This is a genomic window from Microvirga sp. HBU67558, from assembly GCF_018069605.1.
In the GTDB taxonomy this organism is placed as follows: domain Bacteria; phylum Pseudomonadota; class Alphaproteobacteria; order Rhizobiales; family Beijerinckiaceae; genus Microvirga; species Microvirga terrae.
This window is the reverse complement of sequence record NZ_JAGPUP010000510.1, coordinates 1-41,190: the sequence shown is the minus strand read 5'-3', so window position 1 is coordinate 41,190 and position 41,190 is coordinate 1. Positions and strand designations below refer to the sequence as shown.

General features: G+C 62.8%; 54 protein-coding genes and 4 pseudogenes. 29 read left to right on the top strand and 29 right to left on the bottom strand.

Annotated elements, in window-relative coordinates; translation table 11 throughout:
• Positions 1–288: 288 nt before the first annotated feature.
• Positions 289–660, bottom strand: a complete 372-nt coding sequence (locus KBI52_RS13520; protein WP_210808070.1) for a hypothetical protein — start codon at positions 658–660, stop codon at positions 289–291.
• 618 nt (positions 661–1,278) lie between these two features.
• Here KBI52_RS13520 and KBI52_RS13515 point away from each other — a divergent pair.
• Positions 1,279–1,419, top strand: coding sequence for a hypothetical protein (locus KBI52_RS13515; RefSeq protein WP_210808068.1), 141 nt, complete (start codon positions 1,279–1,281; stop codon positions 1,417–1,419).
• Between the two features lie 570 nt (positions 1,420–1,989).
• On the opposite strand, the pseudogene KBI52_RS13510 reads toward KBI52_RS13515, so the two are convergent.
• Positions 1,990–2,688, bottom strand: a pseudogene (locus KBI52_RS13510) (IS6 family transposase).
• A 184-nt stretch (positions 2,689–2,872) separates the two neighbouring features.
• Here KBI52_RS13510 and KBI52_RS34130 point away from each other — a divergent pair.
• On the top strand, positions 2,873–3,064 hold the full coding sequence (locus tag KBI52_RS34130) for a nucleoside hydrolase (protein ID WP_371823168.1): 192 nt from the start codon (positions 2,873–2,875) through the stop codon (positions 3,062–3,064).
• A gap of 173 nt (positions 3,065–3,237) precedes the next feature.
• On the opposite strand, the gene KBI52_RS13505 is transcribed toward KBI52_RS34130, so the two are convergent.
• A complete protein-coding gene (locus tag KBI52_RS13505) occupies positions 3,238–3,597 on the bottom strand; it encodes a hypothetical protein (protein ID WP_210808066.1) in 360 nt (119 codons plus the stop codon).
• A gap of 186 nt (positions 3,598–3,783) precedes the next feature.
• Positions 3,784–4,710: an amidoligase family protein gene (locus KBI52_RS13500; protein WP_210808063.1), complete on the bottom strand. Its 927-nt coding sequence runs from the start codon at positions 4,708–4,710 to the stop codon at positions 3,784–3,786.
• A gap of 807 nt (positions 4,711–5,517) precedes the next feature.
• Here KBI52_RS13500 and KBI52_RS13495 point away from each other — a divergent pair.
• The 4 genes from KBI52_RS13495 to KBI52_RS13480 are packed head-to-tail and all read left to right on the top strand — an operon-like array spanning position 5,518 to position 9,027.
• A complete protein-coding gene (locus tag KBI52_RS13495; protein ID WP_210808061.1) occupies positions 5,518–6,408 on the top strand; it encodes a metal ABC transporter substrate-binding protein in 891 nt (296 codons plus the stop codon).
• The gene (locus KBI52_RS13490; RefSeq protein ID WP_210808059.1) at positions 6,405–7,325 is read left to right on the top strand and encodes a manganese/iron ABC transporter ATP-binding protein; all 921 of its coding nucleotides are present in this window, start codon (positions 6,405–6,407) and stop codon (positions 7,323–7,325) included. Before KBI52_RS13495 ends, KBI52_RS13490 begins: the two co-directional genes overlap by 4 nt.
• On the top strand, positions 7,322–8,182 hold the full coding sequence (locus KBI52_RS13485; protein WP_305797890.1) for a metal ABC transporter permease: 861 nt from the start codon (positions 7,322–7,324) through the stop codon (positions 8,180–8,182). Before KBI52_RS13490 ends, KBI52_RS13485 begins: the two co-directional genes overlap by 4 nt.
• Positions 8,179–9,027 (top strand): metal ABC transporter permease, encoded by an 849-nt coding sequence (locus tag KBI52_RS13480; RefSeq protein WP_210808055.1) that lies wholly within the window; start codon positions 8,179–8,181, stop codon positions 9,025–9,027. The genes KBI52_RS13485 and KBI52_RS13480 overlap by 4 nt, the downstream gene beginning before the upstream one ends.
• 190 nt (positions 9,028–9,217) lie before the next feature.
• On the opposite strand, the gene KBI52_RS13475 is transcribed toward KBI52_RS13480, so the two are convergent.
• From KBI52_RS13475 to KBI52_RS34125, 4 genes are all read right to left on the bottom strand, one after another.
• On the bottom strand, positions 9,218–9,724 hold the full coding sequence (locus KBI52_RS13475; RefSeq protein WP_210808053.1) for a hypothetical protein: 507 nt from the start codon (positions 9,722–9,724) through the stop codon (positions 9,218–9,220).
• 124 nt (positions 9,725–9,848) lie between these two features.
• On the bottom strand, positions 9,849–10,133 hold the full coding sequence (locus KBI52_RS13470; RefSeq protein ID WP_247654371.1) for a hypothetical protein: 285 nt from the start codon (positions 10,131–10,133) through the stop codon (positions 9,849–9,851).
• 87 nt (positions 10,134–10,220) lie between these two features.
• A complete protein-coding gene (locus KBI52_RS13465; RefSeq protein ID WP_210808082.1) occupies positions 10,221–10,430 on the bottom strand; it encodes a hypothetical protein in 210 nt (69 codons plus the stop codon).
• Positions 10,339–10,779 carry a LemA family protein gene (locus tag KBI52_RS34125; RefSeq protein WP_371823169.1) on the bottom strand — a complete coding sequence of 147 codons (441 nt, stop codon included), beginning with the start codon at positions 10,777–10,779 and terminating at the stop codon, positions 10,339–10,341. Before KBI52_RS34125 ends, KBI52_RS13465 begins: the two co-directional genes overlap by 92 nt.
• 213 nt (positions 10,780–10,992) lie before the next feature.
• On the opposite strand from KBI52_RS34125, the gene KBI52_RS13455 reads away from it, so the two are divergent.
• Together KBI52_RS13455 and KBI52_RS13450 are read left to right on the top strand one after the other, a co-directional pair.
• Positions 10,993–11,208 (top strand): DUF1059 domain-containing protein, encoded by a 216-nt coding sequence (locus KBI52_RS13455; RefSeq protein ID WP_210808049.1) that lies wholly within the window; start codon positions 10,993–10,995, stop codon positions 11,206–11,208.
• 118 nt (positions 11,209–11,326) lie between these two features.
• Positions 11,327–11,608 carry a hypothetical protein gene (locus KBI52_RS13450; protein ID WP_210808047.1) on the top strand — a complete coding sequence of 94 codons (282 nt, stop codon included), beginning with the start codon at positions 11,327–11,329 and terminating at the stop codon, positions 11,606–11,608.
• A gap of 96 nt (positions 11,609–11,704) precedes the next feature.
• Here the strand turns inward: KBI52_RS13450 and KBI52_RS13445 are convergent.
• Together KBI52_RS13445 and KBI52_RS13440 are read right to left on the bottom strand one after the other, a co-directional pair.
• Positions 11,705–12,500 (bottom strand): annotated as a pseudogene (locus KBI52_RS13445) (sulfite exporter TauE/SafE family protein).
• A gap of 44 nt (positions 12,501–12,544) precedes the next feature.
• Entirely contained in the window at positions 12,545–13,408 is an 864-nt protein-coding gene (locus KBI52_RS13440) for a GNAT family N-acetyltransferase (protein ID WP_210808045.1), read from the bottom strand.
• Between KBI52_RS13440 and KBI52_RS13435 the strand changes: the two genes are divergently transcribed.
• From KBI52_RS13435 to KBI52_RS13425, 3 genes are all read left to right on the top strand, one after another.
• Entirely contained in the window at positions 13,407–13,631 is a 225-nt protein-coding gene (locus KBI52_RS13435; RefSeq protein WP_210808043.1) for a hypothetical protein, read from the top strand. The genes KBI52_RS13440 and KBI52_RS13435 overlap by 2 nt on opposite strands.
• 231 nt (positions 13,632–13,862) lie before the next feature.
• Positions 13,863–14,057, top strand: coding sequence for a hypothetical protein (locus KBI52_RS13430; protein WP_210808041.1), 195 nt, complete (start codon positions 13,863–13,865; stop codon positions 14,055–14,057).
• A gap of 101 nt (positions 14,058–14,158) precedes the next feature.
• Positions 14,159–14,533 (top strand): hypothetical protein, encoded by a 375-nt coding sequence (locus KBI52_RS13425; protein WP_210808039.1) that lies wholly within the window; start codon positions 14,159–14,161, stop codon positions 14,531–14,533.
• A 445-nt stretch (positions 14,534–14,978) separates the two neighbouring features.
• Here the strand turns inward: KBI52_RS13425 and KBI52_RS13420 are convergent, their stop codons facing one another.
• Positions 14,979–15,173, bottom strand: coding sequence for a hypothetical protein (locus tag KBI52_RS13420; RefSeq protein ID WP_210808037.1), 195 nt, complete (start codon positions 15,171–15,173; stop codon positions 14,979–14,981).
• Positions 15,174–15,259: 86 nt separating this feature from the next.
• Entirely contained in the window at positions 15,260–16,363 is a 1,104-nt protein-coding gene (locus KBI52_RS13415; protein ID WP_210808035.1) for a DUF2252 family protein, read from the bottom strand.
• A gap of 185 nt (positions 16,364–16,548) precedes the next feature.
• On the opposite strand from KBI52_RS13415, the gene KBI52_RS13410 reads away from it, so the two are divergent.
• Positions 16,549–17,037 carry an MgtC/SapB family protein gene (locus KBI52_RS13410; protein WP_262266077.1) on the top strand — a complete coding sequence of 163 codons (489 nt, stop codon included), beginning with the start codon at positions 16,549–16,551 and terminating at the stop codon, positions 17,035–17,037.
• A 25-nt stretch (positions 17,038–17,062) separates the two neighbouring features.
• Here the strand turns inward: KBI52_RS13410 and KBI52_RS13405 are convergent, their stop codons facing one another.
• Complete coding sequence (locus KBI52_RS13405) at positions 17,063–17,590, bottom strand: hypothetical protein (RefSeq protein WP_210808033.1); 528 nt, start codon at positions 17,588–17,590, stop codon at positions 17,063–17,065.
• A 98-nt stretch (positions 17,591–17,688) separates the two neighbouring features.
• A complete protein-coding gene (locus tag KBI52_RS13400; RefSeq protein ID WP_247654369.1) occupies positions 17,689–18,702 on the bottom strand; it encodes a patatin-like phospholipase family protein in 1,014 nt (337 codons plus the stop codon).
• Between the two features lie 584 nt (positions 18,703–19,286).
• On the opposite strand from KBI52_RS13400, the gene KBI52_RS13395 reads away from it, so the two are divergent.
• Together KBI52_RS13395 and KBI52_RS13390 are read left to right on the top strand one after the other, a co-directional pair.
• Entirely contained in the window at positions 19,287–19,532 is a 246-nt protein-coding gene (locus KBI52_RS13395; RefSeq protein WP_315974888.1) for a hypothetical protein, read from the top strand.
• A 300-nt stretch (positions 19,533–19,832) separates the two neighbouring features.
• On the top strand, positions 19,833–20,627 hold the full coding sequence (locus KBI52_RS13390) for a potassium channel family protein (protein ID WP_262266076.1): 795 nt from the start codon (positions 19,833–19,835) through the stop codon (positions 20,625–20,627).
• Between the two features lie 76 nt (positions 20,628–20,703).
• Here the strand turns inward: KBI52_RS13390 and KBI52_RS13385 are convergent.
• Both KBI52_RS13385 and KBI52_RS13380 read right to left on the bottom strand, forming a co-directional pair.
• A pseudogene (locus KBI52_RS13385) lies at positions 20,704–21,366 on the bottom strand (DUF6766 family protein).
• Positions 21,367–21,402: 36 nt separating this feature from the next.
• A complete protein-coding gene (locus KBI52_RS13380) occupies positions 21,403–21,909 on the bottom strand; it encodes a YsnF/AvaK domain-containing protein (RefSeq protein ID WP_210808029.1) in 507 nt (168 codons plus the stop codon).
• Positions 21,910–22,110: 201 nt separating this feature from the next.
• Between KBI52_RS13380 and KBI52_RS13375 the strand changes: the two genes are divergently transcribed.
• The 6 genes from KBI52_RS13375 (at position 22,111) to KBI52_RS13350 (ending at position 25,789) form a co-directional block, all read left to right on the top strand.
• Positions 22,111–22,449: a PepSY domain-containing protein gene (locus tag KBI52_RS13375; RefSeq protein WP_210808027.1), complete on the top strand. Its 339-nt coding sequence runs from the start codon at positions 22,111–22,113 to the stop codon at positions 22,447–22,449.
• An 81-nt stretch (positions 22,450–22,530) separates the two neighbouring features.
• The gene (locus tag KBI52_RS13370; protein WP_247654368.1) at positions 22,531–23,583 is read left to right on the top strand and encodes a YsnF/AvaK domain-containing protein; all 1,053 of its coding nucleotides are present in this window, start codon (positions 22,531–22,533) and stop codon (positions 23,581–23,583) included.
• Positions 23,584–23,688: 105 nt separating this feature from the next.
• On the top strand, positions 23,689–24,276 hold the full coding sequence (locus KBI52_RS13365) for a YidB family protein (RefSeq protein ID WP_210808025.1): 588 nt from the start codon (positions 23,689–23,691) through the stop codon (positions 24,274–24,276).
• 145 nt (positions 24,277–24,421) lie between these two features.
• Positions 24,422–24,706, top strand: a complete 285-nt coding sequence (locus KBI52_RS13360) for a hypothetical protein (protein WP_210808023.1) — start codon at positions 24,422–24,424, stop codon at positions 24,704–24,706.
• A gap of 465 nt (positions 24,707–25,171) precedes the next feature.
• Positions 25,172–25,450 carry a SemiSWEET family sugar transporter gene (locus KBI52_RS13355; protein WP_210808021.1) on the top strand — a complete coding sequence of 93 codons (279 nt, stop codon included), beginning with the start codon at positions 25,172–25,174 and terminating at the stop codon, positions 25,448–25,450.
• A gap of 3 nt (positions 25,451–25,453) precedes the next feature.
• On the top strand, positions 25,454–25,789 hold the full coding sequence (locus tag KBI52_RS13350; RefSeq protein WP_210808019.1) for a SemiSWEET family sugar transporter: 336 nt from the start codon (positions 25,454–25,456) through the stop codon (positions 25,787–25,789).
• On the opposite strand, the gene KBI52_RS13345 is transcribed toward KBI52_RS13350, so the two are convergent.
• The 5 genes from KBI52_RS13345 to KBI52_RS13325 form a co-directional block, all read right to left on the bottom strand.
• Positions 25,760–25,987: a hypothetical protein gene (locus tag KBI52_RS13345; protein WP_210808017.1), complete on the bottom strand. Its 228-nt coding sequence runs from the start codon at positions 25,985–25,987 to the stop codon at positions 25,760–25,762. The genes KBI52_RS13350 and KBI52_RS13345 overlap by 30 nt on opposite strands.
• Positions 25,988–26,225: 238 nt before the next feature.
• A complete protein-coding gene (locus tag KBI52_RS13340; protein WP_210808015.1) occupies positions 26,226–27,494 on the bottom strand; it encodes a PHB depolymerase family esterase in 1,269 nt (422 codons plus the stop codon).
• Between the two features lie 108 nt (positions 27,495–27,602).
• Entirely contained in the window at positions 27,603–28,022 is a 420-nt protein-coding gene (locus KBI52_RS13335; protein ID WP_210808014.1) for a CopG family transcriptional regulator, read from the bottom strand.
• A gap of 371 nt (positions 28,023–28,393) precedes the next feature.
• A complete protein-coding gene (locus KBI52_RS13330; protein ID WP_210808012.1) occupies positions 28,394–28,591 on the bottom strand; it encodes a hypothetical protein in 198 nt (65 codons plus the stop codon).
• A 120-nt stretch (positions 28,592–28,711) separates the two neighbouring features.
• Entirely contained in the window at positions 28,712–29,887 is a 1,176-nt protein-coding gene (locus KBI52_RS13325) for a YihY/virulence factor BrkB family protein (protein ID WP_210808010.1), read from the bottom strand.
• A 194-nt stretch (positions 29,888–30,081) separates the two neighbouring features.
• Here KBI52_RS13325 and KBI52_RS13320 point away from each other — a divergent pair, with 194 nt between their 5' ends.
• The 3 genes from KBI52_RS13320 (at position 30,082) to KBI52_RS13310 (ending at position 31,621) form a co-directional block, all read left to right on the top strand.
• The gene (locus KBI52_RS13320) at positions 30,082–30,789 is read left to right on the top strand and encodes a sigma-70 family RNA polymerase sigma factor (protein WP_210808008.1); all 708 of its coding nucleotides are present in this window, start codon (positions 30,082–30,084) and stop codon (positions 30,787–30,789) included.
• A 154-nt stretch (positions 30,790–30,943) separates the two neighbouring features.
• The gene (locus KBI52_RS13315) at positions 30,944–31,192 is read left to right on the top strand and encodes a hypothetical protein (RefSeq protein ID WP_210808006.1); all 249 of its coding nucleotides are present in this window, start codon (positions 30,944–30,946) and stop codon (positions 31,190–31,192) included.
• An 18-nt stretch (positions 31,193–31,210) separates the two neighbouring features.
• The gene (locus tag KBI52_RS13310) at positions 31,211–31,621 is read left to right on the top strand and encodes a hypothetical protein (RefSeq protein ID WP_210808004.1); all 411 of its coding nucleotides are present in this window, start codon (positions 31,211–31,213) and stop codon (positions 31,619–31,621) included.
• Between the two features lie 523 nt (positions 31,622–32,144).
• Here KBI52_RS13310 and KBI52_RS13305 read toward each other — a convergent pair.
• Positions 32,145–32,546, bottom strand: a complete 402-nt coding sequence (locus KBI52_RS13305) for a response regulator (RefSeq protein ID WP_210808002.1) — start codon at positions 32,544–32,546, stop codon at positions 32,145–32,147.
• Positions 32,547–32,732: 186 nt separating this feature from the next.
• Positions 32,733–33,023: a hypothetical protein gene (locus KBI52_RS13300; protein ID WP_210808001.1), complete on the bottom strand. Its 291-nt coding sequence runs from the start codon at positions 33,021–33,023 to the stop codon at positions 32,733–32,735.
• A 570-nt stretch (positions 33,024–33,593) separates the two neighbouring features.
• Between KBI52_RS13300 and KBI52_RS13295 the strand changes: the two genes are divergently transcribed.
• The gene (locus KBI52_RS13295; protein ID WP_114946324.1) at positions 33,594–33,752 is read left to right on the top strand and encodes a DUF1127 domain-containing protein; all 159 of its coding nucleotides are present in this window, start codon (positions 33,594–33,596) and stop codon (positions 33,750–33,752) included.
• Positions 33,753–33,894: 142 nt separating this feature from the next.
• On the opposite strand, the gene KBI52_RS13290 is transcribed toward KBI52_RS13295, so the two are convergent.
• Positions 33,895–34,377 carry an RNA polymerase subunit sigma-70 gene (locus KBI52_RS13290; protein WP_210808000.1) on the bottom strand — a complete coding sequence of 161 codons (483 nt, stop codon included), beginning with the start codon at positions 34,375–34,377 and terminating at the stop codon, positions 33,895–33,897.
• Positions 34,378–34,998: 621 nt separating this feature from the next.
• Between KBI52_RS13290 and KBI52_RS32920 the strand changes: the two genes are divergently transcribed.
• Positions 34,999–35,559, top strand: coding sequence for a DUF72 domain-containing protein (locus KBI52_RS32920; RefSeq protein WP_262266079.1), 561 nt, complete (start codon positions 34,999–35,001; stop codon positions 35,557–35,559).
• On the opposite strand, the gene KBI52_RS13275 is transcribed toward KBI52_RS32920, so the two are convergent.
• Positions 35,543–36,265 (bottom strand): L,D-transpeptidase, encoded by a 723-nt coding sequence (locus tag KBI52_RS13275; protein WP_210807998.1) that lies wholly within the window; start codon positions 36,263–36,265, stop codon positions 35,543–35,545. The two genes, KBI52_RS32920 and KBI52_RS13275, sit on opposite strands and share 17 nt — an antisense overlap.
• 33 nt (positions 36,266–36,298) lie before the next feature.
• A complete protein-coding gene (locus KBI52_RS13270) occupies positions 36,299–36,622 on the bottom strand; it encodes a hypothetical protein (protein WP_210807996.1) in 324 nt (107 codons plus the stop codon).
• A gap of 264 nt (positions 36,623–36,886) precedes the next feature.
• Between KBI52_RS13270 and KBI52_RS13265 the strand changes: the two genes are divergently transcribed.
• Together KBI52_RS13265 and KBI52_RS13260 are read left to right on the top strand one after the other, a co-directional pair.
• On the top strand, positions 36,887–37,813 hold the full coding sequence (locus KBI52_RS13265) for a manganese catalase family protein (RefSeq protein WP_210807994.1): 927 nt from the start codon (positions 36,887–36,889) through the stop codon (positions 37,811–37,813).
• Between the two features lie 142 nt (positions 37,814–37,955).
• The gene (locus KBI52_RS13260; protein ID WP_210807992.1) at positions 37,956–38,195 is read left to right on the top strand and encodes a DUF2171 domain-containing protein; all 240 of its coding nucleotides are present in this window, start codon (positions 37,956–37,958) and stop codon (positions 38,193–38,195) included.
• Positions 38,196–38,358: 163 nt separating this feature from the next.
• Here KBI52_RS13260 and KBI52_RS13255 read toward each other — a convergent pair whose 3' ends face one another.
• Together KBI52_RS13255 and KBI52_RS13250 are read right to left on the bottom strand one after the other, a co-directional pair.
• Entirely contained in the window at positions 38,359–38,613 is a 255-nt protein-coding gene (locus KBI52_RS13255; RefSeq protein ID WP_210807990.1) for a hypothetical protein, read from the bottom strand.
• A 117-nt stretch (positions 38,614–38,730) separates the two neighbouring features.
• Complete coding sequence (locus tag KBI52_RS13250) at positions 38,731–39,132, bottom strand: hypothetical protein (protein ID WP_210807988.1); 402 nt, start codon at positions 39,130–39,132, stop codon at positions 38,731–38,733.
• A gap of 328 nt (positions 39,133–39,460) precedes the next feature.
• On the opposite strand from KBI52_RS13250, the gene KBI52_RS13245 reads away from it, so the two are divergent.
• Both KBI52_RS13245 and KBI52_RS13240 read left to right on the top strand, forming a co-directional pair.
• Positions 39,461–40,465, top strand: coding sequence for a DUF2332 domain-containing protein (locus KBI52_RS13245; protein ID WP_210807986.1), 1,005 nt, complete (start codon positions 39,461–39,463; stop codon positions 40,463–40,465).
• A gap of 88 nt (positions 40,466–40,553) precedes the next feature.
• Entirely contained in the window at positions 40,554–40,934 is a 381-nt protein-coding gene (locus tag KBI52_RS13240; protein ID WP_210807984.1) for an MFS transporter, read from the top strand.
• A gap of 97 nt (positions 40,935–41,031) precedes the next feature.
• On the opposite strand, the pseudogene KBI52_RS13235 reads toward KBI52_RS13240, so the two are convergent.
• Positions 41,032–41,190: pseudogene (locus KBI52_RS13235) on the bottom strand (DDE-type integrase/transposase/recombinase); the annotation flags it as partial.

The following is a 41,190-nucleotide window of genomic DNA, read 5'->3' as shown; positions in this document are numbered from 1 at the left end:
AAAGATGCTCAGGGCTGGTTCAGGCATGCCGGCTATGCCCTACACTGAAACCAAAAGCCCTTTAGTAGTCAGTCGATGGGCAAAGGGTTTGCCACCCACGATTGAAACCACCAGATGGCCGCAGCCTCAATAACCATGACAATGCGAATTCACAGGATCTTGGGGCAGCACAGGATCATGTGAGTGATTGTGCAATCGGACAAAACGGACAAGCAACTCCTGTAGCCGGAAGCGCAGGCGACTGGGTTCCGGCACACACATAGGGCTGAGGCGGAACCCGGGCCTGGATCAGGCGGCAAGAAAGAGCTCCTTCTGTCGCCAAGCGGCGCAGTCTCGTCGTCCATTCGGGCGTGCGGTCGCGATGCGCTCCTGGAAGCGGACCTGGGCTTCCTTGAGCAGACGGCGTTTGCGGGCCAGAGGCTGGGAGGCTGCTGTGGTGTCCTGCACAACAGCAGCCGCTGCCGCGTACAGGTCGGCTGTTGCGGCATCCAGGCCAGGATCTCGCTCGAACAAAACCACAAGGCTCGCCAGGTGCTGTCTGAGGAGCGTCTGCAATTCACGGAGGTAGGGTAGCTCTCCTCCGAACTCAATGGCCTTCACAGTTGGCGAGATCAGGGCCAACTTCTCTTCAATTGTGTCGGTGAATTGGTTCTCCTCCATGAGCAACCGTCTCCAGGTACGAGGAAGCCCGCCCAGCCCTTGAAGCACATGGAAAAGCATGCGCCCTCATGGTTAACCAACGGTTTCAAACGATCTGGGAAAGCGCCAGAACGGAACAGGCCGATATACGCCTTCGGCACACTTTCCTCTCCTGAGGCGACTGGGGTCGATGAACGGCCAAGCCGGTGGCGGCAAAGGGCGCGTCCTTGGTACGAGCGTCGCTCTTCACACCCCGTTTCAGGGACGGCCTCAATCATGGGCGGACCGTCCGCTCCCGTGGGGTAGGAGCGAGGTGGGCTCATAGGCGCTTAGAGGATCTCGGCAAAGACGTCCTTGAGAAAGGACTTGCTCTCTCGTTGCGGTTGGTTCCCCCCTTGGGGATTGCTGATGGCTTGAGGTGCCAAGCCCTCAAAGGCTAACCTCGCAATGCGTTCACCAAAAAGAATAATTGCTCAGCTTCGGATCGCTTGGTTAAAAGTTGGGCGATGAATCAGACCGAGACCCATCTTGCTCATGATCTAGCGGCGCACCTGTGCAATTTAGTGGCTCTCGCCTGTGCCGTTGGGCTTCTGGCTGTAGCGTTCAACACTGTTCGTATGTGAGCCATCAGTGAAGGTCATGAAGCAGCGCCCTAACATGTACGCCGAGGCCCAAGCTCCTGATCCATTCGGCCTTCCGTTCGCGCGCTCGATCGAGTGGGCTGGCCTGATCGGCGGCCTTGCCCTCTTTGGATGGGCCCTGAGGATCGCGACGCAGTAGATAGCCGCCAAACCGTCACAATCCCAAGCAAGTTTGTCGCTTCGGCTTCGCCCGGCATCATCTCGCAATGATCCCGCTCCCGAGGCCGCGGCACCGGTCAGCACTCCGGTTTCCTCAGTCGATGCGAGCGGCCTTTGCAGGAGATCTCGCTGGCCGGTGCCACTTTTTAAGCAGTCTAGCAAATCGCTAGCGTGGGCGGAGGGACTCAAACCAGGAACTAGTCCGTAATGAGCGGCCGGCTCTGACAATTGAGCTACAGGCCCCGCCCTCTGCCTATCGTCAGCGGATGACCTCTGGCTTCCCATCTCGACTTGATCCTGAAAGATTAGGCCCGAGCTCTCGCTATTCCATAGGTGCCGGTGCTTCTTCCCTCTGAGAGGCGGTTGGGCCCGCCTCGACCAGACGCGCGAATTCGGACCCCTTCCGGTCACACTCCGCCGCCATCATCCCTCTGCTTGGTAGGAGAGCTTTCATGGCAACAGAGCGCTTTTCGGACGACGAGATCACCGCTCGAGGCTTCGTCGCAAATCCGGAACAGGGGCGAGAATGGAGCAGGTCTTCATGACACGCTCATGCGGCGAGCCTGTCAAACTGCTCTGAGAGCGATAGCTGCCTATTGCAGGCATACTTCGCCTGCTGCTTGCGCATCATATGCACCATCTCGATGCCGCCAAGGATCACACGGGCAGTGGCCGCGGACTGGAGCCCGAGCATCGGTCGGACCCGGCGCTTGATCGCGCGATGATCCTGCTCAATTCGGTTATTCAAGTAGCGGCTCTGCCGGATTCGGATCGGCTGTTGCCGGCGCCTTGAGCAATCCTGCAGACGGCTCTCTGCATCACACAACAGGATCGCTTCTTTGTTGGTCTGGCTACCATCGATCACGATCCGCTCGGGCCGGCCATGCCGCTTCAGCGCCTTGCGCACGAAACGCTTCGCGGCAGTGAGGTTTCGCCGCTCGCTGAACCAGAATTCCACCGTGTCGCCGTTGCTGTCGATGGCGCGGTACAAATACCGCCACTGGCCACGAACTTTGACGTAGGTCTCATCAATGTGCCACTTCCCCACGACGGCTCTCTTCCGCTGGTTGTAGCGATCCAGAAGCAGCGGGGCATAATGCACCGTCCAGCGATGGATGGTTGCGTGATCGACAGAGATGCCGCGCTCAGCCATCATCTCCTCGAGATTTCGCAGGCTCAGGTTCTAGGCGAGATACCACCGGACGCAGAGCAGGATCACCGATCGATCAAAATGCCTGCCCTTAAACACTGTGTCCTCCGCCATTGAGATACGGGAGAACAATACCTGAAACTCTGAAACAAATTGTTTGCGACGGATCCACAAGGTCGGTCCGATCTTTGCGAAACTCCTCACCTACACCAAGCAGTTTGACTGGCTGAAGTACGGAGCTGACCGCGCCCCGATGCACGATCCAACGACAGTTGTCTGACTATTGCGACCCGAGTTGTTCTCGGGCCTCCCTGTGAATGTCGAGATTGAGACGACCTCTCCTCTGACAACTGGGATGACTGTGATCGATTGGTGGGGTGTCACCAACCGGCAAAAGAACGCTTACGTGGTCCGTGATGTTGATCCGGAAGGCTTTTACGATGTGATTTTCGAAAGCTTCCGCCATCTGCCCTGATGCCCCAGGATCGGGACATTTTAACTTTGCGCCTACAGCGCAACGATCGGTAACAAGCATTATGGAACTTAAAACGATCCAGAGCTGTGCTGCAATGAGGTCCTTTCCGTGACCGATCGCATCGGAGAGATGCTACTGTAGTCCGGCTATCTCGCGGGACCATCTAATGACAGTCAGTCGCGTCTCAGGAATTCCAATCCAGGTGGAAGGTCATGCTCTTGGCGTGCGGGCCTCATCGCCTTAATGGGGAACTTTGGTCTGGATGGTACCTCGTCCATAATCCAGGCCGACTTTCCATCTGGTGTCTCTAGCGGGCATGCCGCTTCGACGTGGAGCATGGCTTCCTGCAGCCATTCAGCCAACTGCTCGGCAGAGAACTGCGACAGGTAGCGTTGGTCTCTTTCATGGAAGGCGATCTCCAGGTTTCCGCCGCCTCTGTCGATCACCTGGATCATGATGTGATCGAGGAGGCGCTCCTCGATGAGGTACCCGTCCATCTGGGCGGCTGCGATCGGACCGGTGACCGTGACCAACCTCTTCATGCCATAACCCCTCTGAAAGGCTCAGGCGAGTGTAGGCAGCACCTGTGACGGAGTGGTACGCAATCCTGCAAACATCCTTAATCGCACAAGAGTTGGTGCCCAACACATCGCTGGTGAAGAAAAGCGACTGCTTTGGGCGCTTGAATGTAAGGGTGTGCTTTGCCAGCTGGATGGGGTTCAAGCCGATGGGCTCAGGGCCACCCTCCCCTTCTCGCCAGGCTCTTCCAAATGTGAGGCGAGACGCTCCACGAGTAGCCAGCGCTCCCAGTCCGGCATGATGCTCCATGCAAAATCGCTCAGGTGCGCCTGCGGCAGCCGATAGTGAAACACTGGCCGGGAACCGATCTTCTCATGGGGCAGAACGGAGCGCACCCGCTGCTCATCGAAGTGGGCGAGAAGCGGCAGAAGATCGAGCCCTCGTTTTCGGGTCGGGTTCGCCACTAGGTAGTCATCCGTCAGGGTCGGCAGGTCAGGCCAGTAGTCCGGATCGAGCACGCGTTGCTTGTAGGCTTGCGGGTAGTCAGGCGGAAGGACGAGCGCACGCCGAAAGCTCCCGCGTACAATCTCCTGTCGGAGGCGATCGCTGACCAGAAGGAAGGCTTTGAGAAACGCCGTCACCGTCGCTGCGTCGAGGCGCGGTGGATCGATGTTGAAGTGGAGCCCTAGCGAATCCCAAAGCACAGCCCCATGACCATGAGCTCCTGCAGTCCGCAAGCTGGACACGGCCAGATCCATCTCCTGGAGCCGGCCGATGGGTATGGGTGCGGTGATGAGCTCCCGCGGGACGAAAGGCGAGGCCACTGTGCCGAGCCATGCGGCCATGCGACGACCGAGCCTCACACCGAGTTCTGGATGTCGATCAGGGTGGACGTGCCGCAGGTCGGTTTCGACCAGCAGGTCGCCCAGACCAACGCCGCTGACCCTGAAGGCATGCGGATCTTCAGCCTGGCAGGTTCCGCCAAGATCAATAGAAAGGGCTTGGGCAGCGGCCCGTGCGCTCGGACCCAAAAACTCGATCTCGACGCCGACCCGCCGCAACGAGCCGTCTGCCGCAATTAGGGTGGGAGGGCCGAGTGCATCAGCGTCTATGGCAGCGTCGTTCATCATTTCCAGATATGGGGACGATGGTGTCCGACCTCAATGAACGATCCTGGAGCTCCCTCACTCTACGAGCCGCTGATGAAGGCGGAAGGAAGCTTCATCTATGCGCATTGTTCCCCACGCAGATACCTCGTGAGGATGATACAAAATTTCTGCTGGATCTTGTAAAGCTTGCAACAGCCGCTCCGAACCAACAAATGACAAGAGCGCCAGCTTCCAGGGGATCTCCCGAGATGTCCGATCCGCTGCTGGTTTCTGCCAGTCCACCCGCACGCGAGTGCACCTATAACCTGTTCCGAAACAGGCAGCGGCCTGACCTTTTCTGCGCTGTACCGGAACACCGCCCCGTTCCCAGCTTTCTTGCTCCGAAAGACTGGACGTTTGAACGGTCGCTCCGTGCAGCAGAACCAGCGCCTGCGGGCTTCGAGGATCGGGCTGCCACGGTCGGCGTGCGGTTCAACGGCTTCTATCTGTTTCACGTCACAGCTTCGCCAAGCAGAATGGCTGCTTAGCCATGCGCGAGCGAGCCGCATGCGCGTGCCACGGGCTATAGGTCTTGACGCATACCGAAGCAGAGTCTGCAGCCGTAACTCCGCCGGGAAACCTTTGGTGAAGGATTACAGCATCCGCAGCAGATTGTTGAACTGCATTGAGCGAGTCATGCGCGAGGCGGACGAGGCGCATTGGAGGCACAGCACCCATCCTTCAATGATATCAGCTTTCGGCCATTAGCGCGGCTAAACCGAGGAAGCTTGTTGCAAATAATTTGCAACTGCATAAACTGCTGGGACGACTGTTGAGGAGACCCTGATGAAGCTTCCTCCCGTGCTGCTGGTCCTTGCAACCTTGTTCGCCGCTGCGTCATCCGCTCAAGGAGCTGAGGGCAAGTTCAAGGTTGTCACGACGTTCACGGTCATTGCCGACATGGCGCAGAACGTGGTTGGCGACGCAGCCATCGTGGAATCAATCACCAAGCCTGGAGCGGAGATCCACAATTACCAGCCGACGCCAGGCGACATCCTGCGGGCACAGGACGCCAAGCTCATCCTGTGGAATGGCCTCAATCTGGAACTCTGGTTCGAGAAGTTCCTCCGCAACCTGAAGGAGGTTCCCAGCGTCGTGGTGTCCGAGGGGGTGAAGCCGATGGGGATCCAGGAGGGCCCCTACACCGGCAAGCCCAACCCCCATGCCTGGATGTCGCCCAGCGATGCCCTCATCTATGTCGACAACATCCGCGACGCGCTCGTCAAACACGACCCCGGGAATACTGAGACCTACCGGGCCAATGCAGAGGCCTACAAGGCACGGATCCAGGCCACCGTCGCGCCGATCCGGTCGACCCTGACGGCGATCCCCGAGCAGCGGCGCTGGCTCGTGACCAGCGAAGGCGCGTTCAGCTATCTTGCCCGCGACTTCGGCCTGAAGGAGTTCTACCTCTGGCCGATCAACGCCGATCAGCAGGGCACGCCGCGGCAGGTGCGCAAGGTCATTGATGCAGTGCGCGCCAACAGCATCCCAACTGTGTTCTCGGAAAGCACCGTCTCGCCCGATCCGGCGAAGCAGGTCGCCCGCGAAACCGGCGCCAAGTACGGGGGTGTCCTCTACGTTGACTCCCTGAGCGACGTCGCGGGCCCGGTGCCGACCTATCTCGATCTTCTGCGGGTCACCTCCGAGACCATCGCCAAGGGGCTCACCGAATGAATGTAACCGCCCAACGAGCCGGCCCCCGTTCAGGCGCCGTGGGCGCGGGTCTGGCTGTGAGCGGCGCAACAGTCACCTACCGCAACGGGCATACCGCGCTTCGCGACGTGAGCTTTGCGATCCCGCGCGGCACAATCACCGCCCTAGTGGGGGTCAACGGCAGCGGCAAGTCGACCCTGTTCAAAGCCGTCATGGGCTTTGTCCCCGTCTCGCCTGGATCGATCTCGATCCTCGGCAGTTCCGTCGCGCAAGCCCTCAAGGGCAATGTCGTCGCCTATGTGCCCCAGAGTGAGGATGTCGACTGGAACTTCCCCGTCCTGGTCGAGGACGTCGTGATGATGGGCCGCTATGGTCACATGAACCTGCTGCGCCTGCCCCGGCGCCAGGACCAGGAGGCGGTGGACGTGGCGCTGGACCGGGTTAGCATGAGCCCCTTCCGGAAGCGTCAGATCGGCGAACTCTCAGGGGGGCAGAAGAAGCGGGTCTTCCTGGCACGCGCCTTGGCGCAGGACGCCCACGTCATTCTCCTCGACGAACCCTTCACCGGCGTCGACGTGACCACAGAGGAGGCGATCATCGCGCTGCTCCGCGGGTTGCGGGATGAGGGCCGGGTGATCCTGGTCTCGACCCACAATCTCGGCAGTGTTCCAGAGTTCTGTGATCGAGCGGTTCTGCTGAATCGGACCGTGCTCGCTGCCGGGCTGACGGAGGAGGTGTTCACCCAATCGAACCTGGAAAGGGCCTTCGGCGGCGTGCTCCGGCACTTCGTCTTCGATGCCGCCCGTCACGCGGGCGCCGCTTCGGTCGACGTCATCTCCGACGACGAGCGGCCGCTGATCATCTACGCGGACAAGGCCCCGGATGGGGCAAACGATACGACAGCCGATGCGCCTGCCGCAGGGAGCGAGCACACTTGATGGCCCAACTGCTTGAGCCGTTCTCCTACGAGTACATGGTCAACGCTATGTGGGTGAGCGCCCTCGTCGGGTCCGTCTGCGCCTTCCTCTCCGCCTATCTGATGCTTAAGGGCTGGTCGCTGATCGGCGATGCGCTCTCGCACTCCATCGTTCCGGGCGTCGCCGGCGCCTATATGCTCGGCCTGCCCTTCTCCGCTGGGGCGTTCCTCTCCGGTGCACTGGCAGCCGGCGCCATGCTGTTCCTGAACCAGCGCACGAAGCTCAAGGAAGACGCCATCATCGGGCTGATCTTCACTTCGTTCTTCGGCCTCGGGCTGTTCATGGTGTCGCTCTCGCCCACCTCCGTGAACATCCAGACGATTGTTCTCGGCAACATCCTGGCGGTGACGCCCGAGGACACGCTGCAACTCGTCATTATCGCAGGCGTGTCTCTCGCCATTCTGCTGGTGAAATGGAAGGACCTCCTCGTTACCTTCTTCGACGAGAATCACGCCCGCTCGGTCGGCATCAATCCCTCCGCTATGAAAGTCCTGTTCTTCACCCTTCTGAGCGCTTGCACGATTGCGGCGCTGCAGACGGTTGGGGCCTTCCTGGTGATCGCCATGGTGGTGACGCCGGGTGCCACCGCCTATCTTCTGACCGACCGCTTTCCGCGGCTGATCCTGATCAGCGTGGCAGTCGGCGGACTTTCGAGCGGCATCGGCGCCTATCTCAGCTACTTTCTCGATGGCGCCACCGGCGGCGTCATCATCGTCCTGCAGACGCTGGTCTTCCTGACCGCCTTCGTCCTCGCGCCCAAGCATGGGCTGCTCGCCGCTCGCCGGCGCATGCGGGCGGCATCGGAGGCGAGCCCATGATTGGCCTGCTCGACACGCTCGCTCGGCCCTTCACCTTTCCGTTCCTGCGCGAAGCTCTCGTGATCGCCCTGCTCGTTGCGGTGCCGGCGGCACTGTTGTCGTGCTTCCTGGTGCTCAAGGGCTGGTCGCTGATGGGCGATGCCATTTCGCATGCGGTGCTGCCCGGCGTTGTTCTTTCCTATATCGCGGGCCTGCCCCTGGCGGTGGGCGCCTTCGCGTCGGGCATGATCTGTGCACTCGCCACTGGTTATCTCAAGGAGAACAGTCGCATCAAGGAGGATACGGTCATGGGCATCGTGTTCTCCGGCATGTTCGGCCTCGGCATCGTGCTCTACACCAAGGTCGAGACGGAGGTGCATCTCGACCACATTCTCTTCGGCGACATGCTTGGCGTGGCTTGGCCGGATCTGTTGCGGAGCGGGATCATCGCCGCGGTCGTTCTGGTCATCATTGCCCTGAAGTGGCGGGATCTGCTGCTCCATGCCTTTGATCCGCAGCAGGCCCAGGCCATGGGGCTGCCGGTGCGGCTTCTCCACTACGGCTTCCTGTCCCTGCTCTCCCTGACGATTGTGGGTGCACTGACTGCGACCGGCATCATTCTGACCATTGCCCTGCTGATCACGCCGGGCGCGGTGGCGTTTCTCCTGACAAAGCGGTTCGGGACGATGCTGGTCGTGTCGGTGCTGGTTGCCGTGGTCGCATCCTTCACTGGTGTCTATCTCAGCTTCTTCCTCGACAGCGCCCCCGCCCCGACCATTGTTCTGCTCATGGCCGGCACCTTCGTTGCAGCCTTCGTTCGCCAGCATGGCTTCAGCCTTCGTCGGAGCGTCCGCGCTGCGGAGTGACGGCACCCATCGGCACCGCTTCAACGCGTTAGCGGAATGGAAAGCCGCAACCAGCATTGCTGCTTGATCCTGTCCGACAATCAAATCGGCCTACATGCGCTTGGCGGCAGTTAACGTGTCGCATTAACCCAGCTATGAGAGCGAGCCGCGTAGATGGGCCGCCATGCCAAGCTCGTCAGCTACAGGCGCCCTAGAAAACTCCGGCAAGCCAACCCTGAACCGTGGTGAGTAGCGGATGCTCGTCCCGCGAAGCGGGTGATACGGCCCGCTTCTGCACGCCCTCCAGGCGTGTCCTCACCTCCTCCGGCGCAAGCGCGTCGGCCTGGCGCCCGATGGCCAGCGCGCCCTCAAGGGTCGCCAGACGGTCCCGGAACGGCTGGCGCCATCTCAGGCGCGTTGAGATGTAGATTTCCCGCGCGCGCTCCACCTCCGGCGTGCCGGCGCAGGCCAGGCGGGTCACATATGGCAACAGGAGCTGACGCTCCTCGTCATTAGCCTCGTCGTTCAGCTGCATCGCCAGCGCGCAGATCGGGCGCGAGAAGCAGTTCGGCATGTCCTGCACGGAGCGGACGGGCCGGTACGGAAAACCGGCCGCGACGACGGCCGCTTCGTTGATGCAGGTGCCGCCATCCTTGCCTGGGAACGTGTGCGAGCCCTGTTTGAGCTTCCAATTCAGGATGTGGTCGAAAGTGTCCATGGCAGCCATCCTTGTGGCGTGCCCCCACCTTCGAATGGTGATCTCCCCGCCTCGCCTCTGTCAATCCGACACTGCTCTTCGGAGGCCGCATTCGGGCCCTGTTCGCGGCTAGGCGAAGCCTTGCCTACTGCTCGGTGAAGAAGGTCAGCAGGACCTTGCCCTTCTCGCTAATCAGGCAGACGAAGCGGTTGGGCTTGTCGGTCTTCTCGCGCTGGAGATAGGCGTCGCCCATGATCACCATCTTTACCGGGGTGTCCTCCACCTTGGTGTTTGCCTTGGAGATCGCCAGCCCATCGATGTCGAAGGTCAGGTCCTTGATCGCCGGGGACCGCTCCTTCAGGGCCACCAGGCCGGCCAACCGGCAGGCCTCGACCTCCTCCGGCACCTGGGCTTGAGCCGATCCAGTCATGATCGCGACTGCGAGCAACGCTGACAGGCTGAATTACCGCATCATCCACTCTCCTCTGGGTCCGTTGTTCCTTGCAGGCGCACCGGGCTACGGTCGGGCTGGAGCCGGCGGCTGCTCAATTTCAGCCTGCGCAAAGGTGGTCAGGGCCTTGGCCTTCGAGTTGAGTAGTGCGGCAACCCAGGCGCCTGAGAACCCGCGCAATTCCTCATTGTGGGCACGGACCGCGCTGGTGAGATCGCTGCGGGCCACCACCAGCCGGGCCTCCTGACGCTGGAACTCCCGCAGCCGGTTCTGCAAGGCCGTGTCGCCCGTGAGTTTCGGGATAGCGCTTGACGGTCGCGTACAGCCGCTCAAGGGCATCGGAGAGCCGTTGCTGGGCCTGCTCGTTGTGGCGGAAGCGCTCTGGCTCGGCCAGGAACCCGTCCGCATTGCGGATGGCCACCACCTCGTCGTGGGCCGCCATGACCTCAGCCAGCACCTCGCGCTCAGCCGGTGCCTTGCGGCGCACCGCCTCAACCAGCGGCGGTACCTGATCGGCGCGTTGGCGGTACTGGTTCTGGACCTCGCTCCAGGCCTGCTGTGCCCGTTCCCTCAGGGCGGGGACATCGCCATGATCGCAGGCTGCCAGGGCGAGGAGCAATCCCACGGCAACACACCATCGTCCCAGGTGTTGAAGCACCGCCTCCTCCGGCCATGAAAGACTGCCCGCTCCCGGCAAGCAGCCCAGTGCTGCTCCTAGCCCCGTAACCCGGCTCAATCTTCCTGGTTCCCAAGACACGGCGACACGGAAGCACGATGGACCCGGTCTTAGAATCAGGGGCGCCTGACGGGCGGGGTTGCTGCGATCATGGAAGCTGCCATGGAACGCGAGTTCATCGACTGCCGTGCCTTTGCGAGCGAGATGAACTGCTCGATCACCATCATCGCCGATACCAAAGCCGAACTGCTCGACGCAGCCGTGCAGCATGCGGTGGCGGTGCATGGGCACCAGGACACGCCTGAGTTGCGTGAGCAGCTCCGGGGTGCGATCCAGGACGGCATGCCCGCCGAGGCGGCGCCACCCCGCGCCGCCTGACAGGCTTCAAGCCACCAGCTCCAACACTACCTCTTTTGGAGCAGGTTGCGGCTCATCGCGGCTCCTCCCACGTAGCAGCGAGAACACGGCAAGAGCCGGTTGGCATCGGAGGAAGCCTATGCCCACCACGTCTGGACAGTTCTCTCGTTCGGCCATGGGGAACGCTCCCCGCGTGTACCCGTCCGACATCCAGCCCTTGTTGCAATCGATCCTCGCTACCCTGGCCGACATCGACCTCGTGCATGAGACCGAGGTGGCGATCGTCAGGAACAGCACCGCCGACGAGTGGCTCAAGCAGAGCGTGATCCGCAGGCTGGAGGAACGCCACCGCAAGCGGCGGGCGCCGTATGTCCGGCAGCTCGAGGCCGTGGAGGAGCGCATCCGGGCGCTCGCCGCCTGAGCAACCGCAGCGGCTGACAGTGACCCTCGCGTGAGGGTATGGGTCATGCACCGGTGAGAAAGCGGACCGCAATGGTCCGATCGTCCCCTTATGACGTCAGCCGTGCCGCCAGACCTTCACGGCTGAACCCTGCAGGATGACTGCCAGGGCTGGAAGCAGGACGGCATCGGGAACGACGCCGAGCAGGAGGCCGCCGATGAGCGCGCCGGTAACCGAACCTGCGGCCATGGTGAGCAGGAAGGCATGGTTGCGGCCGAGAACCGCAAAGCTCCGGTCACGGCTGTAGCGGGTGAACCCAACGAGCATGGTCGGTAGGCTCACGGCGAGAGACAGGCTCCCGGCCAGCTTGACGTCGGTCCCGAACAGCAGCACCAGGGTCGGGATCAGGAGTTCGCCTCCGGCCACGCCGAGCAGGGAGGCGACGATGCCGATCACGAACCCGGCAACGATGCCGGAGACGAGTTGCGCCGCCCCGATCAGCAGGGGCTGTCCAGCGCTCGCGTTATGGCCGAACACCAACACCCCCGCGATGGCGACCAGAAGCACCGCGATTGCCTTGTAAAAGGTCTCGGATTTCAGGCGGGTCGCCCACCCGGCGCCTACCCAAGCCCCCAGGAGGCTGCCGGCCAGGAGGTTGAGGATGACAGGCCAGTGGGCTGCGATGAGTCCGAAGGGCACGGTTCCGGCCCGGAACGGCAGCGCCGAGGACCACCACAAGGCTCGACGCCTTGTTCAGGATCGCGGCCTCGAGGGCAGCGAAGCGGAACAGGCCGATGAGCCGCGGCAGCCGGAACTCGGCGCCACCGAGACCGATCAGCCCGCCGAGGATGCCGATGACGGCCCCGCCACCAAATGCGGCGGGGAGGTTCCGATGCTGCAAAGGCTTCTCCATAACCCTTGTCATGACGCCTTAGTAGAAACCCTTGTCATGACGCCTTAGTAGAGGACAGAGGGGAAGTAGCAGCTCCTTGGCTCCTGATAGTGGCCCATCGTCATGAGCGTCATCGGCTTGATGGCCCTCATCCCTTGGTGCAGGCACCAGCGGAACAGGTTGGTCTGCCGCGTCGGCAGGAGCAGGGAGAGCGGCTCCGGGCTCAAGGCTCCCGCGCCGGCCAGGAGCGCCCGCATGTCCAACTCGGTCTCGGCGACGCCATGGTTCATCAGCCAGAACGTCGCCGCCGAGAGATAGCCCGTGATGCGGCCCTCCCGCTCGACCACGAACGGGGCAAACAGCTGCAGTGCCTCCTGGAGTTCGTGGGTGCGCTCGACGCCATGGACGGCGGTGCAGAGCGCTCCGCAGGCGTCCGCGTCTGCGGCGATCATCGGCCGGACGGCATAGCTCAGATCAGGTCCGCTACGGGGCGTGCCCTGCATTAACAGGAGCGGCTCTCGAACATCAAACCCGAGCGCGGCGTAGAGTGACATCGAACGGGTGTTGAAGGCATCCTGGACGAGGCGCACGCCCAGAGCGTCGCCTGCCCGGGCCAGGGCGGCCTCCATCAGCCGCCGCCCGACACCGCTGCCCTGCACGAATGGATCGACGGTGATCGGCCCGATGCCGCGGATCGGATCGCCTTCGGCCATGAAGTTGCTGCCGACCACCCGCCCGTCCAGCTCCGCCACCACGCCATAGATCGATGGAGCCTCAATGAAGGTCGTCGCAAGCTGCGCTCCCGCCTCTACCGACGGGAAATCCCATGGGAAGCCGTGCTGGTCCGCGATGCCGCTGAAGGCCTCGAAGATGATGCGCCCGCACGCCTCGGCATCGGCGGGTGTGGCGGGGCGGATCACTGGGGTCATGGCCGCCTCTCGTACTTTCAGTGCCTCCATTGCATCGGTGTCGGCAACGGGGGTGCATCGCCAGCCAGATTCCCGCAGCAGCCCGCCTCAGGCAAATGAGATTCCGAGCCAGATTACGATGAAGGCAAGGGAGCTGGTGATGGCCGCCCACTCCGAGGCCGTCAGCCTACCTGAAGGGGATGCCGAGGAATTGCTCATGACCATGGTAACCCCCATCACTTGATGGCCTTCGTTGCCGCCGAGAACATGCGAGGCGCTCAATCGCACCTTTCTTACGGTACGGTAGAACGCTGGGCTTGGATGTGCTGGGTGACACATTCGTTGCCAAGCTCGGCCTCGCTGTAGCGATCGCTCCCAGTGAGGAGATCAGCTGCAGCAGCCCTGGACGAACGCGCCAGGGCAACCGGGGTGCTGACCGCCGCGTTCTACTCCAGACTTGCTAGGGAGGAAGATTATGGCCATCGAAAAGCCCGTCACCGTTCATCCCGACAAGCCGAAGCTCAATCCAGGGGACCAAGCCGAGCTTGGCACGCCCGGAGCAGGCGAGAACATCTGCCGGGAGTGCCAGGGCAGCGGAAAGCTTGGAGAGAAGGACTGCCCGATCTGCGGCGGCACCGGTGTGGTCATTGAGGAAATCGGCGGCGGATAGGATCTCCAGTCACACGTCCACCCTCAGGTCGAACGCAGTCCTGTCGCACGCTTGCCGTTCATGGCGCGACCCTCGTTGAGCAGCCGATGAAAGAACTGCCCATGGCGAAAAGCAAAACCAAGGTCCCCAAGAGGATTGCCGGCGTGAAGGTGCCGAAGGGCCTGCGCAAGTCCGGGTGGCTCGATCCTCTGCTGGCCGACCCGCAGACGCGGGAGATCCTGGCCGATGTACTGATCGCCGCAGCCGGAGCGGCCGCCGCAGCCCTGGTGAAGGAGCGTCCAAGCATGCGGCAGGTCGGCGACGCCGGCGGAGCGGCTCTCGGAGCGGGTGCGGAGGCGGGCTCGGCCGCACGAGAGCTGGTGCGGGAAGCCGCCAGTGCGACCGCCGGTGTGATCACCAATGCCGCCAAGGCGATCCTGCCAGCCTCGCTGACCAGCTCCGAAGTGCCTGTGAGAGGCCGGAAACGCCGGACCTGACGTCCAGGCCCTCCAAGACGAGGCCCGATGGCGACTGACAACACCGGCTCGCCGCCGCCGGATCAAAGACCTGATGGTGAGCGACCGATTGTAATCGGTTTAGGCTCATCCCACCTGTGGACCACTCAGCCCTCACAACCAGAGCCTGCCGATGCCCGACGGATGCGGATCGCACCTGACACCCCGCAACCACGCTGCCGCTCTGGAACAAGCGGCATCGGAAGAGGCTTGCCTGGCCGAAGAACTCACTTTCCTGGCGACCTTTCTGGAAGACCACGGATGCCCGTGCGTGGCGGCGGCCGTCCGGCATTCCGCACGGCATCGTTGCGTGCAAAGCCTGATCCAGAAGGCTCAGGCAGTTGGAGCGAAGGTCATCTGAGTCGAGCAGGCTCGTGCGACCCAGGTCCGGTGTTCCGCTCGAAGGAGCATGGAGCGGCCCGCACGGTTAGCTCTCGGCCTGCTCCCCTTCCTCCTCCGCGAGCAGATCGTCGAGATCGTCGGCAAGCTGAAGGATCTGCCCGGATCCGGTGTGGTAAACAGCGACATCGCCCGTTTCATCCTCGATCTGAAGCTGGTACTCGCCGTCATGGCGGGTGACGGTGATGTTCGTCAGTGTCTTGGTGAGCGGAAATTGGGCCATCGAGTCCTCCGTGAGGAAAGCTGAACGCCTGACCCTCACGCGAGATCCACCTTGACCGGACAGCATCGGAAGCCGCGCGCCGCACATCACGAGCCGCGCAGAAACGTTTCGTAGTCCTGCTGGACACGCGCCGCGGCCAGACATGATGCTGTCCGCAGCCAATCGTCGGGCAGCCGCTCAAGACAGGAGCGGATCGGCGCGGCTCCACCCGCGGAGCCCAGGTGAACGTTGGCCAATTCCCGTCCCATCGCATGCAGAAGATGCTTCTGGTCAGGGGCATGCTCGACCTCATCGATCTCGACCTTACGCGCCTCAGGCGAAAGCCGCCGGACCACCCAGCGCTCGCCGATGTGCAGGGCCGGATCCGGTGCCCGACAGGCCTGCTCCACCGCTCGGCGGGACGGGCCGATTGGAGCGTCGACCTCGGATACGGCGACATGCACGGCCGATGGGATCGCGGCTTTGGCCTCGCGGGCCACAAGGCCGCCGCACCACTCCGCCACGGCCATGAAGCGGGGGCGGCCCAGGCTCCCGAGACCGGCCAGTCGGCGGAAGAACCGGACCGAGGTGGCTCCCGCCGGGAGATGCGACCGCAGAAGCTCACGTGCCTCCTCCGGGACGGCATGCTCATTGACTTCCTGCTGCTTCAAGAGTTTGCGCCAGTATCTCTGGGCGCTGTTCCCGGTGGCGGCGGCGAGGTCGCGCAGCCAAGCGTGCCGGTCCTCCAGGATGAACGGGTCGGGGCCAAACTTCAGATGCGCCCAGTAACCTTCCAGGATCGTGTCCGCCGCCTCAAAAGCTGTGAGCTGGAATGCCTCCCGCCGGACTTCGAGCACGGCGCTCGTGGCGAGCCGCACGAGGTCGCTGGTGACCGGCAGTTCAGCCGCCTCGTCGAAGTCGTTGATACCCCAGACCAACCGCCCCTCGCGGTCTCGCCAGGTGCCGAAGTTTTCCAGATGGATGTCGCCGACGATCAGCAAGGGCGGTGCGGATCGGACTGCGTCAGGCACCGCCGCGAAGTGATGGGACCAGCGGTAAAAGGTCCCCCGCAGAAAGGCGAAGGGACTCTCGCGCATCTTCACCTGCTTGAGCTTAAGACCCGGCCCGTCGAGGGTGCAGTAGTGGGCCATCGAGGCGAGATAGGCTCGTGTCGCGGCCTCAAAGGAGGGGTCTGCCCCCTGCTGGATCATTGACATCTCCTCCATCGCGCTCTCGGCCAAAACTGTATCTGGGGTCCTAACGTCCACGCACCGCGGAGATCTTCACCGCATGGTTCCGAAACTTAGGCAGGAACATCCCTGACAACAGCCAAGTTTGTGTTCTGACAATCAGCAATGCAAGTTCTGACAATCAGCAATGCAAAGGGAAACAAGGCGTGGAGCAGGTCCTGGGAACCTCGGTTATTCCGTTCAACGAGATGCTGTGGCGCTTTGGCCTGGCGTCTGCCTTCGGGCTGTTGCTCGGCCTCGACCGCGAGGTGCGCGGCATCTCGGCTGGCGTGCGGACCCACATGCTGGTGGCGCTCAGTTCGGCCATGACGATGCTAATTGCCCTGGAGCTCTACGAGGAGGTGTCGGCCCGGGGACAGGGCGACCCGGACCCTACCCGGGCCATTCAGGGGCTGGCTCAGGCCATCGGGTTCCTGTGTGCCGGAGTGATCTTCGTGGCCAGAGGCAGTGTTTACGGCCTCACCACCGCGGCGAGCCTTTGGATGACGAGCTCCATCGGCATGGCCGCCGGGGCCGGCATGTATCAGATCGCCACCGCCGGGATCATCTTCGCTGTCCTGATCGTCTCGGTCATGTGGCTTGTGACGCGGCATCTCCCGACAAACACCAGCACCTCCCAGCAGGAGGACCGCTGAGCCCTGTCGACCGGGCAGCGATTGGTCAGGCTGAGGGAGGTACAGCCGGAGCGGCTCCAGAGGTGCCGAGGGCAGCTGCGATCTCGGCCAGAGTTGCCTTCTCGGCATCGCTGACCGCCACCCCGCCGAAGCCTAGGAAGCCACCCTCATTGCCGGCCTCGGCCGCCTTGCGGGCGACCTCGTTGAGCCAGGCCTTGAACCCCGCCGCGTCTTCAGGGGCCTTGGTCTCCACGAGCGTCGACACGGCGCGCAACTCCTCGATGGCCCTGCTCTTCAGTTCACCGAGTTGCGCGCCTTTGAACTGGGCCTGCATCCGGTCGCGGGCGGCGGTTCGTGTCTCCGGGGTGGTAATGTCGTCGGCCACCGCCTTGACGAGCGCGTTCTGCTGGCTGCCCTGTTTAGCCTCCAGCAGGGCCCAACCACCCGACATAGCCTCCTTCAACAAGCCCCAGAGGCCGCTCGGGTCGGCGGCGGTGATCGCCATGCCGGCCACCATCGGGCTGGCCACGACGCGGGCCCATTCCTCGGGTGTGAAGCTTGCCTTGCCTGCCATCTCTTTCCTCCGTTTGTGGGAGCTCAATGGCCGGGCCCGGACTTTGTTCCTGACTTGCAATCCGCCAGGGGAGGGAGGATCCAGCGCCCCGTTTGCCCCTATTCCTGACTGAGCCATCGCTCCGCTGCTCGGCGGCCGGCATCCCGGAGCGCTAGCAGGAAATTCCAGTCCAGGTTGAGCGCACTGGCCTCGCAGAGGGTCGGATACTCCGCCTCCGCCGCAATGTGATGGAGCCGCAGCTTTTGCAGCTTGCGGGCCAGGCGAGAGCCCTGCTCGTGAGGGCCGGCAAGTTGCTTCATGGCAGCCAGCGCGTCCATGTCCCGCGCCAGCGAGCTGGCGAACGTGATCTGTTCGATGCGCTTTCGGATCTCCGACGCAGAGGTTGGCATCTCCGCCCCGATCGAGGGCATGATCTGCACCACGAGTGCATCGGAGGCGCGGGAAGCAGACACCAACGGGAGCAAGGGTGGATTGGCCGAGTATCCGCCGTCCCAGTACGCCTCACCATCAATGGACACCGCATGGTGCAGGACTGGCAGGCAGGTCGAGGCGAGGATGACGTCGAGGGTGACAGCCTTTTCGCGGAAGATCCGCAGTCGCCCATCCCGCACCCGCGTCGTTGCGATCAGCAGCTTAAGCTTTGATTGCTCCCGCAGGGTTTCAAAGTTGATCTCCTCTGCCAACAGTGTCTTCAGCGGATGCAGATTGAACGGGTTGAACTGATATGGCGAGAGATGGCGGACAGCGACCTCAACAGCGAGCCCAGAGTGGGCTCTGGGTGCCGCCTCACTGGCACGTCTCCAGAAGCGTTCGAGACCTGCTCTCGCGGCGCTTGGCCCGCCCTGCGCTAGTCCGGAGGCGAGCAGAGTGGCGTTCACGGCACCGGCGCTGGCGCCACTCACCGAATCGAAGGTAACGGTCCCGTCCTCGAGCAGGCGGTCGAGCACGCCCCAGGTGAAGGCTCCAAACGATCCGCCGCCTTGCAGGGCCAGAGAGATCCGCCTCTTCTTCGCGGCAGCCCTGCGCGGGGAGGGCCGACGGACTGGAGCATGGATCTCAACCTCATGGTGCAGGGGGAAGACAGCGAGATAGTCGTCTGGGGCAAACTTCATAGAGCCTCGTTGTGCAGCGCACCATAACAGTGCCGGGCATCAACGAAGGTGATCGCTGATGGTTGCTAAAACCAGGAGCGGATCAGGGTTGTCCTCACCGAAGGTCTTGTCTGACATGCGTGCCGAGTGGTCTGCAGGCATTTTCCTGTGTTCCTGCACGGGCCTGTTGCATTTCTGGTTTTGCGGTACTGCGACCGGAAACGCTCAGTCCGCCGGAACAGAACCAAGCTGGCTCAGGTTTAGGACCTGCTTCTCACATCGAGCAATGAGGTCTTTCATGTTCCTGTCGCTCCTGCCTCAGGCAGCTGAACACATGCAGCACACGATCCCGCATGCGGACCTGGTACGGATCACCCGTGCCAGGCACACCGGGCTGATCGAGGCAGGGCGCCAGTACAGCGACGCCATCGCGGCGGGGGTGGAGAGGCCGATGTCTCAGGGGTGGAGCGCCACATTAGCCGAAGCACCCGCTGAGGCCCCAGAAGCACCCCACTTGTGACAGCATGGCAAGCGGTAACGGCAAGGCTGTCCTGCGACGGGCATTCAGGCAGCTGGAACATGAAGTGCCCGGCAAGGTGGCGCGTGTGCTTCGAAGGCTTCGGCATCCGGACGCCCGCTGGATCCGCATTCCGGCCGGGGTGCTCCTCGTGCTGGGCGGCATCTTCTCGATCCTGCCCTTCCTGGGCATCTGGATGCTGCCGCTCGGGCTCCTGCTGATCGCCTATGACGTAGCGTTCCTGCGGGAGCCGGTCGGCCGGTTTACGCTCTGGGGGATCAAGAAATGGCGGTCCCTTCGGCAGCGGTTCTTTCCGAGGCAGTCGGAGGACTAGATGGCAGGAACGAGGTTGGCCGTAAGCGTAAGGTGGACCCTGTCTTGAGCGTGTCAAAGGGAACGCGGAACGCGCGGGAACATCCAGGCTGCTTCCAGACGGCGTGGCGTCTGGCACTCGCTGTTCCCTGCAAGTCCGGCGCCTCTATGCTGCCCGTCAAGGGGACGGCTGTAGGGAGAGTTTGTAGATGACCATGCCGAAACGAGCGCTTGCCGCTACGGGATTCAGCGTTCCTGGTGTCAGTGTGAGGCCAGGCCCTGTCGGGCGCCCGCCAGTTCGCGCAGCCGGGCAGTAGAACCGGTGCGCCCGCGATCAAGTACCCTGGGCCGGTTTCGGCTCCGGCTGCGGCGGCTGTTCTACGGCCATCGCCCGGCCGCGGTCGCCTTCCAGGCAGGCCTGCTGGCCATCGATATCATGGCCGTCAGCTACTTCGTCGCCACCAGCTTCGTTGCCGATGCAACTTGGCTTCGCGTGATCGACCTGCTGCTTGGGGTGCTGCTCGCGTTGGAGTTCCTGGGCCGCATGCTCGCCCACCGCCACCCCATGGCCTACCTCGACAACGGTGCGGCGCTGGTCGACCTCGTGGTCATTGCCTCCCTGTTCGTGTCGGCGCTCGGTGGCAATCTCGGCTTCCTGCGTGTCCTGCGCACCGTCCGGCTGATCCGGTCCTATAACGTGCTCGGCCAGCTCAAGCGGCGCTTCCCGCTGGTGCGGCGCAACCTGGAGGTGATCCACGCCGCCCTGGACTTGTGCGTCTTCGTGTTCCTGATTGCCTCGGTGGTCTACGTCAGCCAGCGTGGCGTCAATCCGAAGATCGAGGACTTCATCGACGCGCTCTACTTCACGGTGGCGGCGCTCTCCACCACCGGCTTCGGCGATGTCACGCTGATGGGCAGCACCAGCGGCGAGTTGCTGTCAATTGCCATGATGCTCGTGGGCATCAGCCTGTTCCTGCGCTTGGCGCAAGCCGTGTTCCGCCCCGGCGGCAAGGTGCTCTACCCGGGCCCGCAGTGTGGATTACAGCGTCACGAGCTGGACGCGGTCCACTGCAAGGCCTGCGGCCACGTGCTGAACATTCCAAACGACAACGATTGAGGGACTGTAGGGGCGGACTTGCACCCTCTGCGCACGTTCGGCCGACCCGATTCGCCGTGAGTGATGCTGCCTCTGATCAATGCCCGGTCGCCCCGTGCGGGGCGGCCACGGGTTTTGACTCGGGCGAGCCCCGCTCGCGCAGGTAGATGCCGAGAACCAGCAGCACGCCGATCGACAGGAACTCGCTCTGCCAGTTCTGGAAGCTCTCATACCAGAACTCCGGCTCGGCGAGAGTGTCGATCATGGTCTGCACCGGCTGATGATGCTGAAGGGCCTCCTCGTTCATCCGGCGTGTGCTCCCCGCCAGGTGGAGCCAGAAGGACAGAATGAACAGCCCCACCAGGGCGATGCTCAGCGAGTGCGAGTAGAGCTTCAGCAGCAGGCCGCCGCGGTGCACAGGCCAAGGAGCATCCGGGTCGCGGCGTCTGGCGGACGGCGGTTAATCCTCGGGATTGCTCTCGTCGGGCTTCTTGGACTCCGAGGCGCCCTTCTGGAACAGGAACACCGTCAGCAGCACGTACATCGCCATCTGGAGGAATTCGCTTTCCCAGTTCTCGAACGTCGCCGAGATGAAGTGGCCACTTCTGAGATAGCTGCCGAAACCGATCGCGGGCAGCTCGTGCAGGCGCAGTTCCTCGGCATGGGCTCTCCAGCCGGTCAGTGCCTGGCCAATAAGGGAGATCAGAAACAGGGCAAATAACGTGACCGACAACCCATTGTCCCGCAGGAACCGACGCATACGCCTACCCTCACGCTTGCGAACTGCTACGGTTGATTAACGCGGGATGGGGGTGTCAGTTTCCGGTTCTGTCCCTCCTTCATTGATGGTCGTGCCATCCGAAGGCTCACGCTCGACGATGGCGCGCTGCTTGCGTAGGGTGACCGGCACCTCGACGGCTTCGGTTTCGATGCGGCGCCGGATGTGCAGTTCCTCCTTGAGCACGAGCTGCTTCGTGACGACGAGGACTTCCTCGAGCACCGGCACGATTGTGACATCGCCGGCGGTCCGGATCTCGGGCGCGGTCTCGACCACCCTGTCGATGGGCACACGAGTGACTTCGACGTCCTCCCGCTGCACGGACGCGTGAGCCAACTCCTCGACTGTGCCGGTGACCGTCCGCACCCGCACATGCCCGATTACGACCTGCCGCTTGTCGATCGTTGCAGTCTCCTCGACGAGCGGGATGATCTCCTCCGCCACGGTTCGGGAACCACTCCTCAGGACATCATCAAGGACAGGCACCTGCTCATCCAGGGGCACGTTCGGGTTTGGGTCGGCCATCGATCCTCTCACGCTCAGCGACAACCAACGGGCGGTGGGAAGGGGAGTTCCCGGCTCTGAAGAGGGATCAGCGGCATCGTTCGGGAACAGCCGTGCCGCCTCCTCCGCAGGAATAGCCTCCTGCCCACAAGCCTGGCAGTCGGAACCGTCACGCTAGTCGCACATTGAGCCCCTACATGTTTGACACAGAGGAGAAGCACCTTGAGACGCCTCGGCTTTGCAACTCTGGCCGTCCTATCGGCCCTGACCACGGCGGCGATGGCCCAGACCTCGGCGACCCAGCCGACGAACAACACTGGCTCGTCCAATCCTGCGGTCACCCACAAGCCGGCCGACAGCCCGCAGACCACCGGTGCGGTCGAGCCCGGTGCGAACAGCTTCACGGAAGCACAGGCGCGCTCCCGCCTTGAGGCAAAGGGCTTCAGCAACGTCACCGAGCTGCGCAAGGACGATCAGGGCATCTGGCGCGGCAAGGCCCAGCGCGACGGCAAGTCCGTCAGCGTGGGCATCGACTACAAGGGCACCGTCCAGACCCAGTAAGTCCGATCTTCATCACCCATTCCAGCCAACAATCAGGGTGCCAGCGTACAGCTGCACCCCATCCGAGAAAGTGGAACGAACATGACGACCAAAACCATCACGGCATTCTTCGACAGGTACGAAGATGCCTCCGAAGCCGTCCGCCGCCTGGAGGCTGCCGGCGTTTCTCACGGCAACATCAGCCTGATCGCCAACAACGAGGGTGACCGCTACTCGTCGCATGCCAGCCGCACCTTCGATGGTACGAACCATCATGATGACGATGTCAGCGACGGCGCCGGCACGGGTGCTACCGTGGGCACGCTCGCCGGCGGCGGCGCCGGCCTGCTTGCCGGTCTCGGCATGCTGGCCATTCCGGTGCTCGGCCCCGTGGTGGCGGCGGGATGGTTGGTGTCCACTCTCGTTGGTGCCGGGGCCGGCGCGGCCATTGGCGGACTGACAGGTGCGCTTGTTGACGCCGGCGTGGACGAGAATGACGCCCATGCCTATGCCGAGGGCGTCCGCCGCGGCGGCGCCCTGGTGACGGTGCGTGCCTCCGACACGGAGGTGGACCGGATTGTCGATATCCTCGATGACGAGGGCACGGTGGACTTCGACGAGCGCGAGAACACCTGGCGCTCCGAGGGCTGGACGGGCGCCGGCGCCACGACGGCGAGCACCACCGCGACAGGCGCGACCGGGCTGACGGACCGTGCGTCGTCCACGGCGCGCGACACCGATGAGGTGATCCCAGTCGCCGAGGAAGAGTTGCACGTCGGCAAGCGCGAGGTGAACCGCGGGCGCGTGCGTCTGCACTCGCGGGTGATTGAACGGCCCGTGCAGGAGCAGGTCACTCTGCGCGAAGAGCGCGTCAACGTGGAGCGCCGCCCAGCCTCGGGGGCAACGCAGGCTGGCGCCATCGCTGGCGATCCCTTCCAGGAGCGCACCATCGAGGTCGAGGAACGGGCCGAGGAGGCGGTGGTTTCGAAGGAAGCCCGCGTCGTCGAGGAAGTGGTGGTCCGCAAGGAAGCCGAGCAGCGCACCGAGACGATCTCCGACACTGTCCGCAAGACCGAAGTCGATGTGGAGGATGAACGCGGCACCACTGTTTCCCGCACGGGCACCACGGGTAATCCGATTGATCGAAATCGCTAACGATCCTGAGGAAGCCCGGTCCTGGCCGGGCTTCTTCCCTCGCTCCAGGCTGTTGGCCCGGAGCATCACGTTATGCCGTGAGACGCTACGAAACAGGAGATTGCGATGGGACTGCTGGATTCAATCCTGGGCAACATGATGGGAGCCGGAGGTGCCTCGATGCAGGGGCGCGGCGGAGCAACCTCGCCGATCGTCAAGGCATTGATGATGCTGCTGGCAGCCAAGGCCTTCCAGCACTACCGTTCCGGCTCACAAGGTGGTGGTGGGCTCGGGGACATCTTGGGTGGCCAGGGTGGCCTTGGCGGGATGCTCGGCGGACAGGGCGGAGGAATGCCTGGTGGTTTGGGCGGTGCCCTCCCGGGCGGACTAGGCGGCTTGCTGGGTGGATTGCTCGGTGGAGGCGGTGGTCTCGGCGGGGGTGGTCTGGGTGGTCTGCTCGATCAGTTCCGCCAGAACGGCTATGGCGACCATGTCGACTCCTGGGTCGGCACGGGCCAGAACCGACGGCTCGCACCGGACGAGCTCTCGCAGGCGCTCGGGCCGGACACGCTCGACGAGCTGGAGCAACAGACTGGGCTGCCGCGCCAGCAGCTTCTGTCCGAACTCTCCGAAGAACTGCCCGATGCGGTCGATCAGTTCACACCGGGCGGTCGCCTGCCGACGGAACAGGAAGTCTCCTCCCGCTGGTCTTGAATGTTGGGATCACCCCACGGCCGCAGGAGCGTGGCAGAGGGGACGAGAAGTCCAAAGGCTGGGCTGCTCCAGCCTTGGCCGTGAGAGGAACGTGGGCGTCCGGTCAACGTTGATCCAGAGCCCTTTTGGCCGAAAGAGGAACATGATGCTCAATATGCTCCAGGTCTTCACGATCACCAGTCTCGCTGCGGTGAACGCGGCTCTCGCTCAGGCTACGCCGCCCGGCTCGCCCGCCGCTCCGGCAGCGACGGACGACGGCGGTGCCTCCTGGCTCTGGATCATCATCGGCTTGGCGATCATTGCCGGCCTCGTTTGGTACTTCATGCGCGGGCGGTCACGGACGACACCTGTCGGCACGACCGGCAGCTCACCCACCTCCGGGACGACCACGGGCCGCACCAACGTGTACGACAACGACAGGCCCAAGTAGGTCGCGTTTCAAAGCGGAAACGCCCTGAAGCCGAACCGCACGGGTGATGGCTGATGCGGTCCTGCCCGGACTGTCGGTGCGAGCGTCGCTGCCTGAGAGGCGGGGTTGCCGGGCGGGTACTCTGCCGCCGCCTTAGGGAACGTGCGCCAAATCGGCAGCATGCAGGCCTCGCCCACACCAAGGACGAGGGCCACGCCGTAGATGAAGATCACCCGTAAGAAGCTCTCATCGATCTCACTCGAAGCTCCGTACCGACCACCTGATGATCTGCGGAGGAACATTGATGAGGATGTGCGATTGAGTCACTGCGGAGGCAACCTGCGTTCGGGCAGGTCTCCTTGACGGGCTTCCGCGGCCTGGGCCCTGTTCAGCGGTTGGAACGGGCTCCTTGTCTGTAAGGCCGCCTTTCCTGGAACCCGTGCCCCTCGGATCGGTTGATGACGTTCACCGGACGGGGAGCGGAACATGCAGACATGGTGGCTGACGGCGCTAGGCTTGGCGGCGGGGCTATGCACCAGCCTCAGCTTCGTGCCGCAGGTGCTCAAGGCTTGGCGCGAGGGCGACACCGAGGCAATCTCCAAGCGCATGTACGTGGCATCGCTGATCGCTTACGGCCTCTGGATCGTGCACGGGCTGATGATCGAAAGCACGCCTGTCATCCTGTTCAATGCCGTCAATGTCGTCTTCGCAGGCCTCATCCTGGTGCTGAAGCTGCGGAGCCTCAGGGGAGCGGGAGCACGCTGAGCCATGGAGGTATCCCTCGCCACCCTGATTGGATCTGCCGCCGGCTGCATCGGCCTCTACAGCCTCATCCCGCAGGTCGTGAAATGCTGCCGGACCGGCGACGTCGCGGCCATTTCCCTGCGCATGTTCGCGGTGCGCACCTTCGGGCTGCTGCTCTGGACGGTTTACGGATTCGCCCTCGGTAGCCTACCCGTGCTGGTCTTCAGCGCCCTTGGCTTGGTGCTGAGTATGGTCATCCTGGTCCTTAAAGTCCGCGGCTCCCGCACGCAATCAGCCGGAGAGCTGCCGCCAGAGCGGCAGCAAGGGGCTTCAGATACTGCTGAAGCCATCGCGCGTTGAGTCCCAGATGACGGTGCGGCCCCTCACAGGTTCATCCACCAGCACCTGAACTCTCCTGCCGTGACTGGCGGTTCGGGAAGCGAGTTTGACGCCCGCCCGGATGGCTTCGGGCAAGGCGGGGCAGCGGGCGAGAATGATCTCGCTGCTGACCACGACCCAGAGGCCGCTGATCGGCTGTATCACGAAGTAGTCGTCCAACGCCCCGCCCCGACAAGACCGGCTGAGATGTCGCAGCGGGACATTGGGTCAAGGCCCCTTCGATATCCGGCTTGGGCCAGCCCCTGCCAGAAGTTGACGTTCCGCCGTAGTAAACTCTGGAACGCCGTGCCTGTGAGACGAGAACTAGCCTCGCCGGGCGCAGTCCAGACCTCCCTGTATGGGAGATCTGGATTCGGAGCCCGCCAGTCCTCGTCGTGGTCTGGCGGGCTCTTTGTGCTTACACGGGAGATGCCGCGGACGGTTTCGGGTGCTCCAGGAAGAAGCGCATCATCTCGCGGCTGGCATCCGGTCCCTTGGGTTCGGTGTAGGACCCACTCGAACTTCCGCCGGACCAGGCATGCCCTGCGCCGTGCAGAACCCAATGCTCGAGCATCGGATGGCCGCTGTCATCACACGCAACCGTGCGGGTATAGCGGATCCCGCTGGGAGCCTGCCCGCGGCTGACCGTTGTCTGGAGATCCGAACCCGCCCGCGACTGAGCAATGACTTGCTCCCCGTTCACGGGGTTCACGGTCGTGTCGCGATCGCCATGGAACACGATGGTCGGCACGGGCTGCTTGGCCCCAATGTGATGAGGTGCCCCGCCCTGCCGCATGGCAGCAAACGCCGACGGCATGTCACGCGCGGCCCCACACGCCAGCCCGGAGTGGACGCCCACGGCCGCATAGAGATCTGGATAAGCCGAGCCCATGATTGCGGCTGCTGCCCCGCCGGCGGAGAGCCCGGCGACATAGACGCGTCCGGGTTCAACAGAATAGTCACGCATAATCTGACGCGTGATACCGGCGATCAGCGACGGCTCACCGCGATCCCGCTGCTGATCGGCCGCGTTGAACCAGTTCCAGCACTTGGACACGTTGGCGGACTGGGCCTGTGCCGGGTAGGCCACCAGAAACGTCTGCTCCTCAGCCAACTCGTTCATCTGCGTGCCGGCGGCAAAATCATCCGGCGATTGGGTGCAGCCGTGCAGCATCACCACGAGCGGCACAGGCTGACCCGTGTAGCCGCTCGGGATGTAAAGCTTGTACGTCCTGCTTCCCGCTTCATTAGCGAACATCCGCTCTTCGAAGCGGGCGCCCTCCGGCAGCGGGGCCAGAGCACGGGCTGAACCAGGTCCAACAAATCCATCTAACCCAAGCGCGGAGCCGGGTTGGCCCATGCGGTCGAGGAAGCCTCGGAGCGCTTCCGGCACCTGAGGCTGACCCGACGCTCCGGCGAGACCACCAAGAGGATGAGAGGCACGGTGTGGGAAGTCGAACTTTGGCGGGGTCCACGCCCCTTCTGCGGAAGATGGCGGCACCATATCGATGACGCGAGAGAAATGCGCTGCTGCGGGTTTGTCTTCATCTCCCCTGGCGCTGCTTGACGTCGTTGCGGGATGGGCACCTGCAAGCCTTCCCTGAAGAAGTGCCATGGCTTCTGCGAGCCGGCCTTCGCGGGTCAGGCGGGTGGCCTCGAGCATGTCGATGTTCGGTTGTGCGTTCATGGGTTCGGTCCTGTTGTGAGGTGAAGCGGGGCAAAGCGGGACCTGCCCCTTCCGGTCGGGAAGGGTTGGGCAGGCTCGAGAGACGGTGGGACGGGTGCTACCCGGTAGTCAGCGCATGCGGTCCTTGAGTGCCTCTTTCACGGCCGGACTGGCATGCAAGGCGCCGAGGACGTGAAGGGAGGCGATCGTCTGCTGGGCAAGTTCGGGCGTGACATCACCAGCGATACTGGCAAGACCCAGAACCTGGATGTGCAGCACTCCGCCAGCCGCTTGCACAGCCTCCAGGTCCTGGCGGCTGTAGTGGCGCAGGCCCAGGTCGAGTTGGTGGCGGTCGACCGACTTCTTGACGGCGTCGTTGTGCCGATCGAGCTGGTTGCGAATGGCGGTCCGAATGAAGTCGGTCCGGTTGGAGTAGAAACCCTCCTGGACGAGGAGATCGATATGGCCAAGGTCGACATAGCCCAGGTTGATCGTGATCTTCTCACTATCACTGGCCTTGGGCCGAAGTTCATGCACGTTATTAACCATCTCTACCATCCTGTTGCCATCCACGTAGATGGTAAGTGGAGGCCTAATGTGGCGAGTTCAAGCCCCAGCCCTGATCATTCCCTCAACGCGGCATCATATGCGTCAGCCTCTCATGAAGCAGCCGCACTCGCTCAGGAGAGGAAGAGCCACATGGGCCAGAGGTTCTGTCCACAGTGTTCCTGCGATGCAGCCTCTGTCCTGAGCTTCGCCACGAATGACGGGTGCTTCGCCGCCGCTGTTCAGTGCCACGTCTGCGGCTTCGAAAAGCCCACTGATGGTGACTTCGAGGACGAGCAGACCGCCCGCGAGGCCGCAACCCATGCTTGGTTGGAGGGCACGAAGCCCCTCCCCTCACCTCCTCCCATTTGATTTCAGCGCTTATCTCCCACCACGAGGATGCTGATGTGCAGCTTCCAGAGCTCGCGCTTGAGCACCGCTAGGCGATCAGGCGGCAGCTCTGACCCAAACATCTGGTCAAACTCGTCCCTGGTGAGATAGCCGCGTTTTCTCGCCTGCTTCAGCAGGCGCCAGGACTCTGGATTGGACAGATCAAACAGCAGCTCAGGCATGAGCATCTCCGGCTGATCGTGTGATGGTACTGCAGCCGGAATCCTCCGCAAGGAAAGGTGCGCGAACCACAGCGTCCTGCACTCGTGGCCTGGAATGCGGTTGAGGAACTGGCCCAGGTTCTAGGCCTTCGCCGGCCCCAACGTATCGGCCATGGTGGCGCCGCGGGCGCCCATGGGCTTCTCGGGCCCTCGGGTGGTGTCCTTCGCCGTCTGGTGCTCCATCTCGGCGTTGAGCTCAGCCCCGAGCAGCACGACCACGCTCGAGATCCAGATCCAGGTCATGAAGCCGATCACGGCCCCGAGCGAGCCATAGGTCTCGTTGTAGCTGCCGAAGTTCGCCACGTACCAGGAGAACAGCATCGACACCACGAGCCAAAGCACCGCCGCCACGATGCCGCCAGGCGTGACCCACTTCCATTCGGCCTTGTCGCGGCTTGGGCCATAGCGGTACAGCACCGCCAGCCCGAGGATCACCACAGCGAGGAGGACCGGCCAGCGCGCCAGGGCGAGCAGCCGTTCGAGCCCGCTGCCGAGACCAACGAAGTCGAGGACAATCGGCAGGACCACGATACCGGCCAGGGCGAGGAGAATGAACCCGACAGCCGCCAGCGTGAAGGTGAGCGACTCGAGGTTCAGCTTCACGAAGCTTCGCTTCTCCTCCTCGTCGTAGACGATGTTGAGCGCGTCGAAGATCGCCTTCATGCCGGCGTTGGCACTCCACAGCGACACCCCGAGGCCGATGATGAAGCTGAGGCCGAGGGTGCCCTCGCCTGCCGACGCGATGCGAACCACCTGCTCCCGGATGATGTCGAGGGCACCGCTTGGCAGGACGCCGGAGAGGGCTCCGAGGTGGTCCTGGATCGTGGCCGGGTCGGCAAACAGGCCGTAGACGGAGACCAGGGCCGCCAAGGCCGGGAACAAGGCCAGCAGGGCGTAGTAGGTCACGCCGGCGGCAACCGACATCAGACGATCCTGGCCGAACTCCTCGTAGGTGCGCCACAGGATGTCCTTCCACCCCTTGGCTGGGATCTGGGTAGGGGTGGCGGCCTCTCTTCCCCTGCCCGGCTCCGAGGCTGCGGCTGCTGGGGCATGCTGGCTGGCGTCCTGCGCTCCGGCCTCTCGGCCAGTGTGCTCGGTACGACCTGGATCCTGGGCTGGGATCCTCGTGGTCGCCCTGCTGCCCCCAGCCACAAGCCGGACCAGGACCATGCCGGCCGCGGCAGCCACCAGGGTGGATGTCATGGACGGAGCGGGACGCTTCTGGGGATCCTGGGACGGAGGGAGTGCGGCGGGCATGATGGATGTCGAACTCTGAGGCGTACTGACGGAGCAGGCTTGGCCGTTAGGTAACCGCAACCTCGCGAGGTATGTTCCACTGTGGCTGGCTCCAGCTCTGGCAGCTCGGCGCTCCTGCGCCACGGCGGATGCACTCCCGCAGCCTGTCGGTACGGGCGGTTGAAAACGATCCCGCCCGCGACATCTGTCGGGGCATGACAAGCACCGTTTCCGCTACCTCGCCCCCATACACCAATCCCATGCTCGATGCCGCCGTCCAAGCCCATCTCGGCACCCAGCTGCGGGTTCTCTACGGCGATCCCGTGGAGATCAAAATGCCGCGGCGCCTCGCCCAGCTCGCCGACCGCGTCGCCCAAGTCATCCGTGCCCATACAGAGCCCGTGGACCAGGCCTTCGTCGACGGCATCATGGCCAGCCTGAAGCCGCTGCAGGCCTTCGCGATCTCCCTCACCCGTGACGTCCACCAGGCCGAGGACCTCGTGCAGGAGACGGTTCTGAAGGCCATCAGCAAGCAGGAGAAGTTCGAAGCCGGCACGAACCTGCAGGCCTGGCTCTTCACCATCCTGCGCAACCTGTTCTTCTCCAGCCACCGCAAGATCCAGCGCGAGGTGGAGGATGCGGACGGTGCCCATGCGGCGACACTCGTCACGATCCCGGACCAGGAGGACCGTATCGTCGTCCAGGATCTTGAAGCCGCGCTCGCCAAGCTGCCGCGGGAGCAGCGCGAGGCCATCCTGCTCGTCACCGCCGAGGGCATGGCCTACGAGGAGGCGGCCGAGGCGCTCGGCGTGAAGGTCGGGACACTCAAGAGCCGGGTGAACCGGGCCCGGAACCGGCTGGCCGAACTCATGGGGCTCTTGGGGGCCGACGGCATTGCCGCCGGACGCCATGCCGGCTCCTGATCAGGGGTCGGCTCAAAACCACGCCTTGAGTGCTCTCTGCCCATGGTTCATCCATCGCGGCTCTCAGGTCAGTTCTCGAATAAGCCGGGATCCGGTTCCTGAATGATGGAAGGCCTGGTGTTCGTCTCAATGCGACGGAAAGGCAGATATCGAGATGACCTACAGGCTCTTCCGGCTCGCTCCCGGCAGCTATGACGTGCTGCTCAATGGGGTGATCATCGCCAGCCTGGTCCAAAGTGGCCCAACCAATGGCGCCACATGGACAGTGGAGCTTCTGGTGGATCTGCCCCCAGAGGAAATGCCGGCTCCCTTCACAGAGGCAGAACACACGTTCGGCAGCCTGGAAGAGGCCCGGCAGTGGCTTGGAGGAGCGGAGCTCCAGGACACGAAGATTCAAGGTTAGGACCAGGGAGCCTCGGCAATGCCAAAACAGATTCATTTGCTTCGAGATGAGCAGGTGGATCGGGATGAAGCTCTTGAGGCCTACCTCCTCGAGCACATTGCCGGCTTACGGGAGTACGATGCGGCCCAGCATAGAGCTTTCGGCCAGTTGCAAGAGGATGCGTACGCACGCCATCCCGATCCCACGCCAGACGATATCGCCGCGGCTGAAGCGGCGGAGGCCGCCCTCCCGTCCAGGAAGAGGACAGAGGTTCAATTGCGCAGAAGCTTTGCTCCTTTGGCCTCTCACATTCCAACGGAGATCAAGCGCAAACGGAAACGCTTCGTCCAGCAGGGTCAGCGGGCCTGGAACAGAGCCAACCCGACACCTCTGACATGGGAGCTGGAGCGAACGCTCACGGCAGAATTCATGAAAACTTATCAACGCTGATTGCCAGAAGGGCACGCCCTTTCGAGAGCCGTTTCGTGCATCGCCTCAAGAGCCACTGCTTTTGGTCGTGGCTAAGCTTGGGAACCTACTATCCAGACAAGTCGTTCGTGGCTGCTTCGGCCTGCTCCAACTCGTCGTCGGCTGTCATGCGCACCAGCGGCTCGTCCTCCACCACTAAGACCACAGGCGGGACGCTAAATTCAGGAGGTCTCATTCACGTCACTGCCGGCTGTGGCTGACGGGTGGCCTTCTCAGCCGGCACGAGAACTTCAAGGCCGCACCAAGTCTTCGGCATGAAGGTGACACAGCGCGGCAGGGCATCGGGTTCTACGCCAGGGTCACCTCTAACAAAGAGGCTACAATCGGCGCCGGTCGTGACCCTCTCGATCCGCAGAAGGTTCCAAGCCAATAAGCGACTTACGCTCAGTCCATGAAGAGGTCTGAGTTCAACGCCGAAAGACACCCAGTTCCCCAACCTTCCATCCTTCGGGGGCGCTGCTGATCCGTCCTTGCCTTCGTATGCTCATGCTGCGTACGCTGCCGCCTCCTCAGGCGCAATCCGTCGAACCAGTTGGCTGATCACACCGGCAAGTTGATGCGGACAGTAAGGCGTGCGCAGGCACGGAGCCCCGCTGACCTTCTCGGCGTCCCGCAGCCTGAATGGCACGCGTGAGGTGTAGATCACCTTAAGGTCGGGATCGGACACACGGGCGTCCTTAGCCAGGCAGAGGCGGGCACCTGCCTGCCCGAGATCGGTGTCGATGACCAGAACACTGATGCGCCGGTTCGTGCGAAGCAGATGCCCGGCCTCCCCCACAGAGCCGGTCAGGAGCACTTCATACCCGTAGCCGACTAGGCTGCTGGCGGTTGTCATTCCGGCCAGCCGATCACCGGAAACAAGCAGACCGAGAGGCTGTCGGCTCATGAGGAAATACCCTGGACGGAGCGCGCGAAGACGCCCTCGGGAACGGAAAGGTTGTTCGGAAATCAGACCCGCGGGTGTGCTGTGATCGGCCTGCTGGGATCATGGTGGCCAACAGGGTTCACTAGAGGTTAACCACCCCTGCCCTGCAGGAGCTGGATAGCCGGGAAAACGCTGTGGCCGTGTCCGTCAGCCCTCCGGCTGCGTGCTCTCTCCAGGGGCACCGGACGCCTCAAGCCGTTCCTGAGCGGCTTTGAGGGCGGCCTCCTTCCAGACGAGCGCAAGAGCCTCGCCAAGGTCGTCGTTGGCCCGCTGCAGCGCCTGCTCTCGGATGTTACGGGCTAGGTCGAGGATGTGCTGCTCCATGGCCTCCTCGCCGGAAGCCGAGCCGACATGCATCAGGCTCAGGTCCGCGGCCATCGTGCCGTACGTCTCACCTGCCTTTCGCGCTGCCTCACGCCTGTCGGCGTCTGTTTCCATGGCGGTCACCTACCCCGTGCGCACAAACTCCGCGTTGAAGATAATCCGCGAAAGGAGAAAGCGCTCCGCTGCGGTCGCTCAGAAGCGTCTCCGCGGCGCCCGCAGCTGCTGGCCCCGCGGGGTCGCTTCATCAAGGCGCCGCATTCATAAGCTCAAGCTGAAACCCTGCGCGAGGCAGAACATTAGCCCGTTGAGGGCCGTTCACATCTCCGGCCTTCAGGACTAGGAGGCCTCCTCACCTACTGGCAATGGCGGGTGGGGAGGCCCTTTCTTCATCATCTCGGACCCTGCCACGACCGTCAAACCTCTTGGAGACGGCGATACGCGTGGATAGGCTCAGCGCAAGACCAGCAGATCTTGTTCCAGCTCCAACAAGCATTCGGGCCTGACGAATTCGGCAGCTTAGGATCCAGTTACGTCCTCATACGGCTAGGCTCGATATGCACTTAGAGCATAACTCCCCTCCATAGTGGCGACTGCTCATTTGAGCGTCGCAACCCCATATCATCCTCATCACAGACAATGGAAAAAACCTCGGTGGTCGAGGCAGTTAGTACCTAAAGGCATAGTATGTTCGTAACCTACATTCTCTCCCAAATCCGCGCGTATCTGCGTTACCGCAAGACGGTTCGTGAGCTGTCGCATCTCAGCGACCGTGAGCTCAACGACCTTGGCATCGTGCGGTACGACATTGACTCCATCGCACGCAATTCTGCCGCTGCTGCCTGACCCGCTTCAGCTTCGTCAGAGATGTCGAGCCCGCCCTCTGGCGGGCTTCTGCGTTTCTGGGCCCCACAGAAACAATAGGAGCAGGACCCAAAGATCCTGCCCCTTTGAAATCACGCCACCGGCAATCCCGGCGCCGCTGTGCCTATCGCTGTTCGGACCTGGGCGGCGAACTCAGGAAGTCCTCAATGGAGAGCTGCGCCGCATTTCGTGGTCTTGGCTTTGGGCGACGTGCGGCCTCCTCTGGTGGAGCCATACTCTTACGCATGCTCACAGGAACGCTCTCGGCCCGTGCCTTTTCCATGCGTGCCTTGGCCTGGTCGCGCGACACCGCTTCCTCGGACTTCGGATCGTCCTGCAGCCATTTCCCGTGCTTGAGAACTTCGTTCACGCGGCCCTGGTTGACGCCCAGCTGAAACGCAATTTCCTGCTGGGTCATCTCAGTGGTCTGGTTGAGCTCGATGATCCGCCTCGCCAACTCAGGCGTCATCTTCTTGCCGGCAATCCGCCGCCCGACTCTGACCGTCCGATTGGTCCGATCACGCTCCTTGAGCTTCTCCAGGACAGCGAGGGCCATGTTCATGCCCTGCTCCCGCAATGCGGTCTCGAACTCCTTGAGAGTGGTCAAACGGCATACTCCTCGAAAGCCGGATCCAATCGCGGAGGTGCCGATCGTGGCTGGGGCGCCGGCGGAGAAGGGTACGAGGTCGAGTACTTCGCCAGGAAACACGGCATCAGTGTTGTGCAGGCTGAGGAGTTGATCAAAGAGCACGGGAACAACCGCGAGAAGCTGGATGCGGCCGCTGGGAAGCTCAAGCGAGGCTAACCCCTGGCAGCCCGGTGCCCAGAACCTGAGTATGAGTGAGCGCCGCATCTTTGTTGGGGCCGCCGCCTGGGCGATCCCAAAGGCACACCAAGATGCCTTCCCAAATGAAGGCAGCCATCTGGTGCGATAGGCGAACCGGTTTGACGGCGTCGAAATCAACTCGTCCTTCAATCGGCCTCATCGCTCATCGACCTACCAGCGCTGGGCCGGCGATGTCCCGGAACCCTTGCAGCGGTTCCTGGGCGAAATCACCGGACTGGGTGACAAGCTCAGACCAGTCCTCATCCAGCTTCCCCCAAGTCTAAATTCGACCCTGATGCAGCCGAAGCGTTCTTCCGGACTCTCCTCGATTCCTTTGGCGGCGATATCGTCTGCGAGCCCCGGCACGCAACGTAGTTTACGGCCGACGTCGACGAATTCCTCATAGAGCGGCAGGTCGCGCGGGTCGCAGCCGACCCTCAGCCGCACCCGGATGCGAAGCGGCCGGGCGGATGGCACGGACTTGCGTACTATCGCCTGCATGGCTCGCCGCAGATGTACTATTCATCCCACTGCGACGAGGACTTCACCCGGATCGCTCGGGAACTCAGAAAGCGTGAGGCGGAGGGTACGCGGACTTGGTGCATCTTCGATAACACGGCGGAATTTGCCGCGACGGCAAACGTCCTCGCGCCGCAGCCCTCGCCCAATGATGAAGCAGGTGTGACGGGCAGGCTCTTTCTACCGCGGGCCAAGCCGTTCACTGCTCCCGCACTGTTCGCTCAAGTTCCGCCTGCTCAATCTTCTGCAGCAGGGCCTCGATGTCACGTGGCAGGGACTGCCGCATGGTATCCTCATAGATTTGCTTTAGGTCCCGACCTATGCAGAGCAGGAGATTGCGGTCTGAGAGACGAGGGTATCGCCAATGTTCTGTCTTTTCGCTCAACGGCTTTCACTCCTCTGCCATGCGTCACAGCGATCGGCACCGTCACGACAAGACGATGACCTGGGTTCCCTTGGGCGCGCGCTGATAGAGGTGGATCACATCCTGGTTGACCATGCGGATGCAGCCGGACGACACGTTGGTGCCGATCGTCTCAGGCTCGGTCGTACCGTGGATGCGATAGCCGGTGTCCCCGCCGTCTGCAAAGAGATACACCGCCCTCGCCCCAAGCGGGCTTGTCGGGCCTCCTGGAACACCCCGCCCGCGTGACGTTGCCACAAGTTGCGAGCGGATCTCCGGATCACGGGCGACCATCTCCTTCGGGGGCACCCAATCCGGCCAGCTGCGCCGCATATTGATTTTTGCGGTCCCCGACCAGCCGAAGCCCTCACGGCCGACGCCAACGCCGTAACGGGTCGCTTGTCCTGGGGCCTCGACAAAATAGAGGTGACGCGAGGCCGGATCGACGACCGCGGTGCCGGGCTCCTCCGTCCCGAGGTATTCCACCTGCTGTCTCAAGTAAGCCGGGTTTACCTGGGCATAGTTGAACTCGTTCACTGGAGCAGGCTCGCCGGGATAGCCTGCGTAGACGACCGAATAGTTGGGCTTGCTGATGGTAAGGCCGCTGAGGCCTCGGCGTGAGCCGGAAGCATCGAGCAATCCGCCGAAGAGCGGTCCACCCATGGAGAATCCAGAGCAACCGGCAAGGGAAACGGAGCCGGCCGCAAGGCCGAGCGAAAGCAACGAGCGGCGCGAGATCGTGGACATGGGCTCACTCCAGACGATACAAGAACGGATGGGCTACTGCTCGGTGAAGAAGGTCAGCACAACCTTGCCCTTGTCGCTGAGGAGACAGACAAAGCGGTTGGGCTTGTCGGTCTTGTCACGCTGGAGATAGGCGTCGCCCAGGACCACCATCTTGATTGGTGTGTCGCCGACCTTGGTGTTGGCCTTGGAGACGGCGAGCGATTCCATGTCCAGCGTGATCTGGTCGAGCGAAGGCGAGCGCTCCTTGATCGCGGCCAAGCCTGACAGCCGGCATGCCTCAACCTCGGCCAGAACCTGAGCGAGGGCGGATGAAGACGCGACGAGAGACGTCGCAAGAACTGCGAAAGCAAGCCGCATGGGACAACCTCGGTGGGGAAGTGATGCCGGTCATCGTCGAAGCCGGCATGTGAGGAAAAGCCCTGGCTGAGCCCGGCAGTTCCTGACGCAGCAACGGTTTGCGCCTCCGTCGAGCCTCTTCCGCACAACACGGTTAGCGCATAGTTAACAAGAGAGGCGACAGCATTCCCAAGCCTCAGCCGTTCTCGCTTGGCGGCCTAATCCTGGAACCTACGCACCGCTCCCCCGTTGGCCCCGGTAACCCCGTCATACTGGAGAGCCCGAATGTTCTTGCGCGTCGATAAGCTGCAAGTCGATCTGCCTGCGCCCAAGCGGCAGGACCCGAACGCTGCCGCAGCCCTCCAGGAACTCCTGGGTGGCAAGTACGGCGAGATGTCCACCCTCGGGAACTACATGTTCCAGAGCTTCAACTTCCGCTCCAAGAGCAAGCTGCGGCCCTTCTACAGCCTGGTCGCGGCGATCACCGCCGAGGAGCTCGGCCATGTGGAACTGGTCAGCAACGGCGTCGCCATGCTGAACAACGGGCCGGATGACGCCAACGACGATGAGACTGACGGTGGCGACATCTCCGGTGCGCCGTTCGAGGACATGAAGGACATCCGCCTCGCGGCAGCCTTTTTGTCAGGCGGTGGCGGCGCGATGCCGGTCAACAGCAACGGCCAATCGTGGAACAACGACTTCATCACCACGACCGGCAACGTCGTGCTCGATCTCCTGCACAACTTCCATCTCGAATGCGGCGCACGGCTGCACAAGCTGCGGGTCTACGAGACGCTCACCGATCCGACCGGACGCGAAGTGTGCGGCTATCTCCTCGTCCGTGGCTCCGTGCATGCCCACGCATACGCGCTCGCCCTGAAGAAGATCACAGGCGTCGAGATCGAGAAGATGCTGCCGACCCCCAATATCCCGCTCGGCAACATCCCGGAATGCCAGAAGTACCTGGACGAAGGCTCCCACAGGCGCCTCTACACCTTCAGCCCTGACGATTACAAGGAAATGGCTGGTATCTGGGGCAACGGCGAGGTGGCCCTGCCCGACGATCCGCCTGGCGAACTGACGGTGGTCGACGGCATGCCAGACGGTGGCAAGATCCATCAGCTCACGGGCGTCCCGTCGGCCTTCACCCCGGATTATGCGCCCGAGGAGATGTTCGAGATCGCCACCAAGCTCTACAAGGCGTCGCGATAGATGACGCTGCTCGGCGCAACTCTCCAAGTGGGGCAGGAAACGGACGAGATTTTCACCTGTCCCGCTGAGGCTCGCATCAATCCCGAGGCAGGCTAGAAGCCACCGAGCGCATCAGATCTTCCCCACAGGAGGTTACACATCAATGGCAGACGCATCTGAGATCCAAGAACACATGGAGGTGGTCGGCTCCGACCAAGAGCACGTCGGCACGGTCGACCACGTTGAAGGACAGCGCATTAAGCTGGCGAAGTCAGATCCAACGGCCGGCGGTGAACACCACTACCTGCATCTTGATTCCGTCGCGACGTTTGAAGGCGGCAAGGTGGTCCTCAACCGCACTGGCGCTCAGGCGCGTGACGAATGGGGTGTTCGTGAAGTCTGACCTCACTCCGAGGCGATCCTGAGATTCTGCGCCGCTAAGACGAGAATGAACCCAATGAAGGGCGCTGTCGCCGGCGCCCTTCATGCATTTGGAGGATACCTCTAGCTTGGAGCAAGAGCCGCGATGACGTCGACAGCACCCTCACGAGGCCTATGTCGGTGGTCTAGCAGCCCAGACGCCGAACATTGGCGCGAACTTTCTTACGGTAACCTTCGACCACGTGATGAACTGTACCGCCCGCCACGATGGTCGCGGCCGCCTCGGCGCAAGCGTTGACCTTTTCTGTCACCATCAGAATATTTTCAGCAGGCGAGCCCTGGCCCATGGCCATCTGCGACAGACGTGCCCAGATCACGGACTGGGACTCCATGGTGAGCATGGTCGTGTCGGTCGCCAGCTTCATCCAAGACAGAAACATCATCATCCTCCGAGCGGTGTCAGGCAGCAGGTCTCCAACTCCAAGCTCGGCAATTAGATCCATAGGCGACGACTGTCTTTTGATGTTGATTACCTGTAATCGCTCGCACCGAGCCTCTCAGGCTGCATGCATCTCATGCTCATTAAAACAAAGTCTGCTTGAGATCTGCCCGATGACCCCGGCGAGCTGATGCGGATGGTACGGCATCTGCAAGCAAGGGGCGTCGCTGACCTTCTCCCGCTCGGGAAGCTTGGACGGCGCACCACAGGTGTAGATCACACGAATGCTCGGGTTGGACCGGCGGGCAGCTTGTGCCAGTGCCATGCCCTTAGAGATCGTCTCGGGCGCCACGTCGACGACCAGGACGCTCACCCTCTGATTCATGAGCACGAGGTCGAGCGCCTCCTCGACGCTGCCCGCCATCAGCACATCGTAGCCGTACCCCTCGAGACCAGCTCTTATGAGCGCCCCGGTGCGGCGATCTGCGGGAATGAGAAGGACGAGCGGTTGTCTGGCCATCTCTGACGCTCCCGAAGACAGCAGGATCAGACTCTATGGTTAACAGACGCTTAGTTCTGCAACCCGGTCGGCTCCAAGCAACAGAACAGCCGAGGCGTGCCGCGTCTCCACAATAGGAGAGCATAAGGTTTTGTGGGGCAGGTCGGAAGCGCTTGAGGGCAGCTCTACTGACGGGCAAGTAACGGGTTGATGGCAGGCTCCTGAAACTGGTTTATTACCGGGTGCCCCACACCTCCTCATGCTCCCCAACTTGGGTGTCATACAAATGAACTGGGCGTGATAGAGTGGCTTCGACAAGCGGTTTTGTCCCGACAGGGAGCGTTTCGTCATGACCACCGCAATCGCAGAGACTTACCGCCGCTTCGCCCGGGAGGAGGCCCGGGGTCGCTCACCGCTGTATGAGGCGCTCACCGAGAGTATCGCAGACGACCCGGACATGCTCGCGCATCTCGCCGATCTGCCTCCGGCGAAGCAGCAGCCCAACCTCCTTCTTGCCGCTGTACGTCACGTCACCGGCGTGCCGGGGGGCTGGGCTGACTTTCGTCGCAATGCGCTCGCGCATTGGGGTGAGATCCGCACCGTAATCATGGAACGGTCGACGCAGACCAACGAGGCTGGACGTTGCGCAGCCCTCCTGCCGGTCCTTGCATTGCTCCCGCAGCCCCTCGCCCTTCTCGAAGTTGGCACGTCGGCTGGCCTCTGCCTGCTGCCTGACCGCTATGCTTACGACTACGGCGTCCAAGTGCTCAGGCCAGCTGACATGACGGCAGACACTCCGGTTTTTCCGTGTCGCGCGGATGAGGCCACGCCTGTGCCCAAGATCTTGCCTCGTGTGGTTTGGCGGGCCGGCTCGGACATTCGCCCGCTTGACGTCAGGGACGCCGATCAAATGGCCTGGCTTGAGACGCTCGTCTGGCCCGAGCAGTCGGATCGGCTGGCGCGCCTACGCGCTGCCGTGCAGGTCGCCCGCGCAGCCCCGCCTTCCATCATGCAAGGAGACCTCACCCGGGATCTCCCCCTGCTCGTGAAGGAAGCTCCCCGTGACACAACTCTGGTGGTGTTTCACACAGCCGTGCTCGCTTACGTGCCTGAGCAAGCTCAACGTGACGCGTTCGCCGCGCAGGCGCTCTCGTTGTGCGACTATTGGATCAGCAACGAGGAGCCGAGTGTTTTCCCAGGCATCGCAGCGAAGACCGATCGCGAGTTGCGCCCGCCCCTCTTCATGTTGGCTGTGAATGGGCAACCTGTCGCTGCAGCCCATCCCCATGGTGCGACCCTCGACTGGATTGCTGATCCGCCCCCGGCAAACGATCGAAGGAAGAGCACCATGTGATCTCTAGCACCCGCCAGTCGGCGCGCAGTCTTCACGTGTGACGTTCGTATCAGCCTCAGGACGTATGTGTGAGATCCATGCACGTGATGTGTTTACGCACCTGCCGTCGAGCGTCTTCCTGATCCTGACTGCTTTCGCGCCGACGATCTGGATCGCATTCGGGCTGCTGATCCTCCGGAGCCTGCTGTCCCAGATGGATGTTCCGACCCGCTCCTCGTACGTCCTGGCTGTCGTCCGGCCGGAGGAGCGGCCCGCCGCGGCGAGCGTGACGGCGGCGCCCCGCAGCCTGGCCTCCGCCGTCGCGCCGCTCCTGTCCGGATGGCTGCTGACGGTGTCACCTTTCGGCTGGCCGCTTGTTCTCGCGGGAGCCTTGAAGGCAGCCTACGACCTCCTGCGGACAATCCTTCAGAGCAAGACGCCGGCAGGGCGCACCAAGCGGCACTGTTGCAGCAACTTGAAAAGGGCATAATGAACTCCATCAAACGGGTCGTTCAAGCCGCAAGGCCGAAGAGTTGATTGACGAGACGGACTTCGCCTGTCGCTCGATGTTTCCGCGGGATGCAATGACCGCGGCGGATCATGCGCATGGTTTCAAAACCCTTCAAAGTCGCGGCGGCGGTTTTCATCGTCCGGAAGCCGCGTGTCGGACGAATGACGCGTTTGAGCGCGCCGTGATCCGCCTCAAGAATGTTGTTCAAATATTTCGAGGTCCGATGCTCGACATC

What these genes read in the sequence shown, in the direction of transcription:
- KBI52_RS13520 (WP_210808070.1), bottom strand. Translation starts at nt 660, where the DNA reads ATGGAGGAGAACCAATTCACCGACACAATTGAAGAGAAGTTGGCCCTG.
- KBI52_RS13515 (WP_210808068.1), top strand. Translation starts at nt 1,279, where the DNA reads ATGAAGCAGCGCCCTAACATGTACGCCGAGGCCCAAGCTCCTGATCCA.
- KBI52_RS13500 (WP_210808063.1), bottom strand. Translation starts at nt 4,710, where the DNA reads ATGAACGACGCTGCCATAGACGCTGATGCACTCGGCCCTCCCACCCTA.
- KBI52_RS13495 (WP_210808061.1), top strand. Translation starts at nt 5,518, where the DNA reads ATGAAGCTTCCTCCCGTGCTGCTGGTCCTTGCAACCTTGTTCGCCGCT.
- KBI52_RS13490 (WP_210808059.1), top strand. Translation starts at nt 6,405, where the DNA reads ATGAATGTAACCGCCCAACGAGCCGGCCCCCGTTCAGGCGCCGTGGGC.
- KBI52_RS13480 (WP_210808055.1), top strand. Translation starts at nt 8,179, where the DNA reads ATGATTGGCCTGCTCGACACGCTCGCTCGGCCCTTCACCTTTCCGTTC.
- KBI52_RS13475 (WP_210808053.1), bottom strand. Translation starts at nt 9,724, where the DNA reads ATGGACACTTTCGACCACATCCTGAATTGGAAGCTCAAACAGGGCTCG.
- KBI52_RS13470 (WP_247654371.1), bottom strand. Translation starts at nt 10,133, where the DNA reads ATGACTGGATCGGCTCAAGCCCAGGTGCCGGAGGAGGTCGAGGCCTGC.
- KBI52_RS13455 (WP_210808049.1), top strand. Translation starts at nt 10,993, where the DNA reads ATGGAACGCGAGTTCATCGACTGCCGTGCCTTTGCGAGCGAGATGAAC.
- KBI52_RS13450 (WP_210808047.1), top strand. Translation starts at nt 11,327, where the DNA reads ATGCCCACCACGTCTGGACAGTTCTCTCGTTCGGCCATGGGGAACGCT.
- KBI52_RS13435 (WP_210808043.1), top strand. Translation starts at nt 13,407, where the DNA reads ATGGCCGCCTCTCGTACTTTCAGTGCCTCCATTGCATCGGTGTCGGCA.
- KBI52_RS13440 (WP_210808045.1), bottom strand. Translation starts at nt 13,408, where the DNA reads ATGACCCCAGTGATCCGCCCCGCCACACCCGCCGATGCCGAGGCGTGC.
- KBI52_RS13430 (WP_210808041.1), top strand. Translation starts at nt 13,863, where the DNA reads ATGGCCATCGAAAAGCCCGTCACCGTTCATCCCGACAAGCCGAAGCTC.
- KBI52_RS13425 (WP_210808039.1), top strand. Translation starts at nt 14,159, where the DNA reads ATGGCGAAAAGCAAAACCAAGGTCCCCAAGAGGATTGCCGGCGTGAAG.
- KBI52_RS13420 (WP_210808037.1), bottom strand. Translation starts at nt 15,173, where the DNA reads ATGGCCCAATTTCCGCTCACCAAGACACTGACGAACATCACCGTCACC.
- KBI52_RS13415 (WP_210808035.1), bottom strand. Translation starts at nt 16,363, where the DNA reads ATGATCCAGCAGGGGGCAGACCCCTCCTTTGAGGCCGCGACACGAGCC.
- KBI52_RS13405 (WP_210808033.1), bottom strand. Translation starts at nt 17,590, where the DNA reads ATGGCAGGCAAGGCAAGCTTCACACCCGAGGAATGGGCCCGCGTCGTG.
- KBI52_RS13400 (WP_247654369.1), bottom strand. Translation starts at nt 18,702, where the DNA reads ATGAAGTTTGCCCCAGACGACTATCTCGCTGTCTTCCCCCTGCACCAT.
- KBI52_RS13380 (WP_210808029.1), bottom strand. Translation starts at nt 21,909, where the DNA reads ATGGCCGACCCAAACCCGAACGTGCCCCTGGATGAGCAGGTGCCTGTC.
- KBI52_RS13370 (WP_247654368.1), top strand. Translation starts at nt 22,531, where the DNA reads ATGACGACCAAAACCATCACGGCATTCTTCGACAGGTACGAAGATGCC.
- KBI52_RS13365 (WP_210808025.1), top strand. Translation starts at nt 23,689, where the DNA reads ATGGGACTGCTGGATTCAATCCTGGGCAACATGATGGGAGCCGGAGGT.
- KBI52_RS13360 (WP_210808023.1), top strand. Translation starts at nt 24,422, where the DNA reads ATGCTCAATATGCTCCAGGTCTTCACGATCACCAGTCTCGCTGCGGTG.
- KBI52_RS13355 (WP_210808021.1), top strand. Translation starts at nt 25,172, where the DNA reads ATGCAGACATGGTGGCTGACGGCGCTAGGCTTGGCGGCGGGGCTATGC.
- KBI52_RS13350 (WP_210808019.1), top strand. Translation starts at nt 25,454, where the DNA reads ATGGAGGTATCCCTCGCCACCCTGATTGGATCTGCCGCCGGCTGCATC.
- KBI52_RS13340 (WP_210808015.1), bottom strand. Translation starts at nt 27,494, where the DNA reads ATGAACGCACAACCGAACATCGACATGCTCGAGGCCACCCGCCTGACC.
- KBI52_RS13335 (WP_210808014.1), bottom strand. Translation starts at nt 28,022, where the DNA reads ATGGTTAATAACGTGCATGAACTTCGGCCCAAGGCCAGTGATAGTGAG.
- KBI52_RS13330 (WP_210808012.1), bottom strand. Translation starts at nt 28,591, where the DNA reads ATGCCTGAGCTGCTGTTTGATCTGTCCAATCCAGAGTCCTGGCGCCTG.
- KBI52_RS13325 (WP_210808010.1), bottom strand. Translation starts at nt 29,887, where the DNA reads ATGCCCGCCGCACTCCCTCCGTCCCAGGATCCCCAGAAGCGTCCCGCT.
- KBI52_RS13320 (WP_210808008.1), top strand. Translation starts at nt 30,082, where the DNA reads ATGACAAGCACCGTTTCCGCTACCTCGCCCCCATACACCAATCCCATG.
- KBI52_RS13315 (WP_210808006.1), top strand. Translation starts at nt 30,944, where the DNA reads ATGACCTACAGGCTCTTCCGGCTCGCTCCCGGCAGCTATGACGTGCTG.
- KBI52_RS13310 (WP_210808004.1), top strand. Translation starts at nt 31,211, where the DNA reads ATGCCAAAACAGATTCATTTGCTTCGAGATGAGCAGGTGGATCGGGAT.
- KBI52_RS13305 (WP_210808002.1), bottom strand. Translation starts at nt 32,546, where the DNA reads ATGAGCCGACAGCCTCTCGGTCTGCTTGTTTCCGGTGATCGGCTGGCC.
- KBI52_RS13300 (WP_210808001.1), bottom strand. Translation starts at nt 33,023, where the DNA reads ATGGAAACAGACGCCGACAGGCGTGAGGCAGCGCGAAAGGCAGGTGAG.
- KBI52_RS13295 (WP_114946324.1), top strand. Translation starts at nt 33,594, where the DNA reads ATGTTCGTAACCTACATTCTCTCCCAAATCCGCGCGTATCTGCGTTAC.
- KBI52_RS13275 (WP_210807998.1), bottom strand. Translation starts at nt 36,265, where the DNA reads ATGTCCACGATCTCGCGCCGCTCGTTGCTTTCGCTCGGCCTTGCGGCC.
- KBI52_RS13270 (WP_210807996.1), bottom strand. Translation starts at nt 36,622, where the DNA reads ATGCGGCTTGCTTTCGCAGTTCTTGCGACGTCTCTCGTCGCGTCTTCA.
- KBI52_RS13265 (WP_210807994.1), top strand. Translation starts at nt 36,887, where the DNA reads ATGTTCTTGCGCGTCGATAAGCTGCAAGTCGATCTGCCTGCGCCCAAG.
- KBI52_RS13260 (WP_210807992.1), top strand. Translation starts at nt 37,956, where the DNA reads ATGGCAGACGCATCTGAGATCCAAGAACACATGGAGGTGGTCGGCTCC.
- KBI52_RS13255 (WP_210807990.1), bottom strand. Translation starts at nt 38,613, where the DNA reads ATGTTTCTGTCTTGGATGAAGCTGGCGACCGACACGACCATGCTCACC.
- KBI52_RS13250 (WP_210807988.1), bottom strand. Translation starts at nt 39,132, where the DNA reads ATGGCCAGACAACCGCTCGTCCTTCTCATTCCCGCAGATCGCCGCACC.
- KBI52_RS13245 (WP_210807986.1), top strand. Translation starts at nt 39,461, where the DNA reads ATGACCACCGCAATCGCAGAGACTTACCGCCGCTTCGCCCGGGAGGAG.